51 protein-coding genes, 2 tRNA genes and 1 pseudogene are annotated in these 56,775 nt (G+C 65.7%); 25 read left to right on the top strand and 29 right to left on the bottom strand.

Features of this window, described 5'->3' with window-relative positions; all coding sequences use genetic code 11:
- Nucleotides 1-133: 133 nt before the first annotated feature.
- Nucleotides 134-670, top strand: a complete 537-nt coding sequence (gene hslV / locus RZR99_RS09665; protein ID WP_323119530.1) for an ATP-dependent protease subunit HslV — start codon at nt 134-136, stop codon at nt 668-670.
- 12 nt (nt 671-682) lie between these two features.
- On the top strand, nt 683-2,026 hold the full coding sequence (hslU, locus tag RZR99_RS09660; protein WP_323119529.1) for an ATP-dependent protease ATPase subunit HslU: 1,344 nt from the start codon (nt 683-685) through the stop codon (nt 2,024-2,026).
- A gap of 70 nt (nt 2,027-2,096) precedes the next feature.
- On the opposite strand, the gene RZR99_RS09655 is transcribed toward hslU, so the two are convergent.
- The 3 genes from RZR99_RS09655 to RZR99_RS09645 are packed head-to-tail and all read right to left on the bottom strand — an operon-like array spanning nt 2,097 to nt 4,220.
- Entirely contained in the window at nt 2,097-2,639 is a 543-nt protein-coding gene (locus RZR99_RS09655; protein WP_323119528.1) for a response regulator transcription factor, read from the bottom strand.
- Entirely contained in the window at nt 2,636-3,985 is a 1,350-nt protein-coding gene (locus RZR99_RS09650; protein ID WP_323119527.1) for an ATP-binding protein, read from the bottom strand. Before RZR99_RS09650 ends, RZR99_RS09655 begins: the two co-directional genes overlap by 4 nt.
- A gap of 16 nt (nt 3,986-4,001) precedes the next feature.
- Complete coding sequence (locus tag RZR99_RS09645) at nt 4,002-4,220, bottom strand: cysteine-rich CWC family protein (protein WP_323119526.1); 219 nt, start codon at nt 4,218-4,220, stop codon at nt 4,002-4,004.
- 228 nt (nt 4,221-4,448) lie between these two features.
- Here RZR99_RS09645 and argB point away from each other — a divergent pair, with 228 nt between their 5' ends.
- The 3 genes from argB to slmA are packed head-to-tail and all read left to right on the top strand — an operon-like array spanning nt 4,449 to nt 6,807.
- Entirely contained in the window at nt 4,449-5,348 is a 900-nt protein-coding gene (gene argB, locus RZR99_RS09640) for an acetylglutamate kinase (protein ID WP_323119525.1), read from the top strand.
- Nucleotides 5,345-6,157, top strand: a complete 813-nt coding sequence (locus RZR99_RS09635; RefSeq protein WP_407655426.1) for a pyrimidine 5'-nucleotidase — start codon at nt 5,345-5,347, stop codon at nt 6,155-6,157. The genes argB and RZR99_RS09635 overlap by 4 nt, the downstream gene beginning before the upstream one ends.
- Complete coding sequence (gene slmA / locus RZR99_RS09630; RefSeq protein ID WP_323119524.1) at nt 6,124-6,807, top strand: nucleoid occlusion factor SlmA; 684 nt, start codon at nt 6,124-6,126, stop codon at nt 6,805-6,807. The genes RZR99_RS09635 and slmA overlap by 34 nt, the downstream gene beginning before the upstream one ends.
- Before the next feature lie 331 nt (nt 6,808-7,138).
- Here the strand turns inward: slmA and RZR99_RS09625 are convergent, their stop codons facing one another.
- Nucleotides 7,139-7,270 (bottom strand): hypothetical protein, encoded by a 132-nt coding sequence (locus tag RZR99_RS09625; RefSeq protein ID WP_323119523.1) that lies wholly within the window; start codon nt 7,268-7,270, stop codon nt 7,139-7,141.
- 518 nt (nt 7,271-7,788) lie between these two features.
- Here RZR99_RS09625 and metX point away from each other — a divergent pair.
- The 4 genes from metX to RZR99_RS09605 are packed head-to-tail and all read left to right on the top strand — an operon-like array spanning nt 7,789 to nt 11,850.
- Entirely contained in the window at nt 7,789-8,934 is a 1,146-nt protein-coding gene (metX, locus tag RZR99_RS09620) for a homoserine O-succinyltransferase MetX (RefSeq protein WP_323119522.1), read from the top strand.
- Nucleotides 8,931-9,539 (top strand): methionine biosynthesis protein MetW, encoded by a 609-nt coding sequence (gene metW / locus RZR99_RS09615; protein ID WP_323119521.1) that lies wholly within the window; start codon nt 8,931-8,933, stop codon nt 9,537-9,539. The genes metX and metW overlap by 4 nt, the downstream gene beginning before the upstream one ends.
- A gap of 15 nt (nt 9,540-9,554) precedes the next feature.
- Nucleotides 9,555-10,868 (top strand): AmpG family muropeptide MFS transporter, encoded by a 1,314-nt coding sequence (locus tag RZR99_RS09610; protein ID WP_323119520.1) that lies wholly within the window; start codon nt 9,555-9,557, stop codon nt 10,866-10,868.
- Nucleotides 10,858-11,850: a M48 family metallopeptidase gene (locus RZR99_RS09605; protein WP_323119519.1), complete on the top strand. Its 993-nt coding sequence runs from the start codon at nt 10,858-10,860 to the stop codon at nt 11,848-11,850. Before RZR99_RS09610 ends, RZR99_RS09605 begins: the two co-directional genes overlap by 11 nt.
- Before the next feature lie 30 nt (nt 11,851-11,880).
- Here RZR99_RS09605 and RZR99_RS09600 read toward each other — a convergent pair whose 3' ends face one another.
- Nucleotides 11,881-12,828, bottom strand: coding sequence for an AraC family transcriptional regulator (locus RZR99_RS09600; protein ID WP_323119518.1), 948 nt, complete (start codon nt 12,826-12,828; stop codon nt 11,881-11,883).
- A 222-nt stretch (nt 12,829-13,050) separates the two neighbouring features.
- On the opposite strand from RZR99_RS09600, the gene RZR99_RS09595 reads away from it, so the two are divergent.
- Complete coding sequence (locus tag RZR99_RS09595) at nt 13,051-14,115, top strand: NAD(P)-dependent alcohol dehydrogenase (protein WP_323119517.1); 1,065 nt, start codon at nt 13,051-13,053, stop codon at nt 14,113-14,115.
- A 154-nt stretch (nt 14,116-14,269) separates the two neighbouring features.
- On the opposite strand, the gene RZR99_RS09590 is transcribed toward RZR99_RS09595, so the two are convergent.
- The 5 genes from RZR99_RS09590 to gatC all read right to left on the bottom strand — a co-directional run bounded on the left by RZR99_RS09590 (nt 14,270) and on the right by gatC (nt 19,370).
- Nucleotides 14,270-15,040: an exodeoxyribonuclease III gene (locus RZR99_RS09590; RefSeq protein ID WP_323119516.1), complete on the bottom strand. Its 771-nt coding sequence runs from the start codon at nt 15,038-15,040 to the stop codon at nt 14,270-14,272.
- 31 nt (nt 15,041-15,071) lie between these two features.
- Entirely contained in the window at nt 15,072-15,911 is an 840-nt protein-coding gene (locus RZR99_RS09585; protein WP_323119515.1) for a PPK2 family polyphosphate kinase, read from the bottom strand.
- 120 nt (nt 15,912-16,031) lie between these two features.
- The gene (gatB, locus tag RZR99_RS09580; protein WP_323119514.1) at nt 16,032-17,501 is read right to left on the bottom strand and encodes an Asp-tRNA(Asn)/Glu-tRNA(Gln) amidotransferase subunit GatB; all 1,470 of its coding nucleotides are present in this window, start codon (nt 17,499-17,501) and stop codon (nt 16,032-16,034) included.
- Between the two features lie 2 nt (nt 17,502-17,503).
- Nucleotides 17,504-18,994, bottom strand: a complete 1,491-nt coding sequence (gatA, locus tag RZR99_RS09575) for an Asp-tRNA(Asn)/Glu-tRNA(Gln) amidotransferase subunit GatA (RefSeq protein ID WP_323119513.1) — start codon at nt 18,992-18,994, stop codon at nt 17,504-17,506.
- Nucleotides 18,995-19,070: 76 nt separating this feature from the next.
- Nucleotides 19,071-19,370 carry an Asp-tRNA(Asn)/Glu-tRNA(Gln) amidotransferase subunit GatC gene (gene gatC, locus RZR99_RS09570; RefSeq protein ID WP_323119512.1) on the bottom strand — a complete coding sequence of 100 codons (300 nt, stop codon included), beginning with the start codon at nt 19,368-19,370 and terminating at the stop codon, nt 19,071-19,073.
- 369 nt (nt 19,371-19,739) lie between these two features.
- Between gatC and RZR99_RS09565 the strand changes: the two genes are divergently transcribed.
- From RZR99_RS09565 to rodA, 5 genes are all read left to right on the top strand, one after another.
- Nucleotides 19,740-20,783 carry a rod shape-determining protein gene (locus RZR99_RS09565; RefSeq protein ID WP_004189550.1) on the top strand — a complete coding sequence of 348 codons (1,044 nt, stop codon included), beginning with the start codon at nt 19,740-19,742 and terminating at the stop codon, nt 20,781-20,783.
- Between the two features lie 117 nt (nt 20,784-20,900).
- Nucleotides 20,901-21,962, top strand: a complete 1,062-nt coding sequence (mreC, locus tag RZR99_RS09560; protein ID WP_323119511.1) for a rod shape-determining protein MreC — start codon at nt 20,901-20,903, stop codon at nt 21,960-21,962.
- Entirely contained in the window at nt 21,959-22,471 is a 513-nt protein-coding gene (gene mreD, locus RZR99_RS09555) for a rod shape-determining protein MreD (RefSeq protein WP_323119510.1), read from the top strand. Before mreC ends, mreD begins: the two co-directional genes overlap by 4 nt.
- Before the next feature lie 105 nt (nt 22,472-22,576).
- Nucleotides 22,577-24,856, top strand: a complete 2,280-nt coding sequence (gene mrdA, locus RZR99_RS09550) for a penicillin-binding protein 2 (protein ID WP_323119509.1) — start codon at nt 22,577-22,579, stop codon at nt 24,854-24,856.
- Between the two features lie 11 nt (nt 24,857-24,867).
- Nucleotides 24,868-26,016, top strand: coding sequence for a rod shape-determining protein RodA (gene rodA, locus RZR99_RS09545; protein WP_323119508.1), 1,149 nt, complete (start codon nt 24,868-24,870; stop codon nt 26,014-26,016).
- A gap of 28 nt (nt 26,017-26,044) precedes the next feature.
- On the opposite strand, the gene RZR99_RS09540 is transcribed toward rodA, so the two are convergent.
- From RZR99_RS09540 to def, 14 genes are all read right to left on the bottom strand, one after another.
- Complete coding sequence (locus RZR99_RS09540; protein WP_323119507.1) at nt 26,045-26,800, bottom strand: tetratricopeptide repeat protein; 756 nt, start codon at nt 26,798-26,800, stop codon at nt 26,045-26,047.
- Nucleotides 26,797-27,582, bottom strand: coding sequence for an HpcH/HpaI aldolase family protein (locus tag RZR99_RS09535; protein WP_323119506.1), 786 nt, complete (start codon nt 27,580-27,582; stop codon nt 26,797-26,799). The genes RZR99_RS09540 and RZR99_RS09535 overlap by 4 nt, the downstream gene beginning before the upstream one ends.
- Nucleotides 27,583-27,817: 235 nt before the next feature.
- Nucleotides 27,818-28,270 carry a 6-carboxytetrahydropterin synthase QueD gene (gene queD, locus RZR99_RS09530; RefSeq protein WP_323119505.1) on the bottom strand — a complete coding sequence of 151 codons (453 nt, stop codon included), beginning with the start codon at nt 28,268-28,270 and terminating at the stop codon, nt 27,818-27,820.
- A 19-nt stretch (nt 28,271-28,289) separates the two neighbouring features.
- Nucleotides 28,290-28,922 carry a 7-carboxy-7-deazaguanine synthase gene (gene queE / locus RZR99_RS09525; protein WP_323119504.1) on the bottom strand — a complete coding sequence of 211 codons (633 nt, stop codon included), beginning with the start codon at nt 28,920-28,922 and terminating at the stop codon, nt 28,290-28,292.
- Between the two features lie 94 nt (nt 28,923-29,016).
- Nucleotides 29,017-29,751, bottom strand: a complete 735-nt coding sequence (queC, locus tag RZR99_RS09520; protein WP_323119503.1) for a 7-cyano-7-deazaguanine synthase QueC — start codon at nt 29,749-29,751, stop codon at nt 29,017-29,019.
- 369 nt (nt 29,752-30,120) lie between these two features.
- Nucleotides 30,121-30,196 (bottom strand) — tRNA-Phe (locus RZR99_RS09515).
- A gap of 60 nt (nt 30,197-30,256) precedes the next feature.
- Complete coding sequence (esaR, locus tag RZR99_RS09510) at nt 30,257-30,946, bottom strand: response regulator transcription factor EsaR (protein ID WP_323119502.1); 690 nt, start codon at nt 30,944-30,946, stop codon at nt 30,257-30,259.
- On the bottom strand, nt 30,947-33,358 hold the full coding sequence (gene esaS, locus RZR99_RS09505; protein WP_323119501.1) for a sensor histidine kinase EsaS: 2,412 nt from the start codon (nt 33,356-33,358) through the stop codon (nt 30,947-30,949).
- Nucleotides 33,348-33,938 carry a DUF4390 domain-containing protein gene (locus tag RZR99_RS09500; protein WP_323119500.1) on the bottom strand — a complete coding sequence of 197 codons (591 nt, stop codon included), beginning with the start codon at nt 33,936-33,938 and terminating at the stop codon, nt 33,348-33,350. The genes esaS and RZR99_RS09500 overlap by 11 nt, the downstream gene beginning before the upstream one ends.
- Nucleotides 33,935-35,353, bottom strand: coding sequence for a 16S rRNA (cytosine(967)-C(5))-methyltransferase RsmB (gene rsmB, locus RZR99_RS09495; RefSeq protein WP_323119499.1), 1,419 nt, complete (start codon nt 35,351-35,353; stop codon nt 33,935-33,937). Before rsmB ends, RZR99_RS09500 begins: the two co-directional genes overlap by 4 nt.
- A gap of 186 nt (nt 35,354-35,539) precedes the next feature.
- On the bottom strand, nt 35,540-36,397 hold the full coding sequence (htpX, locus tag RZR99_RS09490; protein ID WP_323119498.1) for a zinc metalloprotease HtpX: 858 nt from the start codon (nt 36,395-36,397) through the stop codon (nt 35,540-35,542).
- A gap of 105 nt (nt 36,398-36,502) precedes the next feature.
- Nucleotides 36,503-37,141 (bottom strand): LysE family translocator, encoded by a 639-nt coding sequence (locus RZR99_RS09485; RefSeq protein ID WP_323119497.1) that lies wholly within the window; start codon nt 37,139-37,141, stop codon nt 36,503-36,505.
- 122 nt (nt 37,142-37,263) lie between these two features.
- Nucleotides 37,264-38,247 (bottom strand): methionyl-tRNA formyltransferase, encoded by a 984-nt coding sequence (gene fmt, locus RZR99_RS09480; protein WP_323119496.1) that lies wholly within the window; start codon nt 38,245-38,247, stop codon nt 37,264-37,266.
- A 30-nt stretch (nt 38,248-38,277) separates the two neighbouring features.
- Nucleotides 38,278-38,781, bottom strand: coding sequence for a peptide deformylase (gene def, locus RZR99_RS09475; RefSeq protein ID WP_323119495.1), 504 nt, complete (start codon nt 38,779-38,781; stop codon nt 38,278-38,280).
- 236 nt (nt 38,782-39,017) lie between these two features.
- On the opposite strand from def, the gene dprA reads away from it, so the two are divergent.
- The 3 genes from dprA to RZR99_RS09460 all read left to right on the top strand — a co-directional run bounded on the left by dprA (nt 39,018) and on the right by RZR99_RS09460 (nt 43,430).
- Nucleotides 39,018-40,193: a DNA-processing protein DprA gene (gene dprA / locus RZR99_RS09470; RefSeq protein ID WP_323119494.1), complete on the top strand. Its 1,176-nt coding sequence runs from the start codon at nt 39,018-39,020 to the stop codon at nt 40,191-40,193.
- Between the two features lie 43 nt (nt 40,194-40,236).
- Entirely contained in the window at nt 40,237-40,617 is a 381-nt protein-coding gene (locus RZR99_RS09465) for a thioredoxin family protein (RefSeq protein WP_323119493.1), read from the top strand.
- Nucleotides 40,618-40,814: 197 nt separating this feature from the next.
- Nucleotides 40,815-43,430, top strand: a complete 2,616-nt coding sequence (locus tag RZR99_RS09460; protein ID WP_323119492.1) for a DNA topoisomerase III — start codon at nt 40,815-40,817, stop codon at nt 43,428-43,430.
- 140 nt (nt 43,431-43,570) lie between these two features.
- Here the strand turns inward: RZR99_RS09460 and RZR99_RS09455 are convergent, their stop codons facing one another.
- A complete protein-coding gene (locus RZR99_RS09455; RefSeq protein ID WP_323119491.1) occupies nt 43,571-44,626 on the bottom strand; it encodes a LysR family transcriptional regulator in 1,056 nt (351 codons plus the stop codon).
- A gap of 450 nt (nt 44,627-45,076) precedes the next feature.
- Here RZR99_RS09455 and RZR99_RS09450 point away from each other — a divergent pair, with 450 nt between their 5' ends.
- Entirely contained in the window at nt 45,077-46,093 is a 1,017-nt protein-coding gene (locus RZR99_RS09450; RefSeq protein WP_323119490.1) for a D-2-hydroxyacid dehydrogenase family protein, read from the top strand.
- Nucleotides 46,094-46,158: 65 nt separating this feature from the next.
- Here RZR99_RS09450 and RZR99_RS09445 read toward each other — a convergent pair whose 3' ends face one another.
- Together RZR99_RS09445 and RZR99_RS09440 are read right to left on the bottom strand one after the other, a co-directional pair.
- Complete coding sequence (locus RZR99_RS09445; protein WP_323119489.1) at nt 46,159-47,028, bottom strand: patatin-like phospholipase family protein; 870 nt, start codon at nt 47,026-47,028, stop codon at nt 46,159-46,161.
- A gap of 26 nt (nt 47,029-47,054) precedes the next feature.
- Entirely contained in the window at nt 47,055-47,459 is a 405-nt protein-coding gene (locus RZR99_RS09440; protein WP_323119729.1) for a PaaI family thioesterase, read from the bottom strand.
- A gap of 200 nt (nt 47,460-47,659) precedes the next feature.
- Here RZR99_RS09440 and RZR99_RS09435 point away from each other — a divergent pair.
- The 5 genes from RZR99_RS09435 (at nt 47,660) to RZR99_RS09415 (ending at nt 54,891) form a co-directional block, all read left to right on the top strand.
- Nucleotides 47,660-47,735 (top strand) — tRNA-Lys (locus tag RZR99_RS09435).
- A 308-nt stretch (nt 47,736-48,043) separates the two neighbouring features.
- Nucleotides 48,044-50,815, top strand: coding sequence for a type VI secretion system Vgr family protein (locus RZR99_RS09430; protein WP_323119488.1), 2,772 nt, complete (start codon nt 48,044-48,046; stop codon nt 50,813-50,815).
- A gap of 14 nt (nt 50,816-50,829) precedes the next feature.
- Nucleotides 50,830-53,157, top strand: a complete 2,328-nt coding sequence (locus RZR99_RS09425) for a T6SS effector phospholipase Tle3 domain-containing protein (protein WP_323119487.1) — start codon at nt 50,830-50,832, stop codon at nt 53,155-53,157.
- Entirely contained in the window at nt 53,154-54,623 is a 1,470-nt protein-coding gene (locus tag RZR99_RS09420) for a virulence factor (protein WP_323119486.1), read from the top strand. Before RZR99_RS09425 ends, RZR99_RS09420 begins: the two co-directional genes overlap by 4 nt.
- Before the next feature lie 10 nt (nt 54,624-54,633).
- Nucleotides 54,634-54,891 (top strand): PAAR domain-containing protein, encoded by a 258-nt coding sequence (locus RZR99_RS09415; protein WP_323119485.1) that lies wholly within the window; start codon nt 54,634-54,636, stop codon nt 54,889-54,891.
- A gap of 638 nt (nt 54,892-55,529) precedes the next feature.
- Here RZR99_RS09415 and RZR99_RS09410 read toward each other — a convergent pair.
- Entirely contained in the window at nt 55,530-56,075 is a 546-nt protein-coding gene (locus RZR99_RS09410) for an RBBP9/YdeN family alpha/beta hydrolase (RefSeq protein ID WP_323119484.1), read from the bottom strand.
- 121 nt (nt 56,076-56,196) lie between these two features.
- On the opposite strand from RZR99_RS09410, the gene RZR99_RS09405 reads away from it, so the two are divergent.
- Nucleotides 56,197-56,658 (top strand): Lrp/AsnC family transcriptional regulator, encoded by a 462-nt coding sequence (locus RZR99_RS09405; protein WP_323119483.1) that lies wholly within the window; start codon nt 56,197-56,199, stop codon nt 56,656-56,658.
- On the opposite strand, the pseudogene RZR99_RS09400 reads toward RZR99_RS09405, so the two are convergent.
- Nucleotides 56,655-56,775: pseudogene (locus tag RZR99_RS09400) on the bottom strand (IS5/IS1182 family transposase); the annotation flags it as partial. The gene RZR99_RS09405 and the pseudogene RZR99_RS09400 overlap by 4 nt on opposite strands.

Below are 56,775 nucleotides of genomic sequence, written 5' to 3'. Positions count from 1 at the left end.
GCTCTTGATATCGCGGCGCAAGCCCTAAAATGAAGACCATGCGCGTCGAGCGGGCTTCCCGCGCCGCGCATCGTCATTCCAGCGGCGGCGCTCGCGCGCCCCGCGTCTTCCCCGTTTTTCTGAAGGAACGCAGATGGAGCAATTTCACGGCACGACGATCGTTTCCGTGCGGCGCGGCGACAAGGTCGCGCTGGGCGGAGACGGCCAGGTGACGCTCGGCAATATCGTCATGAAGGGCGGCGCGCGCAAGGTGCGGCGCATCTACAACAACCAGGTGCTCGTCGGCTTCGCCGGCGGCACGGCCGATGCGTTCTCGCTCCTCGACCGTTTCGAGGCGAAACTCGAAAAACACCAGGGCAACCTCACCCGCTCCGCCGTCGAGCTGGCGAAGGACTGGCGCACCGACCGCATGCTGCGCCGCCTCGAGGCGATGCTGATCGCCGCCGATGCGACCACCACCCTCGTCATCACCGGCAACGGCGATGTGCTCGACCCCGAAGAGGGGATCTGCGCGATCGGTTCGGGCGGTTCGTATGCGCAGGCCGCCGCGCGTGCGCTCGCCGAGAATACCGATCTGTCCCCGCGCGAAATCGTCGAAAAGTCGCTCGCGATCGCGGGCGACATGTGTATCTACACGAATCACAACCGCATCATCGAGACCATCGAGTAAGGACGCGCATCAATGAGCACCATGACCCCTGCCGAGATCGTCTCGGAACTCGACAAGCACATCATCGGCCAGGCGAAGGCGAAGAAGGCCGTCGCAGTGGCATTGCGCAACCGTTGGCGCCGTCAGCAGGTCGCCGAGCCGCTGCGCCAGGAAATCACGCCGAAGAACATCCTGATGATCGGGCCGACGGGCGTCGGCAAGACCGAGATCGCGCGCCGCCTCGCCAAGCTCGCGGATGCGCCGTTCATTAAGATCGAGGCGACCAAGTTCACCGAGGTCGGCTACGTGGGCCGCGACGTCGACAGCATCGTGCGCGATCTCATCGAGATCTCCGTCAAGCAGACCCGCGAAACGGAAATGCGCAAGGTGCGCACCAAGGCGCAGGACCAGGCGGAAGACCGGATCCTCGACATCCTGCTGCCGCAGCCGCGCGCGGTGGGCTTCGGCGCGAGCAGCGAGAACGCGAACGACGACAACAACGTGACCCGCCAGACGTTCCGCAAGCGCCTGCGCGAAGGGCAGCTCGACGACAAGGAGATCGAACTCGATCTCGAGCAGCCCCAAGTCGGCATGGACATCATGGCGCCGCCGGGCATGGAAGAGATGACCGAGCAGATCCGCTCGATGTTCTCGAACATCGGCAACGCGAAGAAGACCCGCCGCAAGGTGAAGATCAGCGAAGCGCTGAAGCTCCTCACCGACGAGGAAGCGGGGAAAATGCTGAACGACGAGGAAGTGAAGACGAAGGCCGTGCAGAACGTCGAGCAGAACGGCATCGTGTTCCTCGACGAAATCGACAAGATCGCGTCGCGCAACCATGAGGGCGGCGGCGGCGAAGTGTCGCGGCAGGGCGTGCAGCGCGACCTGCTGCCGCTCGTCGAAGGCACGACGATCAACACCAAGTACGGGATGGTGAAGACCGACCACATCCTGTTCATCGCGAGCGGCGCGTTCCACCTCGCGAAGCCGAGCGACCTGATCCCCGAGCTGCAGGGCCGCTTCCCGATCCGGGTCGAACTCGAATCGCTGTCGGTGAAGGATTTCGAGTCGATCCTGGTCGCGACCGACGCGAGTCTCGTCAAGCAATACCAGGCACTGCTCGAAACGGAAGACGTGCAGCTCGACTTCGCCGAGGACGGCATCCGCCGGCTGGCCGAGATCGCGTTCTCGGTCAACGAAAAGACCGAGAACATCGGCGCGCGCCGCCTGTACACGGTCATCGAGAAGCTGCTCGAGGAAGTGTCGTTCTCCGCGGGCAATCATGCCGGCACGCGCGTCACGATCGACGGCGCGTACGTCGATCGCGCGCTCGGCGAGGTCTCGCAGGACGAGGATCTGTCGCGCTACGTGCTGTAACGGCGCGGCGCGGCAGCGAAAAAGGGCGGCCCCTCGCGGGACCGCCCTTTTTTCGCCGGTGCGCCGAGGGTTACTGCCGGACCGGCTTCTTCGCGAGCTTGCGCTGCAGCGTGCGGCGATGCATGTTGAGCGCGCGCGCGGTCGCCGAGATGTTGTTGTTGTTCTCCGACAGCACGCGCTGGATGTGCTCCCATTCGAGCCGGTCGACCGACAGCACGACCGGATTCTCGAGCGCCTCCTCCGCCTGCACCTCGCTCGCGTTGGTCTGCAGCGCAGCCAGGATCGATTCGACGTTCGCGGGCTTCGCGAGGTAATTGTCGGCGCCGTCCTTCACCGCCTGCACGGCGGTCGCGATGCTCGCGTAGCCGGTCAGCACGAGGATGCGCGCGTCCGGCTGCAAGTCGCAGAGCGGCGCGATCAGGCTCAGGCCCGAATCCTCGCCGAGATGCAGGTCGACCGTGATGAACTCGAATTTCTCGGCGCCGGCGAGCTTGAGCGCCGCGTCCTTGTTGTGCGCCTGCCGGACCGCGTAGCCGCGGCGCTCCAGCCCGCGCGCGAGCGTGCCGGCGAACACTTCGTTGTCGTCGATCACGAGGAAGTTGTTGTCGCTCATCTGTGGTTCTCCGTCTGGTCTGCGTGTGTCGTATGTGATGGGTATGGCTGGGCCCGGCTCGCGGCAACATGACGCACCACCGGCAGCCTCAGGCAGGCGCGGGTGCCGCGTCCGGCGGCGGCTCCCCCCGCACGCGGCGGCGCATCGGCCAGCTCGATCGAGCCGCCCAGCCGCGCCGCCGCGCTGAACGCCAGGTACAGGCCGACGCCGTGGCCGCCCTGCGTGCTGTCCACCGGCATCGCGCCCAGCGAATCGCGCAGCGCGGCCGGAATGCCGGGGCCGTTGTCGCATACCTCGAACTCGATTTCGTCGCGCGCGCCGTCGTGCACGAGCTTCGCCGCCAGCGTAACGCGATCGCGGCTCGCGCGGGCCGCATTGTCGAGCAGGATCGTCAGGATCTGGCCCGCGGCGACGGTGTCGTCCAGCGCAACGCCCGCCGGCTGCGCGCCCAGTTGCTCGAACTGGACATGCGGGTGGCGCAGCCGCCAGTGCTGGACGAACGTATCGAGCCAGGCCGCGACCGGCTGCCGGCTGGCCGGCTCCGATGCGCGGCTCCGCAGCCGCGCGAGCGCCGACGTACATTGCGCCATCTGCTCCTCGAGCACCTTCAGGTCGGCTTCGTAGCGCGCGAGCCCCGGGTCCGTGCGCGCGGCGTCGCGCAGCTCCTCGGTCAGCATCGCGATCGTCGACAGCGGCGTGCTCATTTCGTGCGCGACGGTGGCGGCCTGCACGCCGAGCGCGACCGCGCGCTCGTCGCGCAGCAGCAGCTGCTGCGCGTCGCCGAGCGCCGCGTCGCGCTGGCGCAGCGCGCTCGACATCCGTGCGACGAACCACGCGATGAGGCCGACGCTCACCATGAAGTTCACCCACATGCCCGCCCGGAAATAATCGAACAGGTTCGCCGGGTTATCCATGTTGAGCGGCACGGAATCGAAGCCGAGCGCCAGATAGCAGGCCACCGCGAACGCCGCGAGCCAGATCATCAGGTGCCACGGCAGCACGGCGGCGGCGATCGCGAGCGACGGCAGGTACAGAGAAACGAACGGATTGGTGGTGCCGCCCGACAGGAACAGCAGCGCGGACAGCGCGCCGAGATCCACCCACAGCTGGCCGAGCAGTTCGAAGTTGGTCTCGGGCCGCGCGCGCAGCACCCGCACCCAGGTGAGCGCGTTGAAGACGATCTCGAGCGCGATCACCATCAGCATCGCGGGCAGCGGCAGATGCGCGCCGAAATAGGCCTGGACGACGGCAATCGTAACGAGTTGCCCGATGATCGCCAGATTGCGCAGCCAGAACAGATGGCTCAGGTTGACCCGGCCGGTGGTAATGATTCGGATTCGTTGCATCCCGAGAGTTTACCTCCTAGCCGCGTTCCGCCGAGACGTGCCGGGCGATGTCGGCCGCGAGGCACTCCGGGCACAGGCAGCGCCCACCGGTGGCCGGCTGCGCGCCCGGCGGCAGGCTCGGCATCGCCATGCACCAGCACGAGAACGGCTGCGTGCGGGCGCCGCAGTCGAACGAACGGCCGCAGCGCGGGCAGCGCTTGCTGGCAAGGGCGGGGGCGGCGGCGGGTCCGGTCATCGCGAATGGGCAGGATCGAGGGGTGGGCGAAGGCTTCGCTACAAGCATAGCGCGGCGGACGCAAATTGCCCGCCCGCCGCCCGGTCGATCGCACCCTTTTCTTCGCGCCAAAGCCAGTCTGGCCAAGCGTTCCGCCGGTTCGGCCGGATGGCTAAAAACCGCATGCTGCAGTGCGCCAGTCCTGTACAATTCCGCCTGTTTCAACCGTTCCCAGCCTGAGCCGCCGCCATGTCCGAGCCTATCGACCTCTCGCAGATCGCCCCCACGCTGAAAGCCGAAATCCTCGCGGAAGCGCTGCCTTACATCCGCCGGTATCACGGCAAGACCGTGGTGATCAAGTACGGCGGCAACGCGATGACCGAAGAGCGGCTCAAGCAAGGCTTCGCGCGCGACGTGATTCTCCTCAAGCTGGTCGGCATCAATCCGGTGATCGTGCACGGCGGCGGCCCGCAGATCGACCAGGCGCTCAAGAAGATCGGCAAGCAGGGCACCTTCATCCAGGGCATGCGCGTCACCGACGAGGAGACGATGGAAGTCGTCGAGTGGGTGCTGGGCGGCGAGGTGCAGCAGGACATCGTCACGCTGATCAACCACTTCGGCGGCCAAGCGGTCGGCCTGACGGGCAAGGACGGCGGCCTGATCCACGCGCGCAAGCTGATGATGCCGGACCGCGACAACCCCGGCCAGTACGTCGATATCGGCCAGGTCGGCGAAGTCGACGCGATCAACCCGGCCGTCGTGAAGGCGCTGCAGGACGACGCGTTCATCCCGGTGATCTCGCCGATCGGCTTCGGCGAGGACGGCCTGTCGTACAACATCAACGCCGATCTCGTCGCAGGCAAGCTCGCCACCGTGCTGAACGCCGAGAAGCTCGTGATGATGACGAACATCCCCGGCGTGATGGATAAGGAAGGCAACCTGCTCACCGATCTGTCGGCCCGCGAGATCGACGCGCTGTTCGAGGACGGCACGATCTCGGGCGGCATGCTGCCGAAGATCTCGTCGGCGCTCGACGCGGCGAAGAGCGGCGTCAAGTCGGTCCACATCGTCGACGGCCGGATCGAGCACTCGCTGCTGCTCGAAATCCTGACCGAGCAGCCGTTCGGCACGATGATCCGTTCGCATTGAACGCGCGCCGCGCGTCGTCCCGTCCCGTCCCGGCTCCGTCCGGCGCACCTTCCGCGGTGCGGCAGCGGGCGGCCCGCGCGTCGCGCCGCCGCCCGCCGCCGGGCCGCCCGGTCTGGCTGTTCGACCTCGACAACACGCTGCACCACGCGTCGTACGCGATTTTCCCGGAAATCAACCGGGCGATGACGCAGTACATCATCGATGCGCTGCAGGTCGAACGCACACAGGCCGACTACCTGCGCACCCACTACACGCACCGCTACGGCGCCGCGCTGCTCGGCCTCGCACGGCATCACCCGATCGATCCGCACGACTTCCTGGATGTCGTCCACACGTTCGCCGACCTGCCGTCGATGGTGCGGGCGGAACGCGGGCTGGCCCGGCTCGTCGCCGCGCTGCCCGGCCGCAAGATCATCCTGACCAACGCGCCCGAGGCCTATGCGCGGGACGTCCTGCACGAACTGAAGATCGAGCGCCTGTTCGAGCGGGTGATCGCGATCGAACACATGCGCGACCGCCGCGCCTGGCGCGCGAAGCCCGATGCGGCGATGCTGCGCCGCGCGATGCGCGACGCCCGGGTGCGCCTTTCCGACGCGATCCTGGTCGAAGACACCCGCAGCCACCTGAAGCGCTACAAGCGGCTCGGCATCCAAACCATCTGGATTACCGGGCACCTGCCCGACCACCGGCCGGGCTTCGGCCGGCCGCACTATGTCGATCGCCGCATTGATTCGTTAAAATCGCTGCGATTGGGCACTCGATCGGGGCGACAAAAATGCAACCGACTCACCCGCAGGATCCGGCCGTAACCGCCACCGCGGACGACTCAGACAAAACCTCCCGCCCCCGCGCGCGTCCGAAGCCGGGCGAACGCCGCGTGCATATCCTGCAGACGCTCGCGTCGATGCTCGAAGCACCCAAACCCGAAAAGATCACCACCGCCTCGCTCGCGGCCCGGCTCGACGTGTCGGAAGCCGCGCTGTATCGGCACTTCGCCAGCAAGGCGAAGATGTACGAAGGTCTGATCGAATTCATCGAGCAGGCCCTGTTAGGACTCGTCAACCAGATCGTCGCAAAGGAGCCGAACGGTGTGCTGCAGGCGCGCGCGATTGCGCTGACGATGCTCAACTTCGCCGCAAAGAATCCCGGGATGACGCGCGTGCTGACGGGCGAAGCGCTGGTCGGCGAGGACGAACGCCTCACCGAGCGCGTGAACCAGCTGCTCGACCGGATCGAGGCGACCGTCAAGCAGTGCCTGCGGGTTGCGCGGATGGAGGCCGACACGCCGCAAGCCGGTGCGGCCACCGCCGTGCCGCTGCCGGCGGACTACGATCCCGCCGCGCGCGCGAGCCTGCTCGTCAGCTACGTGATCGGCCGCTGGCACCGCTTTGCGAAGAGCGGGTTCCGGCAGCCGCCCGGTGCACAGGCCGATGCTCACTTGCAGCTGATCCTGCAGTGATGCGCGTGCGGCGCTCGGTCCCGCAAACGCATCCCCTGCCACGCCGCCGAACGCGCTAGACGAGCCGCTCGGCTCGGCTCGGCACGAGCACGGCGTCGACCCGCGTATCTATCTCATGCCTCGGCGTGAGCGGTAACAGCCATCCGCCCGCGAGCCCGGATAGCCTGGCCCGTGCGAATCAACAGCGCCTGCTCCGTCGCACACAATAATTCGCAGTCCTTTTTACATCGCACCTCTCACCCACCCGAACACCCCTTCAACCGAAATCAGTAACCACGCGACGCGCGCCATGTGCGCCACGCGCATCGGTCATCCGCCGATGCGCGGGCACTCATCCATGCGTGCCGGCGTCATCGTCGACGGAAAAGCGCTTGTCGTTCCGCACACCGCCATGCGCAGCGGCCGCACGAAGCAACGCAAACGTCCCGATCATCCGCGCTGCACTGAACCAAGACTTCTTCATGAAAGGCTTTTTCCTGCGGCCGTGCCGCGTTCCGACTCGGCGCGACGGGGCAGGTTTCGAAGCGCTTCGCGGTATCGGCCCGCTTCGGCGTCGAGGCCAACTTGTCCGACTACATGATGGTCAAGGGAGAATTCGCGGCGAAGTACCGCTGGTGATGCGAGGTCGCGGTGGCCGCACACCGCCGACACCCGCCACCGGCCTGGCGCCGGGCGTGTCCGTCCGGCGCGGCGCCCGCACCGGAGGCGGTTGGAGACATCCGCCCGGCAGGCTGTCGATCTGCGGGCCGCCACGCGCATCACCTGATTTCCGATATACTCCTTCGACTGCGACTGCCGCCACCAGGCGACATGTCGGAAACGCGCCGATTTGCTGACTCGATTGCGGGCGCGCGAACCAGCCGGGGTATCCATCCCGGCGGTTCACTACAAATGCGGCTAAAGAGGTCGTCAGCCGCGCACCTTCGACTCCCGCGCCTCGCCGACGCCGTTTAGCCGCCCAGTCCTATAGAGGCGGAACGAATGGAATCGATCGGCATCGTCGCTCCACAGACCATGCACTTCGCCGAGCCGCTGCGCCTGCAGAACGGCAGCGTCCTCGGCAACTATCAGCTCGTCGTCGAAACCTACGGCGAGCTCAACGCCGCGCGCTCCAACGCGGTGCTGGTGTGCCATGCGCTCAACGCGTCGCACCACGTCGCGGGTGTCTACGCGGACGACCCGCGCAGCACCGGATGGTGGGACAACATGGTCGGCCCCGGCAAGCCGCTCGACACCGACCGCTTCTTCGTGATCGGCGTGAACAATCTCGGCTCGTGCTTCGGCTCCACCGGCCCGATGAGCGTCGACCCCACCACCGGCACGCCCTACGGCGCGCGTTTCCCGGTACTGACCGTCGAAGACTGGGTGCACGCGCAGGCGCGCGTCGCCGATGCGTTCGGCATCGAGCGCTTCGCGGCGGTGATGGGCGGCAGCCTCGGCGGCATGCAGGCGCTCGCATGGAGCCTGATGTACCCGGAGCGGGTCGCGCACTGCATCGACATCGCGTCGACGCCCAAGCTCTCCGCGCAGAACATCGCGTTCAACGAGGTCGCCCGCTCGGCCATCCTGTCCGACCCCGACTTTCACGGCGGCAATTACTACGCGCACGACGTGAAGCCGAAGCGCGGCCTGCGTGTCGCAAGAATGATCGGTCATATCACCTACCTGTCCGACGACGACATGGCCGAGAAATTCGGCCGCGCGCTACGCCGCGCGGACGGCGCGCTCGACGCGTACCACTTCAGCTTCGACGTCGAATTCGAGGTGGAGTCGTACCTGCGCTACCAGGGCGACAAGTTCGCCGACTACTTCGACGCGAACACCTATCTCCTCATCACCCGCGCGCTCGACTACTTCGATCCCGCGAAGGCGTTCGACGGCAACCTGACGGCGGCCGTCGCGCACACGCAGGCGAAATACCTGATCGCGAGCTTCACGACCGACTGGCGCTTCGCGCCCGCCCGCTCGCGCGAACTCGTGAAGGCGCTGCTCGACAACCGCCGCCAGGTGACCTACGCCGAAATCGACGCACCGCACGGGCACGACGCGTTCCTGCTCGACGATCCGCGCTATCACAACCTGATGCGCGCCTATTACGAACGTATTGCCAACGAGGTGGGCGCATGAACCCGCAAGCGCTGAATACGCTGTCCGCGCGCGCCGATTTCCGCGTGATCGCCCGCTGGGTCGAGCCGCGCTCGACCGTGCTCGACCTCGGCTGCGGCGACGGCTCGCTGCTGTCGCTGCTGACGGAGGAATTGGAGGTAAGCGGCTACGGCATCGAAATCAACGACGCCGGCGTGCTGGCCGCCACCCAGAACGGCGTGAACGTGATCCAGCAGAATCTCGAGGACGGCCTGCGCCTCTTCGAGGACCACAGCTTCGATCTGGCGATCCTGTCGCAGACGCTGCAGACCATTCACCAGACCGCGGCGATCCTGCGCGAAACCGTGCGAGTCGGGCGCGAATGCATCGTATCGTTCCCGAACTTCGGCTACTGGGCGCACCGGCTGTCGGTCTTGCAGGGCCGGATGCCGGTGTCGAAATCGCTGCCGTATCAGTGGCACAACACGCCGAACGTGCGGGTGCTGACCATCAAGGATTTCGAGGCGCTCGCGCCGGAAGTCGGCATCGAGATCCTGGATCGCGCGGTGCTGCACGAAGGCCAACCGATTCGATGGGGGGTGAACTGGCGTGGTAGTCTTGCGGTCTACCGTGTCAAGCGTAGATAACCCTAGTACTCCTCGATGACGAAACAGCAACACGACGCGCCCTCCCTCAACGCTCACGAAGATCATCCCGGCTGGCGTGCTTATCTGAACAAGCACATGCTGATCTGCGTGTTTCTCGGCTTCACGTCGGGCTTGCCGCTATTCACGCTGGTCTACCTGGTACAGGCGTGGCTGCGCTCGGAAGGCGTGAACCTGAAGGAAATCGGGCTATTCGCGCTGATCCAGTTTCCCTACACGTGGAAATTCCTGTGGGCGCCGCTGATGGACCGCTACATCCCGCGCCTGCCGGGCTGGCGGCCCGGGCGGCGGCGCGGCTGGATGCTGGTGACGCAGCTGCTCGTCGCCGGCGCGATCGCCGCGCTCGGCTTCGTGTCGCCGCGCGATTCGATCTGGACGGTCGCGGCGCTCACCACGCTCGTCGCGTTCTTCGGCGCGAGCGCCGACATCGTGATCGACGCGTATCGGCGCGAGCTGCTGCGCGATACCGAGCAAGGCCTCGGCAACGCGGTCCACGTGAACGCGTACAAGATCGCCGCGCTGATCCCGGGTTCGCTGTCGCTCATCCTGTCCGACCATCTGCCGTGGGACGTCGTGTTCGCGGTCACCGGCGCGTTCATGCTGCCGGGCATCCTGATGACGCTGCTGGTGCGCGAGCCGGACGTGCACGGCACGCCGCCGAAGAACCTCAGCGAGGCGGTGATCCTGCCGTTCCGCGAGTTCATCGGCCGCGACGGCTGGCGCGGCGCGCTGCTGGTGCTCGCGTTCATCTTCCTGTTCAAGCTCGGCGACACGATGGCCACCACGCTGTCGACGTCATTCTTCCTCGACATCGGTTTCAACAAGACCCAGATCGGCGTGCTCGCGAAAACCACCGCGTTCTGGGCCAGCCTCGCGGGCGGCATCATCGGCGGAGTCTGGCTGATGAAGATCGGCATCGCGCGCGGCCTGTGGATCTTCGGCGTGCTGCAGATCGTATCCACGCTCGGCTTCGCGTGGCTCGCCAAGGCCGGCCCGTCGCCCGTGCTGATGGCCGGCGTCTACGGTTTCGAAACCTTCTCGACGGGCCTCACGCTCGCCGCGTTCACCGCCTACATCGCCAGCACCACCGATCCGCGTTACACCGCGACCCAGTTCGCGCTGTTCACGAGCCTCGCGTCGGTACCGCGCACGCTCGCGTCCGCGTCGAGCGGCTTCATCGTCACGCAGATCGGCTGGTTCGATTACTTCCTCGTCTGCGCGGCGCTCGGCATCCCCGGGATGCTGCTGCTGTTCAAGATCGCGCCGTGGCGCGGCAACGAAGCGAAGCACGGAGCCGTCCGTGCCGGCTAAGCTGCGGCGCGCCGCCTGCGCCGCGCTCGCGGGCGTCGCGTTGTGCGCCGCCGGCCCCGCCCGGTCGGCGGGCGACAGCGGCGCGGCGCCGACGACCGCTGCCAATACGGCCGTCCCGGCCACCGCGGCCGCACCCGCCACCGGGTCCGGCGGCGCGCAGTCGTATCCGTCGACCGAGCAGCAAGTGCGCTACGGCAATGCGATCGCGTTCCGCAGCCTGATTCCGTCGGCGCTGCTCGAACAGGTCACGGCCAACGAGTACCACCAGCTGCTGCAGGGCGCCGCGCAAGGCAACCGTCTGCTGCCCGCGAACAACGCCCGGGTCAAGCGGCTGCGCACGATGGTCGCGAAGCTCGCGCCGTATGCGGTGAAGTGGAACGACCGGGTCAGGGGCTGGAACTGGGAAGTGAACGTGACGCGCTCGCGCGCGATCCGCGCGACCTGCCTGCCCGGAGGCAAGGTACTGATCGACAGCGGCCTGCTCGACCGGCTGCGGCTCAACGACGACGAACTGGGCGTGCTGCTCGCCCATGAAATCGCGCACGCGCTCCGCGAGCACGCGCGCGCCAGCATGAGCGACCCGCAGACGACGCCGGTCGGCACGAATCCGCTGCCTTCGCTGTTCGGCCTGGCCGAGCCGATGCCCGCACCGGTCAACGTCGGCGAACGGCTGGCGTCGCTGCGCTACGGCCCGACCGACGAAACCGAAGCGGACGTCATCGGCGGCGACATCGCCGCGCGCGCGGGCTTCGATCCGCGCGCCGCCATCACGCTGTGGGACAAGCTGGCCGCCGCAACCCGGGCGGACAAGGAAACGGGCTTCATCTACACCCACCCGTACGACGGGCGCCGCCGCCAGGACCTGCTCAAGCGCCTGGGCGACCTGATGCCCCTCTATGCGAAAGCCGTCGGCAAGAATCTCGACGCGCTGCCGAACTACGCCGGCATCAGCGCGAAGCGGCGCAGGCTGGTTGGCCGTTGAGCGGACGGCGCCGGCCGCCCGCCGTCGATCCTAGTCGACGGCATCGAGCGCCAGCGCGCGGCGGCTGTCGCCCGTCTGCACCGAGCGCATCTCGTCGCTCGGGCTGCGGCCGAACAGGCGCTTGAACTCGCGGCTGAACTGCGACGCGCTCGCATAGCCGACCCGCGCCGCCGCCGCTCCCGCGCTCACGCCGTCCCGCAGCATCATCAGGCGCGCGTGATGCAGCCGGGTCGCCTTCACGTACTGCATCGGCGACGTCGCCGTCACGCTCTTGAATTGCGCATGGAACACGGCGAGGCTCATCCCCGCTTCGCTCGCGAGCGTCTCCACGTCGAGATCGCCGTGCAGATCCGCGTGAATCCGCCGCAACGCCTTCGCAATCCGCCCGAAATGATGCTGCTGGATCAGCGCCGCGCGAATCGCGTCGCCTTGCGCTCCCGTCAGCACCCGATAGCCGATCTCGCGCAGGATCGACGGCCCCAGCACGCGCGTATCGTGCGGCGATGCCAGGACTTCGAGCAAACGCAGCACCGCGTCCGCGAGCGGCGCGTCGAGCGGCGTCGAATACACGCCGCGCGGCTCGCTCGCCGCCGCGCCGTGGGTTTCGTCGAGCAGCATCGCCAGCTCGGCGATCACCGCGAGATCGACACGGATCGAGATCGCGAGAAACGGCTCCGCCTCGGTCGCGAAGGTTTCGCATTCGAACGGCAGCGGCACCGACAGCACCAGATACTGCTGCGCGTCGTACACGAAGGTCTGCTCGCCCAGGAAGCCGCGCTTGCGGCCCTGGCACACCACGATGACGCTCGGCTCGTACAGCACCGGCATGCGCGGCACCGGGCGATTCGACCGCATGAAGCGCACTCCGTCGAGGCTCGGGCAGGTATAGCCCTCGTCGGGCGCCAGCCGCCCGAGCAGGTCGATCATGCGGCGCTGCACACGCGCGCCGTCGTCGGATAAAAGGGGTTCGAAGCTCATGGTCCGGGCCGGGTCTGCAAGAGAATCAGGCTTGCAATCTAGCACTTCCGCGCCGTTTTCATCGCTTTCGAAGTGCAACTCAAGAGCAATAGGCAAACCTTCAAGACAATCAGGTATTCCGTCCCGCTGTCCGCATCCCTAGCATGGGGACCGTACCGCAGCATCGCCGCATGACGTCGGCCATGCGTGCGCGGTCCACGTATTTTCGAGTCAGGAGTCCCCATGAGCACGACCTACGCTTACGCCGCGGCCCATGCCGCCGCGCCGCTTGCCCCTTTCGAATTCCAGCGCCGCGCGCTGCGCGACCTCGATGTGCAGATCGAGATCCTCTATTGCGGCGTCTGCCACTCCGACCTTCACCAGGCCCGCAACGAATGGAAGAACTCCGTGTACCCGGTGGTGCCGGGTCATGAAATCGTCGGGCGCGTCACGGCCACCGGCGCCGGCGTGTCGCGCTTCAAGACCGGCGAGCTAGTCGGCGTCGGCTGCCTCGTCGATTCGTGCCGCACCTGCGCGAGCTGCGAGGAAGGGCTCGAACAGTATTGCGAGAACGGCTTCGTCGGCACCTACAACGGCCAGGACCGCGAAACGGGCGCCATCACCTTCGGCGGCTACTCGACGCAGATCGTCGTCGACGAGGCGTTCGTGCTGCGCGTGCCGGACACGCTCGACGCGGCCGGCGCCGCGCCGCTGCTGTGCGCCGGCATCACGACCTACTCGCCGCTGCGCCAGTGGCAGGCCGGCCCCGGCAAGAAGGTCGGGATCGTCGGCCTCGGCGGGCTCGGCCACATGGGCGTGAAGCTCGCGCGGGCGATGGGCGCGCACGTCGTGCTGTTCACGACGTCGCCGTCGAAGATCGAGGACGGCAAGCGCCTCGGCGCGCACGAAGTCGTGATCTCGAAGGACGAAGCGCAGATGAACGCGCACCTGAACAGCTTCGACCTGATCATCAACACGGTCGCCGCGCAGCACGACCTGAATCCGTTCCTGCACCTGCTGAAGCGCGACGGCACGATGACGCTGGTCGGCGCGCCGGAACACGATCACCCGTCGCCGCAGGTGTTCAACCTGATCATGAAGCGCCGTCGCCTCGCGGGCTCGCTGATCGGCGGGATCGCCGAAACCCAGGAAATGCTCGATTTCTGCGCGAAGCACTGGATCACGTCGGACGTCGAGGTGATCCCGATGCAGCAGATCAACGCGGCCTACGAACGGATGCTCAAGAGCGACGTGAAGTACCGCTTCGTGATCGACATGGCGTCGCTCAAGGAACGGCAGGCGGCCTGAGCGGCAGCGGGGCGGGCGACGGCGGGGCGCGATGTTCGCCTTTGTCTGTTGCAGCCCGCCTCCTCATGCGAAACGGGCCGCTTGCGCGGCCCGTTTTCGTTACCCGCCGTGCGTGCCCGGCCGGACCCTGTCCGCCCGACCCCGCACGCCGCGCTCACTTGTAGTCGTAGTCGACCGTCAGCGGCGCGTGATCGCTGAACTTGATGTCGCGGAAGATCGACGTGGTCTTCGCGGTGCCCGCGATGCCCGGCGTCGCGAGCTGGTAGTCGATCCGCCACCCGACGTTGTTCGCATACGCCTGCCCGCGATTGCTCCACCACGTGTACTGCTCCGGACGCGGGTCGAGCGTACGGAACACGTCGACGTAGCCGACCTCGTCGAACAGCTGCGTGAGCCACGCGCGCTCCTCCGGCAGGCAACCCGAGTTCTTCTGGTTGCTCTTCCAGTTCTTGATGTCGATTTCCTTGTGGACGATGTTGACGTCGCCGCACAGCACCACGTCGCGCTTCTTCTTCAGCTCCGCCAGGTGCGGCATGAACTCGCTCATGAAGCGGAACTTCGCCTGCTGGCGCTCGTCGCCGCTCGACCCCGACGGCACGTACACCGACACCACCGACAGCTTGCCGAAACGCGCTTCGACATAACGCCCCTCGGCGTCGAATTCGCTGCTGCCGTAGCCGATGATCACATCGTCCGGCTCGCGGCGGCAGTACAGGCCCGCGCCGCTGTAGCCTTTTTTCTCGGCGTGATGGAAATAGCCCTTGAAGCCGTGCGGATCGACGAATTCGGCCGGCAGATCGTCCGCCGACACCTTGATTTCCTGCACGCAGACGCAGTCGGCCCGTTGCTCGCCGAGCCAGTCGAAAAAGCCTTTCTTCGCGGCGGAGCGGATGCCGTTCAGGTTCGCGGTAATGACACGCAGCATGATGGGTTCCGGTAAATGAGATCGTTGCGGTTTATTGGATCTTGACGCCTTCGAGTTCGGGCTTCGCCGGCGGGAATTCGAGCTTCATGCCGGTCAGCTCGCGCAGCAGCAGCTCGGCGATCATCACGTTGCGATGGGTCTTCGAATCGGCCGGGATCACGTACCACGGCGCCTGCTCGTCCGACGTCGCCGCCAGCGCGTCGCGGTAGGCCGCCTGATAGGCATCCCAGTGCTTGCGCGCCTCGATGTCGGAGACGTCGAATTTCCAGTGCTTGGCGGGATCGTCCACGCGCGCCTGCAGGCGGTTGCGCTGCTCGTCCTTCGAGATGTGCAGGAAGCATTTGACGATCGTCGCGCCCGCCTCCACCAGCATCTGTTCGAACTGGCGGATCTGCCGGTAGCGGCGCGCGCATTCGTCCGCGTCGATCGCGTCGAGCACGCGCGGCACGAGCACGTCTTCGTAGTGGCTGCGGTTGAAGATCGTCAGCTCACCCGCCGCCGGCGCCTGCGCATGCACGCGCCACAGGAAGTCGTGCGCCAGCTCGACGGGCGTCGGCGCCTTGAACGACACGACCCGCAGGCCGAGCGGATCGACCTCGCGGAACACCGCGCGGACGGTGCCGTCCTTGCCGCTCGTGTCCATCCCCTGCAGCACCAGCAGCACGCGCTTGCGCGGCTGGGTGTGCAGGCGTTCCTGCAGCGCGTCGAGCTGGGTCGAGACCTCCGCCAGACGCGCCCGGTCCGCCTCTTTCGAGCCGGCCGAGAACGGCTTGGCGACCGGATCGTAGGCGTCGAGCCGGAACGCGGCCGCCTCCTTTTCGTGCGTGTGGTACGGCACGCGGTAATCGTCGAGCGATGCTTGCTTCGCCATCAATCCCTCCCATCGGACAGCGCGAAGCGCGGCGCGCTTCGCCAGACACGACGGGCCGCCCCGAACACCGGTCCGGCGGCGGCCCGCTTCAGCATGGATTCAGCCCGGCGGCCGGCATCTTCAGCCGAGCTTCTTCTTCAGCAGTTCGTTGACCTGCTGCGGATTCGCCTTGCCCTTGGTCGCCTTCATCGCCTGGCCCACGAGCGCGTTGAACGCCTTCTCCTTGCCCGCGCGGAATTCCTCGACCGATTTCTCGTTCGCCGCGAGCACCGCGTCGATGATCGCGTCCAACTCGCCGGTGTCGGAGATCTGCTTCAGGCCCTTCGCTTCGATGATGCGGTCGGCGGCGCCCTCGTCGGCAGCCTTCTCGTCCCAGATCGCCACGAAGATTTCCTTCGCGATCTTGTTCGAGATCGTGCCGTCGGCGATCCGCTGCAGGATCAACGCGAGCTGCGCGGCGGACACCGGCGACGCGTCGATCTCGATGCCGTCGCGGTTCAGTTGCGACGACACGTCGCCCATCAGCCAGTTCGCCGCCGACTTCGCCTGCGCCGCGCCCGCCTTCGCGACCACCGCCTCGAAATACGCGGCCATCGCCTTGCTCGCGGTCAGCACGCCGGCGTCGTACGGGCTCACGCCGTACTGTTCGCCGAAGCGTTGCTGGATCGCGGCCGGGAGTTCGGGCATCTCGCCCTTCACGCGCGCGACCCATTTCTCGTCGATCACGAGCGGCATCAGATCGGGATCGGGGAAATAGCGGTAGTCGTGCGCGTCTTCCTTGCTGCGCATCGAACGCGTCTCGCGCTTGTCCGGATCGTACAGGCGGGTTTCCTGCACGACCTCGCCGCCGTCCTCGATCAGTTCGATCTGGCGGCGCACCTCGTAGTTGATCGCTTCCTCGAGAAAGCGGAACGAGTTCAGATTCTTGATTTCCGCGCGCGTGCCGAACTTTTCCTGGCCGACCGGCCGCACCGACACGTTCGCATCGCAGCGGAACGAGCCTTCCTGCATGTTGCCGTCGCAGATCCCAAGCCACACCACCAGCCCGTGCAGCGCCTTCGCATAGGCGACCGCCTCGGCCGCGCTGCGCATCTCCGGCTCGGTGACGATCTCGAGCAGCGGCGTGCCGGCGCGGTTCAGGTCGATGCCCGTCATGTCCGCGAAATCCTCGTGCAGCGACTTGCCCGCGTCCTCCTCGAGGTGCGCGCGGGTCAGGTTGACCGTCTTCGAATAGGCTTCCTTGCCCGCCTTGTCGTTCGCGGGCACCTGGATCGTGAGCTGACCGCCCTGCACGACCGGAATCTCGTACTGGCTGATCTGATAGCCCTTGGGCAGATCCGGATAGAAGTAATTCTTGCGCGCGAAGATGCTGCGCGGCGCGACCGTCGCGCCGATCGCGAGGCCGAAGCGGATCGCCCGCTCGACCGCGCCGCGGTTCATCACGGGCAGCACGCCCGGCAGCGCCAGGTCGACCGGGCAGGCCTGCGTGTTCGGCGCCGCGCCGAACTGCGTCGACGCGCCCGAGAAAATCTTCGACGCGGTCGACAGCTGCGCGTGCGTTTCAAGGCCGATAACGACTTCCCATTGCATGCTTACACTCCTGCCGGAACTTGCTGGTGCCAGTCGGTCGCGCGCTGGAACGCGTCGGCGACCTGCAGCATCCGGGCTTCGTTGAAATAGTTGCCGATGATCTGCAGGCCGACCGGGCGGCGCGCGTTCGCGCCGGCGCCGAAGCCGCACGGCACGCTCATGCCGGGCAGGCCGGCGAGGCTCACCGACAGCGTATAGATATCCGCCAGATACATCTGCACGGGATCGTCGCCCTTCGCGCCGATATCCCAGGCGACCGTCGGCGACGCAGGGCCCATGATCACGTCGCACTGCCCGAACGCTTCCTGGAAATCCTGCGCGATGATGCGGCGGATCTTCTGCGCCTGCAGGTAGTACGCATCGTAATAGCCGTGCGACAGCACGTACGCGCCGACCAGGATCCGGCGCTTCACTTCCGGCCCGAAACCTTCCGCGCGCGACTTCTTGTACATGTCGAGCAGGTCGCCGTACTGCGCGGCGCGGTGGCCGTAGCGCACGCCGTCGAAACGCGACAGGTTCGACGACGCCTCGGCGGGCGCGATCACGTAGTAGACGGGGATCGACAGTTCGGTCTTCGGCAGCGACACCGGCACGAGCGTCGCGCCGAGCGCTTCGTATTGCTTGAGCGCCGCGTCGATCGCCGCGCGCACGTCGTCGGCCAGGCCGGCGCCGAAATATTCGTCCGGCAGGCCGATGCGCAGGCCCGCGAGCGGCTTGCCCGCCGCGCCGTCGGCCGCCCACGGCCGGCCGAGATGACGGGTGAAATCCTCGCCGTCGCGCTCGAGGCTCGTCGAGTCGCGCTCGTCGAAGCCGGCCATCGCGTTGAGCAGCAGCGCGCAGTCGGCCGCGCTCTGCGCCATCGGGCCGCCCTGGTCGAGCGACGACGCGAACGCGATCATCCCGTAGCGGGACACCCGGCCGTAGGTCGGCTTGATGCCCGTGACGCCGGCGAACGACGCCGGCTGGCGGATCGAGCCGCCGGTGTCGGTGCCGGTGGCGGCGGGCGCGAGGCGCGCGGCGACCGCGGCCGAGCTGCCGCCCGAGCTGCCGCCCGGCACGGCTTTCGTGTCCCACGGGTTCTTGACCGCGCCGAACGCCGAATTCTCGTTCGACGAGCCCATCGCGAACTCGTCCATGTTCGTCTTGCCGAGCGTGACCATGCCGGCGGCGGCCAGACGCTCGACGACGGTCGCGTCGAACGGGCTGGTGTAGTTGGCGAGCATCTTCGAGCCGGCGGTGGAGCGCCAGCCGCGCGTGACGAACACGTCCTTGTGCGCGACCGGCAGGCCGGTCAGCGGGCCGGCCGTGCGCTGCGCGAGCGCGGCGTCGGCGGCGCGCGCCTGCGCGAGCGTCAGGTCGGCGTCGACGTGGACGAACGCGTTCAGGTCGCGCGCCGCGTCGATCCGTTGCAGATAGTGCTGCGCGAGCTCGACGGCCGAGTATTCCTTGGCGTCGAGCGCGGCGCGCAGTTCGGTCAGGCTTTTTGCGTGCATTACGTGGGTTTCCTGGATTCTGGGACGCTCGCGACGGGATGCCGAGCGGGAGCGGGACGGGTGCGGGGCCCGGACCTTACTCGATCACCTTCGGCACGAGGTACAGGCCGTCCTGCACGGCCGGCGCCGGGCGCTGGTACGCGTCGCGGTCGACCGTCTCGGTCACCGCGTCCTCGCGCAGCCGCAGTTCGACGGCCTGGATCTGCTCGATCGGGTGGGCGAGCGGGGCGATGCCCGTCGTGTCGACGGCCTGCATCTGCTCGACGAGTCCAAAGAATTCATTGAGCTGGCCGAGCGTATGCTCGGCGTCGGCGTCGGCCATTTCGAGCCGCGCGAGGTGCGCGATGCGTTTCACATCGGTCAGGGTCAGAGCCATGCGGTCACCGGAAGAACAAGGGCTTGCGCAGCGCACCAAAAGCCACTGCGGCAGGGGGTTGGAGGGCTCGATCGAACCCTCAAAAATCGTGGGCGAAGCGGCGAAAATACCGCCCGTTTCGATTCAAATACAGCGAAATTATAAGGTATCATTACGCGTTCGACCCAGACCCGGACTGCCTTTCCCGCGCGGCCGTCCTTCATTCGTGTGGCGCCGCGCGGGCTTGGTGCCAGCCCCGGAAGATTTCACTCGCAGCTTCGCGTTCCTGAGGCGGCCGCTCCCGCCCGATCCGAGGCTGTTATTTTTTCCGCTGCCGCCCTTCGCGCCATATGTCCGCAGGGGCTGGCCCAGAGCGAGACAGGATTCTGAATGTTCGGTTTTTTGCGCAGCTATTTCTCCAACGATCTGGCGATCGACCTCGGCACCGCAAACACCCTCATCTACATGCGCGGCAAAGGCATCGTGCTCGATGAGCCGTCGGTCGTGTCGATCCGCCAGGAAGGCGGCCCCAACGGCAAGAAGACGATCCAGGCAGTCGGCAAGGAAGCCAAGCAAATGCTCGGCAAGGTGCCCGGCAACATCGAAGCGATCCGCCCGATGAAAGACGGCGTGATCGCCGATTTCACCGTCACCGAGCAGATGATCAAGCAGTTCATCAAGACGGCGCACGAGTCGCGGATGTTCTCGCCGTCGCCGCGGATCATCATCTGCGTGCCGTGCGGCTCGACCCAGGTCGAGCGCCGCGCGATCAAGGAAGCGGCGCACGGCGCGGGCGCGTCGCAGGTCTACCTGATCGAGGAGCCGATGGCGGCCGCGATCGGCGCGGGCCTGCCGGTGTCGGAAGCCACCGGCTCGATGGTCGTCGACATCGGCGGCGGCACGACCGAAGTCGGCGTGATCTCGCTCGGCGGCATCGTCTACAAGGGTTCGGTGCGGGTCGGCGGCGACAAGTTCGACGAGGCGATCGTCAACTACATCCGCCGCAACTACGGGATGCTGATCGGCGAGCAGACCGCCGAAGCGATCAAGAAGGAAATCGGCTCCGCGTTCCCGGGCTCCGAAGTCAAGGAAATGGAAGTGAAGGGCCGCAACCTGTCGGAAGGCATTCCGCGCAGCTTCACGATCTCCAGCAACGAAATTCTCGAGGCGCTCACCGATCCGCTGAACCAGATCGTGTCGTCGGTGAAGATCGCGCTCGAGCAGACGCCGCCGGAACTCGGCGCCGACATCGCCGAGCGCGGCATGATGCTGACGGGCGGCGGCGCGCTGCTGCGCGATCTCGATCGCCTGCTCGCCGAGGAAACCGGCCTGCCCGTGCTGGTCGCCGAAGATCCGCTCACCTGCGTGGTGCGCGGCTCCGGCATGGCCCTCGAGCGCATGGACAAGCTCGGCAGCATCTTTTCCTACGAGTGATCGTCTAAGCAAGACATGACGCACGCGCGGCGCTCCCGGCTCGACTGTTTCGGCCGAACCGCCGCGCGTTTTGCGCGTCTGAGCATCATTTAACCGATCACGCGCCCGGCGCCGACCATGGAATACAGTCCGCCGCCCCTCTTCAGGCAAGGTCCATCCGCTCTCGCGCGGCTGATCTTCTTTGTCGCGCTGGCTATCGCGCTCCTCATCTCGGACGCGCGCTTCAACACGCTCGAAATCGTCCGCGGGGTGCTCGGCACCGCGCTGTATCCGCTGCAGCGCGCCGCGCTCGTACCGCGCGACCTGTTCATGGGCGCCGCCGACCTCGCCGCCACCGGCGCGTCGCTGCGGCACGACAACCAGCAGCTGCGCAGCCGCAACCTGCAACTGTCGCTGCAGGCCAACCAGGCCGCGCAGCTCGCCGCCGACAACGCGCACCTGCGCGCGGTGCTCGATCTGCGCCAGCGGGTCTCCACGCAATCGACGCCGGTCGAAATCCAGTACGACACCAGCGACCCGTTCTCGCAGAAGGTCGTGATCGGCCACGGCTTGCAGGCGGGCATCCAGGACGGCTCGCCCGTCGTCAGCGAAGACGGCGTGATCGGCCAGGTCACCCGCGTGTTCCCGCTGCAGTCGGAAGTCACGCTGATCACCGATCGCGATCTCGCGATTCCCGTGCAGGTGCTGCGCACCGGCCTGCGCAGCGTGATCTACGGCACGCCGAAGGGCGACACGCTCGATCTGCGCTTCGTCCCGACCAGCGCCGACGTGCTGGTCGGCGACGAACTGGTGACGAGCGGGCTCGACGGCGTGTATCCGCCGGGGCTGCCGGTCGCCAAGGTCGTGCGGGTCGACAAGCTCGCCGACACCGCGTTCGCGCACGTCATCTGCATGCCGGTCGCCGCCGTTCGCGGCGCGCGCGAGATGCTGGTCCTGCATTATCAGAACGATCTCCCGCCGCGTCCGGCCGACCCCGAGCCGGCCGCGAACGACAAGAACGCGAAGGGCAAGAAAACCCCGAAGGGCTCGGACAAGGCCGCGAAGCCCGCCGACAGCGCAGCCGCATCCGCCAGCGGCAAGTCGACCGCGGCCACCGCGCAGACCCGCCCGGCGGGCGCCGCGAAGCCCGCCGCCCCCACCAGGCCCGAGCTCGCGCCGGCGCAGGGAGCCAAGCCATGAGCCGCCCGCAATACATCCTGCAGCCGGTCAATCCGTACTTCATCGTCTTCAGTCTCGCCGCCGCGTTCCTGCTGAACCTGATGCCGTGGGGCCGGATGCCGGGCGTGCCCGACTTCGTGGCGCTCGTCGTGCTGTTCTGGAACATCCACCAGCCGCGCAAGGTCGGGATGGGCATCGCGTTCCTGCTCGGCATCCTGATGGACGTCCACGACGCCGGCCTGTTGGGCGAGCACGCGCTGGCCTACACGCTGCTGTCCTACGGCGCGATCACGATTCACCGCCGGGTGCTGTGGCTGCCGCTCGGCGTGCAGATCTTCTACGTCGCGCCGCTGCTGGTGCTCGCGCAGCTCGTGCCGTTCGTGATTCGCCTGCTGATGGGCGCCGCCTTTCCCGGCTGGGGCTACCTGATCGACGGATTCGTCGAGGCGGCGCTGTGGCCGATCGCGAGCCTGCTGCTGCTGATGCCGCAGCGCCGTCCGGTCGATCCGGACGATACCCGGCCGATCTGAGCCGCGCCGCCCCCAGGAACCGCATGAACGCCCGCGCCCCGCTCGCCCGCCCGCTTCACGCCAGCGCCGGGCGGGACGGGCGGCTTTCCCTTCACCCGTGACCGCATGACCGAATTCAAGGACACCCAGCAGCAGCTCTCGAAGTTCCGCGTGCGCGTCGCCGCGGCGGGCCTGTTCGTGTTCGTCTGCTTCGGGCTGCTCGCCGCGCGCTTCTTCTACCTGCAGGTCTGGCAGCACGGCAAGTACGCGCTGCAGGCCGAGGAAAACCGCATCTCGGTCGCACCGATCGTGCCGAACCGCGGCATCATCACCGATCGCAACGGCGTCGTGCTCGCGAAGAACTACTCCGCGTACACGCTCGAAATCACGCCGTCGAAGCTGACCGACACGCTCGAGAACACGATCACCGCACTCTCCGCGGTGGTGCCGATCGATGCGCGCGACCGCCGCCGCTTCAAGAAGCTCCAGGAGGACTCGAAGAACTTCGAGAGCCTGCCGATCCGCACCCGGCTGACCGACGACGAGGTCGCCCGCTTCACCGCGCAGCGCTTCCGCTTCCCCGGCGTCGACGTGCGCGCGCGCCTGTTCCGCCAATACCCGCTCGGGCCCACGGCCGCGCACGTGATCGGCTATATCGGCCGGATCTCGAAGCGCGACCAGGACAAGATCGACGCGATGAGCGACGAGAACGACAGCGACCCGGAAACCTACGATCCGCGTCGCGACGCGAACAACTACAAAGGCACCGACTACATCGGCAAGGTCGGGGTCGAGCAGAGCTACGAAACCGAACTGCACGGCATCACCGGCTTCGAGGAGGTCGAGGTGACGGCGGGCGGCCGCCCGGTGCGCACGCTGTCGCGCACCCAGGCGACGCCCGGCAACAATCTCGTGCTGTCGCTCGACATCGGCCTGCAGCAGGTCGCCGAGCAGGCGTTCGCGGGCAAGCGCGGCGCGCTCGTCGCGATCGAACCGAAAACCGGCGACGTGCTCGCGTTCGTATCGTCGCCAAGTTTCGACCCCAATTCATTCGTCGACGGAATCGACCAGCAGACCTGGGACGAGCTCAACAATTCGCCCGACAAGCCGCTGCTGAACCGGCCGCTGCACGGCACCTATCCGCCCGGCTCGACCTACAAGCCGTTCATGGCGCTCGCGGGCCTCACGCTCGGCAAGCGCACGCCGGGCTGGGGCTTCCAGGATCCGGGCTATTTCACGTTCGGCGGCCACACGTTCCGCAACGACGTGCGTTCGGGCCAGGGCTGGGTCGACATGAACAAGGCGATCATGGTGTCGAACGACACCTACTTCTACATGCTCGCCCGCGACCTCGGCGTCACGGCGATCGCGAACTTCATGAAGCCGCTCGGCTTCGGCCAGCTGACCGGCATCGACATCCAGGGCGAGGCGCGCGGCATCCTGCCGTCGCCCGACTGGAAAAAGAAAACCTTCAAGAAGGCCGCGCAGCAGAAGTGGTTCGACGGCGAGACGATCAGCCTCGGGATCGGCCAGGGCTACAACTCGTTCACGATCCTGCAGCTCGCGCACGCGACGGCGACGCTCGCCGACAACGGCGTGGTGATGAAGCCTCACCTCGTGAAGGAGATCGAGAATCCGATCACCCGCGAGCGGCACCTGACCGTGCCCAAGGAAAGCGCCATGCTCCCGCTCAAGCAGTCGGACATCGACGTGGTGAAGCGCGGGATGGAGAACGTGGTCGAGAACCCGTCCGGTACCGGCTACAAGATCTTCCGCGGCGCTCAGTACATGGCGGCGGGCAAGACCGGCACCGCGCAGGTGTTTTCGCTGCAGGGCGGCAACTATCACGGCCACCTGCTCGCCGAGCATCTGCGCGACCACGCGCTGTTCATCGCCTATGCGCCCGCCGACAATCCGCAGATCGCGGTCGCGCTGATCGTCGAAAACGGTGGCTGGGGCGCGCAGGCGGCCGGCCCGATCGCGCGCCGCGTGCTCGATTTCTATCTGGTCGACCGCAAGAATCCGGTCACCGAGGCCGCCGCGGTGGCCGCCGCCGCATCGGCCACCGAGCCGATCAACGCACCGGTGATCGGCGATGCGGCGAAGCCCGCGACCGTTGCCGCCGGCTTCAAGGCGCTGCCGCAGCCGGTCGTCGCATCGGCGGCGAGCGCGCCGGGGGCGCCCGGGACGGTTGCGCCGGCATCCGCCGCGGCGGATGCGCCGGCGGTATCGGCATCGGCCCCGGCCAACGCCGCCGCCAGCGCCACGGCCGCCAGCGCGCCGACTGCCCGCAAGCTGCCGCGCAAGCCGCGCCGCGCGCCGGCCAGCGATGCAGCGCCGGCCGCCGTGGTCCCGCGCGACGACGGCCGCACCGACAAGCCGGCGCGTACCGGCATCGACGATTAACGGAGACAGGCATGCAATTCGACAAGCGCGCCTCGTTCGACAAGGTCAGGCAGATGTTCGCGGGCTTCGACCGCCCGCTGGCGCTGATCGTGTTCCTGCTGCTGTGCGTCGGCATCGTCACGCTCTACAGCGCGAGCATCGACGTGCCCGGCCGGGTGGAGGACCAGCTGCGCAACATCGTGCTGACCTTCGTGCTGATGTGGGTAATCGCCAATATTCCGCCGCCGACGCTGATGCGCTTCGCCGTGCCGCTGTATACCTTCGGCGTCGCGCTGCTGGTGGCGGTCGCGCTGTTCGGGATGACCAAGAAGGGCGCGAAGCGCTGGCTCAACGTCGGCGTGGTGATCCAGCCGTCCGAAATCCTCAAGATCGCGACGCCGCTGATGCTTGCCTGGTACTACCAGCGCCGCGAAGGCAGCCTGCGCTGGTACGACTTCATCGTCGCGTTCGGCATCCTCATGGTGCCGGTCGGCCTGATCGCGAAGCAGCCGGACCTCGGCACCGGCCTGCTGGTGTTCGCGGCCGGGCTGTTCGTGATCTACCTCGCCGGTCTGTCGTTCAAGCTGATCGTGCCGGTGCTGGTGGCGGGCGTGATCGCGGTCGGCTCCATCGCCGTGTTCGAGGAACGGATCTGTCAGCCCGACGTGGTCTGGCCGCTGATGCACGACTATCAGAAGCACCGCGTCTGCACCTTGCTCGATCCGACCTCGGATCCGCTCGGCAAGGGCTTCCACACGATCCAGGCGGTGATCGCGATCGGCTCCGGCGGCCCGCTCGGCAAGGGCTATCTGAAGGGCACGCAGGCGCATCTGGAATTCATTCCCGAAAAGCACACCGACTTCATCTTCGCGGTGTTCTCCGAGGAATTCGGCCTTGCCGGCGGGCTGACGCTGCTGGTGCTCTACATGGCGCTGATCGCGCGGGGCCTCTTCATCGCCGCGCAGGGCGCGACGCTGTTCGGGCGGCTGCTCGCCGGCTCGCTGACGCTGGCGTTCTTCGTCTATGCGTTCGTCAACATCGGGATGGTGAGCGGCGTACTGCCGGTGGTCGGCGTGCCGCTGCCGTTCATGAGTTACGGCGGCACCGCGCTCACGACGCTCGGCATCGCGGTCGGGCTCATCATGAGCGTCGGGCGACAGAAAAGGTTGATGAAGAGCTGATCGAAGCGGCGCGCGATGCGCCGCTTTTTCATTGCGGCCGGGCTCCGGAAGCGCTCGCCGGCGCCTGCGCCCTGAGCGCGGCGCTCAGCTCCTTGAACTTGAGCCCCGCCGCCTCGTCACCCTGCGCGGCCGCCGCCGCGTAATACGCCCGCGCGATGTTCAGGTTCGGCACCACGCCGTCGCCGCCGCGCTCGTAGAACGATGCGGTCACATACTGCGAAGTCGGATCGCCCGCATCGGCCGCCTGCTTGTACCAGATGAACGCCTGCCGATTGTCGCGCGGCGTGCCGCGGCCGTCGAGGAACTGGTTCGCGAGCGCGAGCTCCGCCTGCACGTGCCCCTGCCGCGCCGCCTTCAGGAACCAGCGGTGCGCTTCGGCCGGATCGCGCGCGACGAACTGGCCGTCGTCGAACATCGTTCCGTATACATACTGCGCGTGCGACATGCCCGCGTCCGCCGCATGCCGGAGCCAGCGCAGCCCTTCCGGCACGTTGGCCGTCACGCCTTCGCCGGTGAGCAGCATCATCGCGTAATTGAATTCCGCGAGCCGGTTGCCGCGCTCGGCCGCATCGTGGAACTGCACCAGCGCGGCGCGATAGTCGCCCGCGTTATAGTCGGCGACCGCCGATTCCGTTTCATGCTCGGCATCCGGCTGCGCGCGCGGCGCGGACGCCTGTGCGCCGGCACCGGCGCTCGCCAAGCCCAGCGCCGCGCCGCACAAGGCGCCGCACCCGACGCGACGCACGAGCCGCCGCCAGTCCCCGTTTCGTCCCGGCGCGTTCATGCCCGCACCTCCTGCAGCGCCTGCCGCGTCGCGCGCAGCAGCCACACGACGTCCGCCGACAGCGCGATCACCCGGAATCCGGCCTCGCGGTACTGGCGCGCGCCGGCGCTGTCCGAGGCGAAGATCCCGACCGGCACGCCGGCTTGTCGGCCCGCCGCCAGCACGCGCGCGACGGCGGCGATGACGTCCGGATGCCGGCCGTCGCCGAGATGCCCGAGGCTCGCGGCCAGATCCGCCGGCCCGACGAACAGGCAGTCGACTCCGGGCGTCGCGGCAATCCGCTCGACCTGGTCCAGCGCACGCGCCGATTCGATCTGCACGATCGTTGCGATCTGCGCGTTGGCGGTCTGCACGTAGTCGCGCCGCATTCCGTACCCGGCCGCCCGCACCATGCCCGCCACGCCCCGCAGCCCGTCGGGCGAATCCGGCGACGGATAACGGGTCAGCCGGATCGCATCCAGCGCTTCGTCGACGGTTTCAATGTTCGGAAACATCAACGTGCGCGCGCCCGCGTCGAGCACGCGCTTGACGAGCCACGGCTCCTTCGCCGGCACCCGCACGACCGGCTCGCTCGGCAGATGAGCGGCCGCCACGGCCCGCAACTGGGCGGCGACGTCGCGGCTGTCGTTCGGCGCATGCTCCATGTCGATGCACAGCCAGTCGAACCCGGCGTGCGCGAGCGCTTCGGCCGAGGCTTCGCTGCCGAGCGACAACCATAGGCCGAACAGCGGCTCGTCGCCTTCGCGCAGGCGCGCTTTGAGGGAATTGGTGAGGGTGCTCATCGGACGGTCTCCCGGGTTCCTCGCGGACGGCGGAACGGCACAAGACAGACAAGCCGGGGAGCTGAGCGGATAACGGAGCAGGGCGCGCCGGCGGTCTCGCCACGCAGGCGGACTCGCCGATCATACCGTGACAACGGCGGCGGCGTGGCGGTGGGAAGGGGAGAGAAAACCCGGCGTCGAGCACGCCGGGTGCGAGGCGGGAAGGGCGGCCGACACCGGCCGCGCCGAGGGCGGCTTACTTGCCCGGTGCGCGCTCGACGTCGGCCCAGCAGTTCGGCGTCTCGTACAGACGCACGCGCTCGAGCCGCAGGTTCACGCCGTAATGCGCGTCGTAGACGTTGGCGAGGATGTCGAACGCGACCGCCGCGAGATTCTCGACGGTCGGGATGCGGTCCAGCACGATCGTCTTGTGGTCCGCCATCTTCTCGAGGAACGAGCGGACGACGTCGTCGCGCGCATACACGAGAAACGCGTGGTCCCACTTGTTGACGAGATGCTCCATCGCGAGCGCCTTCACGTCCGCGAAATCCATCACCATGCCGCGGTCCGGCGCACCCTCGGTATCGACGAGATCGCCGCGCAGCGTGATTTCCAGCACATAGCGATGGCCGTGCAGGTTGCGGCACTGGCTGCGGTGGTCGGGGATGCGGTGGCCCGCGTCGAATTCGAGTTTTCGGGTAATCAGCACAATGAATGAAGCTCGCGGCTCAGGGAATGTTCAGGTATTTGTGGGTCTGCATCGACAGGCGCCACTGCGGATGGCGTTTGCACCAGTCGATCGCGAGCTTCGTGTTGAAGTCGCGAGCGGGACCGTCCATCGGCTGCACGAGGTAGTACTCGAAGTCGAGCTTCGCGTACTCGGCGAGGCGCTGGTTGTCCTGCGGCACCACCACCTTCAGCTCGTTGCCCTTCGTGACCACGAGCGGCGCGTCGGCCTTCGGGCTCACGCAGATCCAGTCGATCGATTCGAGCACCGGCAGCGAGCCGTTGGTTTCGATCGCGATCTCGAAGCCGGCCGCGTGCAGCGCGTCGACGAAAGGCTGATCCAGCTGCAGCATCGGCTCGCCGCCCGTGCAGACGACGAAACGGTTCGCCTCGCCCGCCGGCCACAACGATGCGATCGTCGCGACCAGCGCGGCGGCGTCCTTGAACTTGCCGCCGTTCTCGCCGTCGGTGCCGACGAAATCCGTATCGCAGAAGCGGCACACGGCATCGGCGCGGTCCTCTTCGCGGCCCGACCACAGATTGCAGCCGGCGAACCGGCAGAACACGGCCGGACGCCCGGCATTCGCGCCCTCGCCCTGCAACGTGTAGAAGATTTCCTTGACCGCGTACGTCATTGCGCTTCGCCCGGCTTGCGCCGCATGCTTCCTCTGGTTGAATCGGGCCGTTTTCCGGCCGGTGTTTGCCGCGCGCCGCCGCGCGGCGTCCGTATCAGAACGGCGCTTCCGTCACCTGCTCGCCCTTCAGATACGCGTCGTAGCCGCGCTTGCGCAGCTTGCACGCCGGGCACTCGCCGCAGCCGAAACCCCAGTCGTGCAGCTCCGCGCGCTCGCCCACGTAGCAAGTATGCGTATCGACGCGGATCAGCTCGACCAGCTCGGCACCGCCAAGCTGCTCGGCGAGCCGCCACGTATCGGCCTTATCGAGCCACATCAGCGGCGTTTCGAGCACGAAGCGCGTATCCATGCCGAGATTGAGCGCGACCTGCAGCGCCTTCATCGTGTCGTCGCGGCAGTCGGGGTAGCCCGAGAAATCCGTCTCGCACATCCCGCCGACCAGCACGCTCAGGCCGCGGCGATAGGCGATCGCGGCGGCGATCGTCATGAACATCAGGTTGCGGCCCGGCACGAACGTGTTCGGCAAGCCGTTCTCGGCCGTCTCGATCTCGATCGCGCGCGTCATCGCCGTGTCGCTGATCGAGCCGAGCACCGACAGGTCGATCATGTGATCGTCGCCCAACCGCTCCGCCCACTGCGGAAAACGCTGCTTGAGCGCGTCGCGCACCCCGTCGCGGCATTCCAGTTCGACGCGATGCCGCTGCCCGTAATCGAAGCCGAGCGTTTCGACGGTCCGATAACGCGAAAGGGCCCAGGCAAGGCATGTGGCCGAATCCTGGCCGCCTGAAAACAACACGAGCGCGCCATCCTTGGCGTCTGTCCGAATCACCGTGATACTCCGTGAATGATGAGGGCCCGCGCCGCGCTGCGCCCGAAGCGGCCTCTTGCCGCCGAGCGGCCCGGCGCGTGCCGGCCAGGCCGGCTCATGCAGTATAGGCAGCGCCCGACAGCCGGAAACGGTCCGGCGCTTATACCGATGATCGCGGCGGGCAGGAACCCATACACGGGACCGGCGCCCTACCCAGGCGTCGAAACGAAAAAAGGACTTGCGGCGCCCGGATGCGCATCCTCAAGTCCTTTAAGTCTTTGAGACAGCGAGGATTTTATCACGCCGCCCCCAACTCGACCGAGGGTCGATGGACCTTGCCCACAAACGAAAAACCCCAAGAATCAGCCGATTCTTGGGGTTGGATACTGCTGGTGGCCTGGGACGGAATCGAACCATCGACACGCGGATTTTCAATCCGCTGCTCTACCAACTGAGCTACCGGGCCACGGAGAAGAAAGAGTATAGCAAAGGGACTTTCGCTGCTCAAGCCCTTTGACCAATTTTTTTACACCGGGCCTTCGGCCGGCTTCTTGCCCAGCTCGACGCCCAGCTGCTTGAGCTTCCGGTACAGGTGCGTGCGCTCGAGGCCGGTCTTTTCCGCAACCCGCGTCATGCTGCCGTTTTCACGGGCGAGGTGGTACTCGAAGTACGCGCGCTCGAATGCATCGCGCGCCTCCCGCAGCGGGATATCGAACGGGATCGCCGCCGTCTGGCCCGCGAGCCCGAGCGCCGCGCCGGCCTCGTCGCCCAGCGTCGGCAACGCTGCCGCCGACGCCACCGACGACGGCCCCGCCGCCGGTTTCGCGGCCGGATTCACCGGCACCGGCGCGGCGCCGCGCGCGAGGCCGTGCTCGACCGCCTTCAGCAGCTTCTGCAGCGCGATCGGCTTCTCGAGAAAATCGAGCGCGCCGATCTTGGTCGCCTCGACGGCCGTGTCGATCGTCGCGTGCCCGGACATCATGATGACCGGCATCGTGAGTTGCCCCTGGCTCGCCCACTCCTTGAGCAACGTGACGCCGTCGGTATCCGGCATCCAGATATCGAGCAGCACGAGATCGGGCGCCTGACGCAGCCGGTAGTCGCGCGCGGCCTGTGCGTTCTCCGCCGCCTCCACGACATGTCCTTCGTCGCTGAGGATCTCCGAGAGCAATTCCCGGATGCCCATTTCATCATCTACCACCAGGATGGTTGCCATTTACGCTGCCTTTGTCTGCACAGTTGCTTTTGTCTTCGCGGGTGCCGTTCCGCCGTTCGCTCCGCCCTCGGAGCCCGTCGCGTCGTCCGCCATCTGCAGGAACAGGATCGAGACCTGCGCGCCTTCCACGACCTCGCCCTGCATGCGGTTGCGCAAATCGATCCGTGCGCCGTGCTCGTCGACGATCTTCTTCACCGTCGCGAGACCCAGCCCCGTGCCCTTCGCTTTCGTGGTCACGTAAGGTTCGAACGCTCGCGTCAGGATGCGCGCCGGAAAGCCCGGCCCGTTGTCGGAAACCGTCAGCCGCACCGCGACGCGCGTCTTTCCGTCGGCATCGGCGTCGCCATATTCTACTGTCTTGGTTTCGAGCGACACACGTGGATGCTCGACATCCGCCACCGAATCCTGCGCGTTCTGCAGCAGATTGTGGATGACCTGACGCAGTTGCGTCGCATCGCCGCGGATCACCGGCAACGCCGCCTGCTCGACCACGATCGTGCTCTTGCTTTCGCCGACACCGTACAACGTCAGCACTTCGCTGACCAGATCGTTCAGCTGCAGATTCGTCAGCACCACGGGCGGCGTGCGCGCGTATTCGCGGAAATCGTCCACCATCCGCTTCATCGCGGCCACCTGATTGACGATCGTCGTCGCACCGCGCTTCAGCACCTCGGCATCCGGCGGCGCGAGCTTGTCGGACAGCTTCATCTCCAGGCGCTCGGCCGACAGCTGGATCGGCGTGAGCGGATTCTTGATCTCGTGCGCGAGACGCCGCGCGACTTCGCCCCATGCGACCGAGCGCTGCGCGGAAATCACGTCGGAGATGTCGTCGAACACCACGACGTAGCCGGCCGTCTGCGGATCCTCCGCCTGTCCCTCGATCGCCGACACGAGGCGCGTGCCCCGCACCAGCAGCGTCAGCGGATCGGATTCGCCCGGCACCTCGACCGCGAACTGCTGCTGCCAGTGGCCGCGATCCTCGCCGCCGCCCCGGCCCGCCGCCTCGCGATCCGCGAACGCCTTGCGCACCATCGCGGCGAACCCCGCGACCACGCCGATCTGGTCGAGCGTCGTGCCGATCAGCGGGTTGAACGGCTGCCGGAAAATCCGGTCGGCGCCGCGATTCACGGTGGTGAGGCGAAATTGCCGGTCCAGCACGAACACGCCCGCCGTCAGGTTCGCGAGAATGCTTTCGAGATAGGTTTTCGAATGCTCGAGCGCGACGCGGTTCTTCTCGACCGCGAGACGCGCCTCGGAAAGCTGCCGGGTCATCGCATTGAACGATTGCGTGAGAAAGCCCAGCTCGTCGCGCGTCTTGATCTCGCGCTTCGGCGTGTAGTCGCCCTCGGCCACTTCCTTCGTGCCCTGCGCGAGCAGGAACAGCGGCCGCGCGAGCTGGTTGCCGAGCGCGAGCGCGATCATCATCGCGATGAAGGTGGCGAGGAACAGCGCAAGCGTCAGCGTGCCGATATACATCTTGCGCAAGCCGCTGCGGCCGAGCGACTTCTCCTGGTATTCGCGGTACGCGCGCTGCACCGCGTCGGCGTTGCGCGCGAGCGTCGGCGATACCGGCTGCGTCAGTTGCAGGTAGCGTTCGGCGGGCTGCAGCAGCAGCGTGCTCGAATCGGGAATCCGCTGCACCACGCGCAGCCGCAACGCCCCCTTCGAGCCCTGCGCGCGCGGATCGCCGTCCACCTCGCCTTCGATCGCCGCGTAGCCGCCATGCTCGCGCGCCTGGCTCAGCATCAACGGCGTCGGCATGTCGTCCGGAATCAGCGCGGCGAAATTGCCCGACGCCTGCGCGATGATGTGCAAGTCGGGCGCCGCGCCGGCGCCGTTGCGGCCGGGTTCGACGATCGTCGCGTCCTGCACGCCGAACTGGTCGCGCAGGCGCAGCAAGGTCAGGGTCGTGCCGTTGGTGTTGGTATCGGCGCTCGCCAGTTGCTCGGCCATCAGACGACCTTTCGTCTGCAGGTCGGACAGCGACGTATCGAGCATCCCGCGCCCCAGGTTGAGGCCGGCCGTCAGCGCGGTTTCGACGTTCACGTCGAACCACGATTCGATGCTGCGCGACACGAACTGATACGACACGATGTAGATGATGCCGCCCGGCACCACGCCGACCAGCGTGAAGAAGATCGCGAGCTTCGCGAGCAGCCGGGTGCCGAACTTGCCCTTGCGCAGGCGCACGACGATCATCCCGACCAGCCCGAGCACGACGAGCAGGAACACCATCGCGACGATGATGTTGGACGCGTACAGCCACGAATAGTAGCGGTCGAAGAATTCCGTGTTCGCGCTCGCGGCGGCGAGCAGCACCAGCAGCAGCAGCGCGGTGATCGCGACGGTGGAGACGATCACGCGGATCAGGAGGCTTTTCCCGCTGGTCGCGCGGCGTACCCTATTTAGCACGTTCGGCCACCGTGAAGGTAAAGCGCTTCCAGTCGGAAACGAGGCTCCAGTCGCGGTTGTTCACCGCGTCCACCTGGAACGGCTTCGGCATCAGCGCCGTATCGAGCTGCATCCGCACGGAGGCCGTGTAGGTTTCCCCGCCGCGCACCTGGCTCTTGTCGATCACGTGCCACGAGGTCACGTGCTTCACCACCGCCAGCGCCTCCTTCAGCGAGCTGAAGCCCAGCTGCAGGCCGCCCGTCGACACGCGGTACTCGCGGGTCAGCGGCTGGAACGACAAGCGGATGGTCTGCGACACCGAGACCGGCTGTTCGTCGAACCAGTACCAGCGGGCGCGGCTCAGCTCGAAATCGGTCGTGAAATACAGCGGGATGCCCTTGTTGACCGCATCTTCGAGACTGCTGTTGAGTTCGAAGTCGAAGCGGGCGTCGAGGCTCCAGCCGCTGCCGTCGGATTGCAGCGACGCGCGCTGCACGGCGATCGGCTCGGCGTGCGCAGGCGCGACGACGGTCAGGCACAGCGCGAGCGCCACCAGGAGCACGGCCGCGAGCCGAAGTGGAAAGAGGTGTTTGATCGTCACCGTTTCTGAAAGCGCGCGTAGAAAAATCCGTCGTGATCGGTGTTCTGGCGGGGCCCGCCCTCGTCCGGAACGGCTTGCGGGCCGCCCGCGACGGCCCGCGGCAAAAGCTGCCCGGGCGCGTCCAATCGTACCGCATCTTGATAGGCGTCTCCAAACCAGCGTGCCTGCATCTCCCCTTCTTCGGGAAAGATCGAGCACGTAACGTAGAGCAATTCGCCGCCTGATTTCAGAAGCGGCCACAGTGCCGCGAGAATCCGCCGCTGCTCGGCGACGAGCGCCGGGAGATCGGAGGGCCGGCGCAGCCAGCGGATGTCCGGATGCCGCCGCACGATGCCGGAAGCGGAGCAGGGCACGTCGGCGAGAATCCGGTCGAATGGCCGGCCGTCGTGCCACCGCGCGGGGTCGCCCGCGTCGCCGAGTTGCACGTCGGCCGTCAGCGACAGACGCGTCAGATTCTCGCCGATACGCGTCGCGCGCACCGGATCGCTTTCGAGCGCAACAACGTCGATATCGGCCAGTTCGAGCAGATGGCCCGTCTTGCCGCCGGGCGCCGCGCACGCATCGAGCACCCGCATCCCGTCGCGCGCCCCGAGCCATTCGGCCGCGAGCTGCGCGCCGGCATCCTGCACCGACACGTCTCCCGCCGCGAAACCCGGGATGCGCTCGACCGGCAGCGGCGAGGCGAGCCGGATCGCGGAGCGGCCGACCGGCACGGCGTCGATCTGCGCGGCGCGCAACGTCGCGAGATACGCGTCGACGGTCGTACGGCGCGCATTGACCCGCAACGTCAGCGGACCGGGCACGTTGCCGCAGGCAAGAAGGTCTTGCCATGCGTCGGGCCACGCCTGTGCGACCGCATCGACCCACCATGCCGGATAGTTCCAGTGCGCGGACCGGTCGCTCCGCATCTGCGCAAGGAGCGCCTCCCGCTCGCGCAGGAAACGGCGCAGCACGGCATTGACGAGACCCTTCGCGAACGCTAGTTCGCGGCGCGCGCCGACCGCCGTGACCGCCTGATCGACAACCGTGAACGGCGCGTAGGCCGCGTGCTCGCCGTCGTCCAGCAGCAACGCGAGCGCGCACACGAGTAGCGCCCGGACAGCGTCGTGCGGCGGCTTGCTGACCAGTTTCGCGACCAGCCACTCCGCCGAGCCTTGCCGGCGCATCGTGCGATACGCGATATCCTGGATCGCGCCGCGCGCGACCGCCCGCGCCTCGTCGTGCAGCCCCGCCTGCACGGCCGCCAGCGCGGCAGGCAACGCGGTACCCCGGCTGACGGCGTCGACCGCCTGCGCGGCGCCGTCGAGCGCGAACCCGAGCGAGTCGGGAACCAGATGCAGCGGCGACAGACGCGCGACGCGTGCTCGAGCGGGCGCGCCGGGCGCACGGGATTGGGAAGAACGTGTTTGAGTCATTGAACGGATAGCGGCGGCGAACCGGCGGCGGGCAACGGCCCGCGCGGCCTGAAACGAAACATTGTAGCGCGCTGTGCCGCGCATTTCGGGGAGTTCAAAACGACGAACCCCGCAGCGCGGAGCGTGCGGGGTTCCTGGTTACGTCCATTGTGCCGGGGCGCGCATCGCGCAACCGGCACGCCGCGATCAGTCCATGCGGCCGGTGCGCGCCATTTCCATCAGGCGCGCGACGCGCTCCTCCGTCGCCGGGTGCGTCGAGAACAGCTTGGAGATCCCGCCGCCCGCCAGCGGATTCATGATCATCATCTGCGCGGTGGCCGGGTGCGCCTCGGCCGCCGGGAACGGAATGCCGGACGCATAGCGATGGATCTTGTCGAGCGCCGACGCAAGCGCCTGCGGATCGCCGGAGATCTGCGCGCCGCCCCGATCCGCCTCGAATTCGCGCGCGCGCGAAATCGCCATCTGGATCAACGCGCCCGCAATCGGCGCGAGCAACGCGACCGCGATCCCCGCGATCGGGTTGGTCGGGCGACCGTTTTCATCGCGGCCGCCGAAGAACATCGCGAAATTCGCGAGTGCCGAGATCGCGCCCGCCATCGTGGCGGAGATCGTCGAGATCAGGATGTCGCGGTGCTTCACGTGCGCAAGCTCGTGCGCCATCACGCCGCGCATCTCGCGCTCGGACAGCACCCTCAGGATGCCGGTCGTAGCCGCGACGGCCGCATGCTCCGGATTGCGGCCGGTCGCGAACGCATTCGGCGCGTCCTCGTTGATCAGGTACACGCGCGGCATCGGCAAATTCGCGCGGGTGGCAAGCTCGCGCACCATCCGATAGAACTGCGGCGCGCTGGCCTCGTCGACTTCCTGCGCGTTGTACATGCGCAGCACCATCTTGTCGGAGAACCAGTACGAGAAGAAATTCATGCCGAGCGCGATCAGCAGCGCGAGCATCATGCCGCGCGACCCGCCGATCATCCCGCCGATCACGACGAACAGGGCCGTGATCGCGGCCATCAGCATCGCCGTTTTGACCCAATTGAACATATTCCACTCCTTATCCGTATGCGGACACCACCGCGCGCCTCACTGGCGGCAGCGAATTGATTGTAAGCGATTTGTTAGATAAGGGCGTATCGAGAAAATTCAATATCACCGCTGCGTGGCCGCGAGTTTGAGCCCCAGTCCGACGAACGCACTGCCGACGCCACGATCCAGCCACTTCTTCACGGCGGGCTTGCCCGAGAAGCGCGCGGTCACGCTGCCGGCAATCCACGCGACGAGGCATGCCCAGGTCGTGCTCATCAGGAAGAACACCACGCCGAGGGTCAGGAACGCCAGGATCTTGTGCGGGCTGTCCGCGGACACGAACTGCGGGAAGAACGACACGAAGAACAGCACCACCTTGGGATTCAACACGTTGGTGAGGAAACCCTGCGCGAACAGCTGGTGCAACGATTTGTCCTGACCCCGTTTCAACGGCTCGGCTTGCGCCGCCGGCGCCGATTTAGTCAGGATGAGCCGCACGCCCAGATAAATCAGGTAGACCGCCCCGACGATCTTGATGACGGTAAACGCGGTGGCCGAGGCGGCCAGGATCGCCGTCAGGCCGAACGCGCATGCGAGCGCGTGCACGCAGCACCCCGCCGAAATACCCAGCGCCGACATCAAGCCCGCGCTGCGCCCCTGCGCGACGCTGCGCCCGACGATATAAGCAGTGTCCGGCCCCGGCGTGATGTTCAGAAGAAAGACCGCGACGACGAACAGGCCGAGATGGGTGATGCCGAACATGACGATCCTCTGAGACCGGTGGGGAACACTGGAATTCTACGCGCGCGACCTGCGGCGCGCGACCTGGCCGTCCAGCCGATGACGTGGGCCCGGACGCTTCGAGCGAGCCGAATGCCGCGGGCTCAGGACACGTCGGACGGCGCGAAGCGCTGGCCCGCGCTCAGCGGCGCGCCGGCGAGGAATTCGCGCGCGGGCAGCCGCTTGCCGCCGGGCTTCTGCAGTTGCGTCACGCGCAACGCCCCCTCGCCGCATGCAATCACGACGCCGTCCGGGCCGGCGTCGACGATCGTGCCGGGTGCCGCCGCGCCGCGCGCCGGCACCGGTTCGGCCGCCCAGAGCTTGAGCGCAGCGCCGTCGAGCACGCCGACGCCGCCGGGGAACGGATCGAACGCCCGCACCTGGCGCGCCAGCACGTCGGCCGGCTTGCGCCAGTCGAGCGCAGCCTCGTGCTTGCCGATCTTTTCGGCATAGGTCACGCCGTCGGCCGGCTGCGGCGTAGCCGCGAGCACGCCCGTGCGTTCCAGTTCGGCCAGCGCGTCGACGATCAGCCGCGCGCCTTCGGCCGCCAGCTTGTCGTGCAGCGTCGCGGTGGTTTCGTCCGGCGCGACGGCGAGGCGCGCCTCCTGCAGCATCGCGCCGGTGTCGAGGCCCGCGTCCATCTGCATCAGCGTCACGCCGGCCTCGGCGTCGCCGGCCTCGATCGCGCGATGGATCGGCGCCGCGCCGCGCCAGCGCGGCAGCAGCGAGGCGTGAATGTTGATGCAGCCGTGGCGCGGAAGGTCGAGCACCTCCTGCGGCAGCAGCAGGCCGTAGGCGGCCACCACCATCACGTCGTGCGGCGTCGCGCGCAGCGTGTCGAGCGCGGCGGCGGCCTCGGCCGGGAACTTGCCGGCGCGTCGCAGCGACGGCGGCTGCGCGACCGTCATCCCGTGTTCGAGCGCGTAGCGCTTGACCGCGCTCGCCTGCAGCTTCATGCCGCGTCCGGCGGGGCGGTCGGGTTGCGTGAGCACGAGCGGCACCGGGAACCCCGCGTCGTGAATCGCGGCGAGCGCCGCGGCGGCGAATTCCGGGGTTCCGGCAAAAATGACGCGCAACGAATGTGTCATGGGCAAGGGCATCGAGGGCGATGACGCGCGTTACATCGCGCGTTCGAGTTTCTTCATCTTCGTCTTGATCCGCGTCTGCTTGAGCGGCGACAGATACTCGACGAACACGCGCCCCATCAGGTGATCCATTTCGTGCTGGATACACACCGCGAGGAGGCCCTCGCAGTCCAGTTCGAAGGCTTCGCCCTTCTCGTTGAGCGCCCGCACCTTGACGCGGTCCGCCCGTTCCACTTCGTCGTAGATGCCGGGCACCGACAGGCAGCCTTCTTCGTAGATCTGCTTGTCGTCGCTCGACCAGACGAGCTCCGGATTGATGAACGCGCGCAAATCGGTCTTGTCGTCGGAAATGTCGATGACGATCACGCGTTCGTGCACGTCGACCTGCGTCGCGGCAAGACCGATGCCGGGCGCCGCGTACATGGTTTCGGCCATGTCGGCGACGAGCTTGCGGATCCGGTCGTCGACCTGCGCGACCGGGGCGGCCACCTTGTGCAGCCGTTTGTCGGGGTAATGGAGGATGTTCAGCAAAGCCATGATGTCAAAGTTCGGTAGTGACGAATGAGGTGCCCGTGTCGGCCATTCGGCCGGCTGGCGCAGCCTCCGCGCTGCCGTGAAGATGAGGCTGGGAACACGCGGAATCCGTGCAGGCGGAACCGCGTCGGGCAATCCGCCGCGGGCCGTCGCGCGTGGCACTTCGTTCTATTTCGGATGATGAAAATTTTAACATGGCATCACGCGGCCCGCAGGCCGCGCTTCTGGAGGGATCTGTCATGTCGCCGCAGCCGCTAAGCGCCGGCGAGCTGGCAAGCTGGCTGCGGTTCGCCCAGGCGCCCGGCATTCCGGCGGCCGCGCGACGCGCCCTGCTCGATGCGTTCGGCTCACCGGACGCGCTGTTCGGCGCATCGCATGCGGCGCTCGCCGCACAGGCCGGCGACGCCGTGGCGCGCGCGGCGCACACGCCGCCCGGCGACGATTTCGAGCGTTGCGTCGCGCATACGCTCGACTGGCTCGACCAGCCCGGCAACGCGCTCGTTACGCAGTGTGACCCGGCCTATCCGCCATCGCTCGCGGCCCTCCACGATCCGCCCCCGCTGCTATATGTAAAGGGCCGTCTCGATCTGCTGCATGCGCGCGCCGTCGCGATCGTCGGCAGCCGCAACGCAACCCCGCAAGGGCTGGCCGATGCCGAACGCCTCGGCCGCGAATTGTCGGACGCGGGTCTCGCCGTCGTCTCCGGACTGGCGAGCGGCATCGACGGCGCCGCGCACCGCGGCGGCCTGGCCGGCGCGAGCAGCACGATCGCGGTGATCGGCACCGGCGCGGATCTGGTCTATCCGGCCCGCCACCACGCGCTCGCGCACGATATCGCCGTCCGCGGCGCGATCGTTTCCGAATGGCCGCTGCGCACGCCGGCGCGCGCCGCGCACTTCCCGCAGCGCAACCGGCTGATTGCCGCGCTCGCGGGCGGCGTGCTGGTCGTCGAGGCGGCGCTGCGCTCCGGCTCGCTGATTACCGCCCGGCTCGCCAACGACATGGGGCGCGACGTGTTCGCGATACCGGGCTCGATCCACGCGGCGCTGTCGCAGGGCTGTCACGCGCTGATCCGGGACGGCGCGAAGCTCGTCGAAACCGCCGCCGATGTGCTCGAGGAGTTTGGTTTGACGAGGATGGCGCCGTCCGCGCCGGCGAAACGCGCGCCGCCCGCCGGCCGCGCAGGCGACGACGAGGAAGCCTTGCTCGCCGCTATCGGCTACGGCCCGGTCCCGCTGGAACTGCTCGCCGGACGCACCGGCTTCGCGGACGAGCAGTTGCACCGGCTCCTGCTGCAACTGGAGCTCGCGGGACGCGTCACGAGCCTGCCCGGCGGCCGCGTGACCCGGCTCGACGCCGCGCCCGATCCGACGCAAGCGCGCACGGTCCCCGCCGTGCTAAATTCCGGCGAATAGGCACCTGCCATATCGCCGCCACCTTACGAAGCAAGGAACCGCAATGCCCGCGCTGAATCTCGACACCGATGCCGATCGGATCGCCGAGCGTCTCCGGAATCCCGCGACGCTGCTCGTCGCCTGTCTGTGCGCCGAATGGTGCGGCACCTGCCGCGACTACCGCGCCGCCTTCAATCGGCTCGCCGACGCGCACCCCGAATTCTGTTTTGCGTGGATCGACATCGAGACGCACGCCGACCAGCTCGACGACCTCGACGTCGAGAACTTCCCGACGCTGCTGATCGAAGATCAGTACACGGTGCGCTTTTTCGGCACCGTGCTTCCGCACGCAACCATCGTCGAACGGATGCTCGCCGATCTGAGCGCGGTCCCCGGCGTGCCGCATGCACCGAAACTGCGCAACCTGCTCGACGCACCCGCCTGACCCCGCGTCGCGCCCGCGCACCGCTTTCACTCCAGGTTTACGCTGCCGAGGCGCCGGCAGGCTTGCCGCCGCCTCGGCCCCCACTTATGATGACCCGCTTTTTGCACGCGCGAACCGCCGTTGCGGCGTCGTGTGCTATAAAGCCGTCGTAAAAGGGCCCACAACCGGCCTGCCCGGTCTACCAACATACCTCTGTCATGTCCAAAGCACTCATCATTGCGGAAAAGCCTTCTGTCGCGAACGACATCGCGCGCGCTTTGGGCGGCTTTACCAAGCATGACGAATATTACGAAAGCGACGAATACGTCCTGTCGTCGGCAGTCGGCCACTTGCTCGAAATCGCCGCGCCCGAGGAATACGAAGTCAAGCGCGGCAAGTGGAGCTTCGCGCATCTGCCTGTCATCCCTCCGCATTTCGACCTGAATCCGATCGCAAAAAGCGAGTCGCGCCTCAAGGTGCTGACGAAGCTGATGAAGCGCAAGGACGTCGAACGCCTGATCAACGCATGCGACGCGGGGCGCGAGGGCGAGCTGATTTTCCGTCTGATCGCGCAGCACGCGAAAGCCAAGCAGCCGGTCCAGCGCCTCTGGCTGCAATCGATGACCCCCGCGGCCATCCGCGACGGCTTCACGCACCTGCGCAGCGACCAGGACATGCAACCGCTCGCCGACGCCGCGCGCTGCCGCTCGGAGGCCGACTGGCTGGTCGGCATCAACGGCACCCGCGCGATGACCGCGTTCAACAGCAAGGGCGGCGGTTTCTTTTTGACCACCGTCGGCCGCGTTCAGACGCCAACGTTGTCGATCGTCGTCGAGCGCGAAGAGAAAATCCGCCGGTTCGTGCCGCGCGATTACTGGGAAGTGCGCGCGGAGTTCGTCTGCGCGGGCGGTTTCTACGAAGGCCGCTGGTACGACCCCAAATTCAAGAAGGACGAATTCGATCCCGAGAAGCGCGACTCGCGGCTCTGGAGCCTGCCGGCCGCTGAAACGATCGTGGCGGCCTGCCGCGATCAGATCGGCAAGGTGTCGGAGGAATCCAAACCGTCGACCCAGTTGTCGCCGCTGCTGTTCGACCTGACGAGCCTGCAGCGGGAAGCGAACGGCCGCTTCGGGTTCTCGGCGAAGAACACGCTGGGCCTTGCCCAGGCGCTGTACGAGAAGCACAAGGTGCTCACCTATCCGCGTACCGACGCGCGCGCGCTGCCGGAGGACTACCTCAGCACCGTGCAAAGCACGCTCGAGATGCTGAAGGAGAGCAACAACTACCTGCCGCACGCGAAGAAGGTGCTCGACCAAGGCTGGGTGAAGCCGAACAAGCGTATCTTCGACAACTCGAAGATTACCGATCACTTCGCGATCATCCCGACGCTGCAGGCGCCCAAATCGCTGTCCGAGCCGGAACAGAAGCTTTACGACCTCGTCGTGAAACGCTTCCTTGCCGTGTTCTTCCCGGCGGCCGAGTACCGGGTGACGACCCGCATCACCGAAGTCGCGGGCCATCACTTCAAGACGGAAGGCAAGGTGCTGGTCGAACCGGGCTGGCTGCAGGTGTACGGCCGCGATGCCGAAGGCGCCGACGCGAACCTCGTCCCGGTTCAGAAGGACGAGAAGGTCAAGACCGACAAGATCGCCGCACACGGCCTCACGACCAAGCCGCCCGCACGCTACTCGGAAGCGACGCTGCTGTCCGCGATGGAAGGCGCGGGCAAACTGGTCGAGGACGACGAGCTGCGCGAGGCGATGGCGGCGAAGGGGCTCGGCACGCCGGCCACGCGCGCCGCGATCATCGAAGGCCTGCTCGGCGAGAAATACCTGCTCCGCGAAGGCCGCGAACTGATCCCGACCGCGAAGGCATTCCAGTTGATGACGCTGTTGCGCGGTCTCGGCGTGAAGGAACTCACCGCGCCGGAACTGACGGGCGAATGGGAATACAAGCTGTCGCAGATGGAGCGCGGCAACCTGCCTCGCGATGCGTTCATGCAGGAAATTGCCCGCATGACGCAGACCATCGTCAAGCGCGCGAAGGAATACGATTCCGACACGATCCCGGGCGACTACGCGACGCTCGAAACGCCGTGCCCGAACTGCGGCGCTCAGGTGAAGGAGAACTACCGGCGCTTCGCATGCACGAAGTGCGAGTTCTCGATCTCGAAGATTCCGGGCAGCCGCCAGTTCGAAATTCCCGAAGTCGAGGAGCTGCTTCAGAAGAAGGAAATCGGGCCGCTGTCGGGCTTCCGCAGCAAGATGGGGCGTCCGTTCTCGGCGATCCTCAAGCTGTCGTTCGACGACGAGACCAAGAACTACAAACTCGAATTCGATTTCGGCCAGGACCAGGGCGGTGAAGACGGCGAGGCGCCGGACTTCTCGGCGCAGGAAGCGGTCGGCGCCTGCCCGAAGTGCGGCGGGCGCGTGTTCGAACACGGCATGAGCTATGTGTGCGAGCACTCGGTCGCGAATCCGAAGACCTGCGACTTCCGGTCGGGCAAGGTGATCCTGCAGCAGGAAATCGCCCGCGAGCAGATGGCGAAGCTGCTGACCGAAGGCCGCACCGATCTGCTGCCGAACTTCAAGTCGTCGCGCACCGGCCGCAACTTCAAGGCGTATCTCGTCAAGCAGCCGGACGGCAAGATCGGCTTCGAATTCGAGAAGAAGGAACCGAAAGCGGCGGCGGCGAAAAAAACCGCAGCGAAATCGTCCGCCAAGGGCGACGAAGCGGTCACGGAAGGCGCACCGGAACCGGTGAAGGCGAAAAAGGCCGCGCCGGCCCGCAAGACAGCCGCGCGCAAGACGCCGGCCCGCAAGACCGGCTCCTGATCCTCGGCCGCCCGGCGCATGCCGGGCACCTTGCCTCGCCCAGTAAAAAGCGCGGACCCAAACCGGGTCCGCGCTTTTTTGTTGCCTGCGGCAGTGGCGCGGCTGCCCGCGAAGACAGCCTGCCTCGATGCGACGAAACGTTATAGAGGAGACGGCACCGCCACGCGGGGGCGCGGCGTCTTCGGCAAGCGCGGCGACAGTTCCGGATCGGCGTTCGCGCGCTCGGCCAGCGCATCCGCGGCGAACGTTTCGGTCGGCTGGGCGAGACCCTGCGGCGTGGCCCATTGGTCGCCGGCCGTCGTTTCCGGCGCCTGGCTGAAGTGCTCGACCAGGTGATCGATAAACGTGCGCACCTTCGCGGGCAAGTGACGACGGCTCGGATAGGCCACGTTGATCTCGACCTGCGGCAGCCGGTAATCGCCCAGCAGACGCACCAGCTTGCCGCGCGCCGTATCGCTGTCGATCAGGTAGCTCGGCAGGATCGCGATGCCCATCCCGAGCAGCGCGAACTGGCGCAGCATCTCGGTGTTGTTCGCGATGATCACGTTCGACGGCCGCACGCGGACTTCGCCTTCCGCTCCGGTGAACACCCGTTCGTCGCCCCAGTACTCGGACGGCAAACTCAGGCACGGATGCTCCATCAGATGCTCGGGGTGGGTCGGCACCCCATGCTTTTCGAGATAGCCGGGCGTCGCGCAGACGGTCATGCATCCGGTTGTCAAGCGACGCGTGACAATACTCGCGCTGCGCATCTGCCGAGCGATCACCACGCCGACATCGAAACCTTCCTCGACGAGATCGACCTGTCGATCGACCAGGGTCAGATCGGGGATAACTTTCGGGTAGCGCTGGGTATAGGTCTGCAGGACGGGCGCGAGGTTGTGCAGGCCGAACACGACCGGTGCGACGATCCGCAGCGTGCCGACCGGCTCGTGGTTGCGGGCCACCACCATCTGCTCGACGTCTTCGAGCTCGTCGAGGATCTGCCGCGCCCGCTCCAGGTAGACCTGGCCGGACTCCGTCAGCGAGAGGCTGCGGGTGGTGCGATTGAGGAGGCGCGTCCCGAGCCGGCCTTCGAGATCGGCGACGTGACGTGTGGCGACCGCGTTCGAGATATCCATTGCGCTGGCGGCTCGCGCGAAACTGCCGAGATCCGCAACCCTGACGAACACTCGCATCGACTGCAAATGATCCATAAACAACTCCTGCCGCTGTGACCGGTTACTGCTTCAAAAATATGAAGCAAATGAGTAATTCTCCTACGACAGCGAAAAAGATGCAGAGTTGCCCAACATCCCGGCCAATCTCGATAAAAACAGTCAAATATGCTCAATCCTCACAGAGATGCGGCTCAATTATTCTGTTTTAAGAAACAAAGTGACATACGGCGCTCGCGAGTCGCCTGTTTGAGAAACGCCGCGGGCCCGTCGCGACAGCCTGACTGTGGCATTCCGGTGAAAAAAATCTGATCTCCGGGGTGCTCGCGTACCGTTCCGGCCGCTTGCGAGGCCCGGTAACAAGCTGTTAAAAAGAGATACACCTGTCGCCCCGCCGTCATAAGATCATTACGGCCCCATCATTGGGCCCGGCCGCCGCCGTTAGGCGCAGCCGCCGTACCACCGCTTACCGCGCGAATCGCGAACGCCATGAAAATTGCCATCCTCGACGACTATCAGGACGCCGTCCGCAAGCTCAATTGCTTCGAGCTGCTGGCCGACCATGAAGTCAAGATCTTCAACAACACGGTGCGCGGCCTCGGGCAGCTCGCGAGCCGCCTGGCGGAAGTCGAAGCACTCGTGCTGATTCGCGAACGCACGCACATCACCTCGCAACTTCTGGCAAAGCTGCCGAATCTGCGCATGATCAGCCAGACCGGGCGCATCTCCACTCACATCGACATCGATGCCTGTACCGAGCGCGGCGTCGCGGTGCTCGAAGGCACCGGCTCGCCGATCGCACCCGCCGAGCTGACCTGGGCGCTCATCATGGCCGCCCAGCGGCGCATCCCGCAGTACGTCGCGAACCTGAAGCAGGGCGCGTGGCAGCAATCCGGGCTCAAGACCTCGGCAATGCCGCCGAACTTCGGGCTGGGCCAGGTGTTGCGCGGACAGACGCTGGCGATCTGGGGCTACGGCAAGATCGGACGGATGGTCGCCGGCTACGGCAAGGCGTTCGGGATGAACGTGCTGATCTGGGGCCGCGAGCACTCGCTCGAAGCAGCGCGCGCCGACGGCTTCGCAACGGCGGAAAGCCGCGAAGCCTTTTTCGAGCAGGCCGACATCCTGACGCTGCATCTGCGCATGCACGACGACACGCGCGGCATCGTCAAGCAAGAGGACCTGCTGCGCATGAAACCGACGTCGCTGTTCGTCAACACGAGCCGCGCCGAGCTGCTCGAGGAAAACGCGCTGGTGAATGCGCTATCGCACAACCGGCCGGGCATGGTCGCGATCGACGTCTACGAGAGCGAGCCGATCCTGCAGGGCTACAACCTGCTGCGAATGGAAAACGTGATCTGCACGCCGCACATCGGCTATGTCGAGCGTGAGAGCTACGAGCTGTATTTCAGCGCCGCGTTCCGGAACATCCTCGCGTTCGATGCGGGCGATCAGTCGAGTGTCGCGAATCCGGATGCGCTGAATCCGGGCCGGCCGCGGCGATAAACGCCCGCGCGGCTATCTTCTCGAACGAGCGCCGCCTGCGCTCGTTCGCCATCCGCCGCCGCACGTCAGCGCCCTGTTGCGCCTGCAGCCATCAGACTCGGTGCGGAAGTCAGGAAGCGCTCGCCATCGCGACGGCCGAGATCGTACGCATGCTGCATCTGAGACGGACTCGTGTAATCCCAACTGGAAATCGGCACCTTGCTCGACGGCTGCACGTACAGCCGCTGCTGTTCGCCGTGCGCGACGGTGAACATCTGCGGCCGCGGGTAGCGGCGCGTCACCATCACGAGCACCTGGCCCGGCGCCGGATCGAGCGCGCCCACCGGCACGTTGTCCACCATGCCGCCGTCGAGCACCGGCCGGCCGTCGCGCCGCAGCACCGGGGTGAACGGCGGGGTGCACGACGACTGCAGGATCAGGTCGGCAAGATCGTCGACGCGCGCGCAGTCCTGCGCGCGCACGAACTCCGGACGAAAGCCGAGCGACCGGCCGAGTGTCGGATGCAGCGTCTTGCGCACGTATTTCTCGATGTTATAGGCGACGATTCCGGCGGCCACGGCACTGCGCGCACCCAGCCAGCGCGGCACGTGCGATACGCCGATGCGGATCTCCGGCGCGTCGGCGAGCTTCTCGAAGCGTTCGCCGTAGATGTCGAGCAACGCCTGGCGATAGATCCGGTAATGCGGGAAGACCGGCTCCGCGCGCAGCAGATTGCCCCAGTACACGTTCTTCCGGTTGTGCTTGAGCGCTTGCGCGTAATAGCGCATCACCCACTGCGAGTCGCGCATGTAGAGCATGCAGGCGGTCGCGGCGCCGGCCGAGATGCCGGTGATCACGCGCGGCTTCACGTCGAGGCCCGGCTGCACGACATCCCAGAAGCCCGCCTGCCACCAACAGCGATTCCCGCCGCCCGCGAATACGACCTGATCGAACATCGGCGTGCCGCTCCTTGTGGCGGGGGTCAACTGACGAGCGCGTAAGTGGTGGTCGCATGGACCGCCATCTTGCCGTCCTCGTCGAACAGTTCGACTTCGCCGAACACCAGATTGCGGCCCATGCGCAGCACGCGCGCTGTGATCAGCACGTCGCCCTTGCGCACCGAACGCATGAAGTTCGTGTTGAGCGAGACGGTGGTCATCGGTCGGAATTCGCCGAGCGCGGCGGAAATCGCGACGACCATCGCGGTGTCGGCGGCGGCCATGAACACCTGGCCGCAGATCACACCGCCGGAGTGGCGCAGTTCGCCGGAAAACGGCAAGCGCAACGTGACGCTCTCCTCCGATATGGAGACAGGCGTCAGGGACAGGGATCGCACCCACGGCGCGAGCAGTCGATCGAGGAGATCGCGGACAGTGTTTTCGTCCATCATCGGGTACCCGGTAAAGGCCGCGCGACGGTCGCGCAGGGTGTGGGCGACATCATACCGGGACCGCGCAAACCGCGACGTGCGGTTCTCGGCGGGCGTCTTGCGGAACATTACCGGGCGGTTCCGAGAAACTTTTTTCAGGGAATTCGAAAAAAGACTAGCCAAGCCGGAAAAGTATCGGCATAATTCCGCTTCTGTTGGGGGCGTTAGCTCAGTTGGTAGAGCAGCGGACTCTTAATCCGTAGGTCGAGTGTTCGAGTCACTCACGCCCCACCAAAGAATTCAAGGACTTAGCAGCGATGCTAGGTCCTTTTTCTTTTGCTGCTCCGCTGGATATTAGACGCTGTCTAATAATCGACGCGTGAGAATGCTCCCTACACCTTGGGGCATTACCTCCTCCTCGCACTCGTCACCCCGTGACGCCGTACCCCAGTCCATAACTGTCATTTCTTGTCAAAGTCTTTCGCCATTCCTTTCGTCTTTTGCTAATCTCGGACGATTCAGGCGAACGACCCTCTCAATTAGTGGATGCGTAGAGCGGCGCACTCGCTACCACGCAGCCAACTAAACCTGAGAGACCTGCCATGAATCTCGCCGCCTCCGTGCGCGAGTTGGTATCTGCCGCGCTCGACCCCGCCAATCGCCCCGTTCGTCTGAGTTTCGGCCCGAATCAACGCGCCCTCGAACAGTCGCTAGCACTCCATCGCGTTGATATCACCGAAGGGTTCATGACTGGCCTGTATGGCCTGCTCACCTGCGTCTCATCGGACGCGAACCTCGCCGACAAAAAAATCCTCGGCCGCCCCGTCTCCGTGCAAATCGTCACCGACCGGGGGCAGTTGCAGACCATCAGCGGCATCGTCACCAAGATTCGCCCCGGACAATCGGACGGGTCGCTGACCTGTTTTCAGCTCACCATCCAGGATGCCTTGTCCGTGATGGAGAAACGCCGGAACTCGCGCATCTTCCGCAACAAAACCCTGCCCGAGATTCTTCGTGTCCTGTTAAGCGAATGGCGGCAACGCAGCCCGGCGCTGGCGAGAGCATTCGAGTTTGATCTGTCGGGGCTGAATGGCGGCCGTTATCCTTCACGGCAAGTGACCGTGCAGTCCAACGAGACCGACCGGAAATTCATCGATCGCCTTCTGCGTCGGGACGGCGTCACGATGTACGTCAAATCCGGGCCGGCGAAATCGGATGATCGACCGCGCAGCGCACAGGATGACAATCCCGTTCACACCCTGGTGTTCTGCGACGATCCCATGCGGCTCTCGCAATCTACGGCGGGAACCGTGCGATATCACCCCCGCGACGCCGCGACCGAGCTGCGCGACTCGATTACCTACTGGTCATGGATGTTCGAACTGGTGGCAGGCCGTGTCCGACGCACAAGCTGGGACTACAAGCGCGGCGAGGTTCACGAGGTGGACGACGCCAGCTCGCTCGATCAAGGCGAGGCGGGCAACGATATCGCCCGCCTCCTGTCGGACGACGTGATCGATGTGCCTCACGCCTACGACTCCTGGGACCACTACGAACAGATTGGCAGGGATCGCATGCTTGCGCATGAGCTACGTGCCGAGCGGATCGACGCAATGAGTGGCGTACGCGATCTGGGCGTGGGTCAGTGGTTCGAGGTGGAAAATCATCCCGTTGTCGATCTGCGCCGCCCCAATGAACGCCAGTTCGTCGTGACGTCGATTCATCATCGTGCCAGCAACAATCTCCCCAAGGAACTGAACGATCGGGTGCTGGCGCTGTTCGAGGCCAGCCGCCCGTTGTTTGAGGATACGCCCGCTGCATCGACCGATATCCGCCAGGGCGAGACGCGTTACGAGAACACATTCTCGTGCGTGCGCCGGGGCGTGCCGCTCACACCGGCCTACGACCCGAGCGTTGACCTGCCGCCGACGTACCTCATCACGGGCGTCGTGGTCGGGCCGCAAGGCGAGGAAATCTTCATTGATGATCTCGGCCGGGTGCGCGTGCAGATTCAGGGGCTGAAATCCGACGATCACACACACGCGCAAGGCGTCGGGACGAATGGCGACGGGACCGACAGCGCGCCTGTCCGGGTCGCCTGTGCATTGGCCGGCGCGAGCTTCGGAGCAAACATTCCGCTTCGGATCGGCATGGAAGTGCTGATCGGCAGCATCGGCGGCGACCCCGACAAGATGATCATCATCGGCGTGCTCTCGTCCGGCAAAAACCCGCCGGCCACCTTCAGCCACACCGGCGCGCTGCCGGGTAACAAATACCTGTCCGGGTTCAAGTCGAAGGAAGTCAAGGGCCAGCGCTACGGGCAGCTCCGCTTCGATGACACCCCGCAGCAAATCAGTGTTCAGTTGGCCAGCGAGCATAGCGCTGCTCAAGCTAATTTCGGTTTTCTGACCCAGCCGCGCGCCAATGGCCAGGGCGAAGCGCGAGGCGAAGGCGCCGAGTTGCGCACCGATGCCGATCTGGCCATCCGAAGCGGTCGAGCCATGCTGATTTCCGCCTGGCAACAGCTCAACGCGAGCGGCGCCCATCTGGCGCGCGACGAGTACGTCCAGCTCATGCAGGAGTGCGTCGATCTGTTCAAGAGCCTGGGCGATTACGCCGCGCAGCATCAAGGCATTGCGATGGATACGCAGCCGCACGAGGCGCTGGCCGCCACGGTGAAGAGTTGGCAGAACGGCGCGGCGTCGGGTCCATCCAGTGCACCGCAAGCGGCCATTGGCATTACGGCGCCGGAAGGGATCAGCGTCGCCACGCCGAAAACCGTGGCGACCTACGCGGGCCGCAACATCGATACGGTCGCGCAATATCACTTGCAGTACACGGCGGGCCAGCGGCTCAACCTTCAGGCGGGTCGCGGCGTCTCGATCTTTGCGCAAAGCAATGGTTTGTCGGCGATCGCGAATCAGGGCAAGGTGCTGATACAGAGTCAGGCTGACGACACACAGATCGATTCGGCGAAGAACGTTCATGTCACGGCGGCCAGCGGCAAGATCGTCGGGATGGCCAGCGAGCAGATTACCTTCACCACGTCGGGCGGTGCTTACCTGAAGATCGACGGCGCGAATATCGAGCTGGGCTGTCCCGGTTCATTCATCGTCAAGTCGGCGAGTCACACCTGGGCCGGCCCCGCCAGCATGAGCACCGATATGCCGAAGTTCGACCAGGGGACGCTCGGCCGCGTGCCGACGCTGGTGCGTCCGACCGATGGCCAGGGGGTGCAAGGCGTCCAGGCGGAAATCACCAAGGCGTCGGGCGAGCTGGTGAAGGGGCAGTCGAGCGCGACAGGCGATCTCGCGCCGATCCAGGGCAACCAGTTCGAACAGCTTGCCGTGCAATTCTTCAAAAACAAAATCTGATCGGGGAAATCAGGATGACGGACACCACCGACACGACACCGGGCACGCCGGGAAACGACCCATCAGCCTACAGCGACGGAACTGGGCTTGATCCGCGCACGCCTCCCGCTTTGTCCTCGGGCGACAGCACATCGGACCGCTATTTGGTCGCAAGCGGCAACGGCGCGACGCTGCTCAATCAGGCCAAGCTGCTGTGCATCCTGCAAATGCCGCTGCCCGGCGTGGTCATCTTTGTCCACGGCGTGAATTCGGAAGGCGAGTGGTTCGAAGCGAGCGAAGAAGGGTTGTGTGCCGGGCTGAACAGCCGGCTCGGCCGGCTGGACGATCATCTCGTCCACACGGGCAAGGCAGCAGGCCAAATGGCCTCGATGAAATACACGAAAAGTCTCACGGATGACGGGTTTATCAATCCCCGGCTGTGGTCACGCTCCTACCTTCAGCCGACCGAAGATACATTTTCTCCGGTGATCCATTTCCGTTGGGGCTACAAGGCGAACAAGGACGAGCTGAAACGATACGGCGACAAGATCTTCCTGAACGAACAGGACTACTGGGGCGGCGGCCCGTTCGCAAACGGCTGCGGTAGCCTGCCGGACCTGTGGAATCTGGGCGTCGACCCGCGCATCTTCGGTTTCCTGAACGTTCAGGGCATCAATCCGACCAACCGACCGATCTTCGAGACGCCGCCACGTTCCTACAACGTGATGGCCGCGCTCCGCCTGGCGAAGCTCATTCAGTCGATTCGGAAGGCCCAGCCGGACGTCCCGGTCACGGTGGTCTGCCATAGCCAAGGGAACATGGTCGGCATGGCCGCCGCGTTCCTCGGCGATCGACTCTCCAAGGATGCTGGCGTACGGTGCGTAGCGGATACCTATGTGCTGGCAAACCCGCCCTACAGCTTGCTGGGTACGACCAAGGGGGATGGCTCGCCAGGGATGGAGGTGTGGACGGATCGCAACGACAAGGATTCGCACGGTAACCGCGGCCGGGTAGGCAACACGGCGCGGGTCGATACGCTGAAGAAGTTCTTCGCGCTGATCGCACAGGGTAAGGATCGGGAGGATCAGCGCGATGCGCTCGACTTCCGGATGACGATGGCCAATCACCAGCCGGGCCCGGACAACCAGCCGCTGTATGACCCGGACGGGGATCGTGCCAGTTACGGCGTGCAGAATCACACCTATGGGCGCGTGACCCTGTATTCGAATCCGCACGACCAGGTGATTTCGGCGGCGCCCGTCCAGGGGATGGGATGGCGCGGCCTACGCCCGGAAGAAGTGGCCCTGGTCAAGGGCACCAGCCTGTTCACGCAGCGGGTGTTCGCCAGCGGCTGGACGGTCGGCACCAAGGAGCCCGTGACCTATTACACCTGGGAAAATGACTGGCGCTACGGGAAAGGCTCGACCAAGCTGTTCTTCTATCCGACCTCGCCACCCGCACGCTTCGATCTGGTCAAGAACCTGCGCGGCAACGAACACTGGGTCGCGAAAATTCTGAGTGTTTCCCTCGCCCCCATCCTCTACGTGGTGACGATGACAACCTCGAGTCTGGGGGTCGCGCGGGCGAACGGCGAGCCGCCCAAGGGGTGGAACGTCCTGTGCGACGCGCCGGGCCTGCCCGAGACTTTTACGCCCAAGGCGATCCGTCTCGGCAAGCCTATCGAAGAAGTACGGGACGGGACCGCCACCAGCGACTTCAATGAAGAAAACGACCCGGCAGCCGCGTACCGCAACAAGGACAAATCCGGGACGAACAGCGACGACCCCTACGACAATTTCAGACCCAGCACCAAGGATACGAAACTGCAAGACGACATGAAGGCGCAGGGCGACGTGGACAGCGAAGCGGGCCAACGCTACGAGGATCATGCGATCGCGCGGATGGAGGCGCGACACGACAACAATTCGAATTGGGTGCAAGACGGGGTCGTGGTGGGCGAAGCCGGTCCGGGTGCGCAGATGCCCGACGGCTATAAGGAATGGCGAGACAAGCAGATCGTGAACATTCTCGACAGCGCGATCAACAACCCGACGAACCATTCGACCATCATGACGAACTCGATGCACGCCAAGATGGCGCTCGCCTATGATGTGGCCATCGGAATATCCAGGCTGTCAGAAACGCAATTGAACGATTTCAGAATCGAGGCGGATTGGCGTTTCGGAAAAGGTTTAAGCGCGGACAATCCAAACAGAATTTACTTTGAATATTTTAAAGATGGCACAATGCACGGCGATTCTTTGCAAATTTGGATTAACAAAGATCCCGAGGCAACATTACCATCGGAAATTGACGATAAACGTGAAGGCGGCAAGATTCTGGTTGTCGGGGAGGTCGTATGATGTCATTGATTTCGACCTGGCCGCGACGACTGGCAGTGGCGATCGTCACAATGCTGCTGGTGGTCGGGGCGATGATGGTTCGGGCCCACTATCAGGGTGACACAGGTGTATGGAACATCGGAGAGACTATGAAACGATTGGCTGCACTACCGCTACTGGCAGGACTTGCCGTACTGGCCTTCACGACGGCCTGGTCGGCATCAACTGCACAAGCTGCAGGAGTCAAAGAATCGGCCTCCCCGACCATGACCGCACCGGCGAAACCGTTTCTTGCCCAGGTGGTGGGTCTTGAATGGATGAACCCCTTGCAGCGGCGTGATTACCCGACCGAATGGCAACTGCTGTGGACGATGGGACTCGTCAAACCGAATAAAAACGACGACATGGTGAGAAAAGATCCAAAAGGATTTTCTGCAATCCAAGCTGCGGCAGGAATTGCAGATGGCAACAATGGGCGGGAAAGTTTCGATGGCTTTTATCAAAAATACATCGAGAGCGTGTTTGTATTATTTGGAACAAAATATGTGATGAATTCGCGATATTTTTATACCGTCCAATCATCAAATCAGAAAAATTGGCGAGAGCTAGCGGGCATTCATATTGAATTGGCCATTCCAAGCAGATTAGACTCGGAAAAGGCCAAAAATTATCTCGTAAAAGAAGTCACATCTGAATTTAATATTGGCAATCAGAATTTTAAGGATCTTTGGAGTAAAAGCACGCCGCCTGACGTTCGCGTCCACGTCGGCGGCACCAATGCCGGCTTCACCTCCTTGAACGCTGCGCTCGACTATCTGCAAACGCATCCGCAAGAAAGCGTGTGGGTGATGAACTGGGACGCGCCGAGCTTCCCCCCGAAAGACCAACAGATCAACGAAAACCTCACGCTGCTGTTCCTCGCCGGCCCCGAGCTCAAGACCGAGCGCGAACCGCTCGCGTGGATCGGCAAGGCGGCAACGGGCAACGTCGGCGATTACGAGGCGAAGGTGGGCACCACGAAGGCCGTCCAGGCGTGGAAGGCGACGATCGCCGATGCGGCGCACAACGCCAATGTTGACCCGGCCAGCATTCAGTTCATCGTCCACGACGCGGGTAAAGGCAGCGACGCCGCGTCCACGCGCCTCGGATCGTTGTCGCAGACGCTGACCGAGACCCTGCCTGAATTCGATTACCCGAAACAGACGTTCAACACGTCCGCGCTGCTGGGTGAGATGGGCGCCGGCACCGCGCTGACGAATGTCGCGCTCGCGATCGGCCGGGCGAATCACTTCGGCGGCAACACCCTGGTCGCCGGCACCCATGACGCCGCGCACCCGATGGCCGTGGTGGTTGTGCCGCCGTCGAAACTCACGCCGATCGACCCCGACAAGGATTGGTTCCGCGCGCGCGGCGAAGACAACGCGTATCTGCCGTGGTGGGGCCGCCGATTCGACACGAATTACGGCGTGCAAGGCTACTCATATTGAGAGGTGACTCATGCGGGGCATGATTCGAGTGGGTGATCTGCATAGCCACGGCGGCCGGGTGGAATCGGGGGCGCCACACAGCGAAGTGATGGATCGGGCGGTCGCCCGCAAAGGGGATCGCTGTAGCTGTCCGATGCACGGTGAATGCGTGATCGTCGAGGGGGCCCCCCATTTCAGCGTGGATGGCGCCGACGCGGCCTTTCAGGGGCATAAGACATCGTGCGGTGCGACGCTGATTTCCAGCCTGCCGACATCCGGCAGAGAGTAGATAGCCCTGCGAGCGCGCGAGGCTTTGCCTGACCGGCCTCAGCCAGCAGGGGAGACTGCATCATCAAGGCGCATAAAAGTGCATAGACGAATCGGGCCGCCTATCGCCGCGCGGCCCGCGCCGGGCGGCCCGGGATGGCATGTGCATGCGCGCATAAAAATCGCTCGTTTTTGCGGGCAGGTGGGGCAAGGTCACAACTGCGCGCGCCGGGTCGATCGACATCATCTGGGCACGGCCCGCCCCCCAAACGCCTCTCCTGTACATCAGGCGGCCGGCTACAGCCCTGCGGCAGGCCCGGTATCCCCTCGGGTGTGGGCGAACCCGGCGGCGACCCTGATGCACCGTAATCCGCCGCGCTCGCGCACGAATGACGGTATGCGGTCCATCATTGACGTCTATCAATTGACGGCCGGGCTGGCGACATAGTGTCTACCTACGTTAGGTGGACACCTATGGCTGACAAACACTCAGAGTTAAGAGTAGTTCGACAAAGCAGCGACGGACGTCGCCGCTACGACGAGGGGAGCAAGCGGTTCCAACGTCTACCGTTGGCAAAGAGCGCCGACGATGACGATGAGCTGCTTCCCTGGAAAATGCCAGTCGATCTCCGCTGATCGCGCATACCTCTGGCCTGCGTTCTAAAGATTGCTCGTGTCGAAACGCTGGAGGAGCCGATATCCTTCTGCCCAGTCGTCCAGGTGACTGGCGGCGTTCAGATGCCCTCGTGCTCCGACATTGAGGAACTCGCTGCCCCAGGAGTTTGCACAAGACTGCGCATAACTGATTGCTGCGTAGGGATCGTCGTCGCTTGCGACCACGATGCTCGGAAATGGAAGCCTTACCGACGGTACAGGCGAAAATCCAATGCTATCGGCGCGAGGAAAGGCCGGTGCCGATGGATCTGGAACAGCCACGAGCAATGCCCCTCCTATGGCGGTTGTGTTTCGCACCGCCCAATGCACAACCGCAAGGCAACCGAGACTGTGAGCGACGATGATCACATCAGGGCCGAGTGCTTCCGCGTCGCGAGCAATTGCTGCCACCCACTCGTCGCAGACGGCGTGATCCCAATCTCCGACCTTCATGCGGCGCCAATATCCTGGCTTCGAATATTCCCAGATACTTTGCCAGTGCGCTGTTCCCGAATTGCCGTGGCCAGGCACGATCAGAACGCGTCGACTCATGTGTAGGTTCCTCCAGATTTGAATTCCCAGTGTAGGAACCGACGGCCTCTGACAGAATAGCCAAACCGATGAAATCGGTGTGGTACGGATTGAAAATGGCGGAATTTAGAGGGGTATTCGAATGAAACCAAAGCAGGTGGAACTGGATCGACTCGACTGGCGCATTATTGAGACGTTGCAAGTTCATGCACGCGTAACCAACACCGAGCTAGGTAAGCAGATTGGACTGTCTCAGCCAGCGGTCAGCGCCCGCATCAAGCGGCTGGAAGAGCACGGCGTGATAGAGGGTTACTCGGCGAGGGTCAATGCGGGGCTCATGGGCCGTGATGTATCCGCACTCATTCGGATACAGACGACTCACACGCAGATCACAAAATGCCTGAAGGCATTTGCAACGATGCCGGAGATCATTGAAGCACATCGCATCACGGGCGATGACTGCTTCCTCGTCCGTGTGGTAGTTCAAAAAATGAGCCAGCTAGAGAAAGCCATTGACACGCTGGCCAGATTCGGACCGGTGACCACCTCGATCGTCCTTGCCAGCTATCCACCAAAGGCGATTGGTGAGATTAAGAGTTGTTAACACAATGAGTTTTGCAAGTGTCGCCAGCAAATGACGCAGCAGGCCAGCTTCAGGAAAGCTTCATGAATGAACGCCAAGCGCTCGAAGCGGATACGCAGTCGCCGGAAGTTATGTAGC

It is taken from the genome of Burkholderia alba, from assembly GCF_034721475.1.
Taxonomy (GTDB): domain Bacteria; phylum Pseudomonadota; class Gammaproteobacteria; order Burkholderiales; family Burkholderiaceae; genus Burkholderia; species Burkholderia alba.
Note: the sequence above shows the minus strand (reverse complement) of the source record. Positions and strands in the feature narration are given on the sequence as shown.

Bases quoted from the DNA above. Each gene is read 5' to 3' on its own strand.
- hslV (WP_323119530.1), top strand. From the start codon at position 134: ATGGAGCAATTTCACGGCACGACGATCGTTTCCGTGCGGCGCGGCGAC.
- hslU (WP_323119529.1), top strand. From the start codon at position 683: ATGAGCACCATGACCCCTGCCGAGATCGTCTCGGAACTCGACAAGCAC.
- RZR99_RS09655 (WP_323119528.1), bottom strand. From the start codon at position 2,639: ATGAGCGACAACAACTTCCTCGTGATCGACGACAACGAAGTGTTCGCC.
- RZR99_RS09650 (WP_323119527.1), bottom strand. From the start codon at position 3,985: ATGCAACGAATCCGAATCATTACCACCGGCCGGGTCAACCTGAGCCAT.
- RZR99_RS09645 (WP_323119526.1), bottom strand. From the start codon at position 4,220: ATGACCGGACCCGCCGCCGCCCCCGCCCTTGCCAGCAAGCGCTGCCCG.
- argB (WP_323119525.1), top strand. From the start codon at position 4,449: ATGTCCGAGCCTATCGACCTCTCGCAGATCGCCCCCACGCTGAAAGCC.
- slmA (WP_323119524.1), top strand. From the start codon at position 6,124: ATGCAACCGACTCACCCGCAGGATCCGGCCGTAACCGCCACCGCGGAC.
- RZR99_RS09625 (WP_323119523.1), bottom strand. From the start codon at position 7,270: ATGAAGAAGTCTTGGTTCAGTGCAGCGCGGATGATCGGGACGTTTGCG.
- metX (WP_323119522.1), top strand. From the start codon at position 7,789: ATGGAATCGATCGGCATCGTCGCTCCACAGACCATGCACTTCGCCGAG.
- metW (WP_323119521.1), top strand. From the start codon at position 8,931: ATGAACCCGCAAGCGCTGAATACGCTGTCCGCGCGCGCCGATTTCCGC.
- RZR99_RS09610 (WP_323119520.1), top strand. From the start codon at position 9,555: ATGACGAAACAGCAACACGACGCGCCCTCCCTCAACGCTCACGAAGAT.
- RZR99_RS09600 (WP_323119518.1), bottom strand. From the start codon at position 12,828: ATGAGCTTCGAACCCCTTTTATCCGACGACGGCGCGCGTGTGCAGCGC.
- RZR99_RS09595 (WP_323119517.1), top strand. From the start codon at position 13,051: ATGAGCACGACCTACGCTTACGCCGCGGCCCATGCCGCCGCGCCGCTT.
- RZR99_RS09590 (WP_323119516.1), bottom strand. From the start codon at position 15,040: ATGCTGCGTGTCATTACCGCGAACCTGAACGGCATCCGCTCCGCCGCG.
- RZR99_RS09585 (WP_323119515.1), bottom strand. From the start codon at position 15,911: ATGGCGAAGCAAGCATCGCTCGACGATTACCGCGTGCCGTACCACACG.
- gatB (WP_323119514.1), bottom strand. From the start codon at position 17,501: ATGCAATGGGAAGTCGTTATCGGCCTTGAAACGCACGCGCAGCTGTCG.
- gatA (WP_323119513.1), bottom strand. From the start codon at position 18,994: ATGCACGCAAAAAGCCTGACCGAACTGCGCGCCGCGCTCGACGCCAAG.
- gatC (WP_323119512.1), bottom strand. From the start codon at position 19,370: ATGGCTCTGACCCTGACCGATGTGAAACGCATCGCGCACCTCGCGCGG.
- RZR99_RS09565 (WP_004189550.1), top strand. From the start codon at position 19,740: ATGTTCGGTTTTTTGCGCAGCTATTTCTCCAACGATCTGGCGATCGAC.
- mreC (WP_323119511.1), top strand. From the start codon at position 20,901: ATGGAATACAGTCCGCCGCCCCTCTTCAGGCAAGGTCCATCCGCTCTC.
- mreD (WP_323119510.1), top strand. From the start codon at position 21,959: ATGAGCCGCCCGCAATACATCCTGCAGCCGGTCAATCCGTACTTCATC.
- mrdA (WP_323119509.1), top strand. From the start codon at position 22,577: ATGACCGAATTCAAGGACACCCAGCAGCAGCTCTCGAAGTTCCGCGTG.
- rodA (WP_323119508.1), top strand. From the start codon at position 24,868: ATGCAATTCGACAAGCGCGCCTCGTTCGACAAGGTCAGGCAGATGTTC.
- RZR99_RS09540 (WP_323119507.1), bottom strand. From the start codon at position 26,800: ATGAACGCGCCGGGACGAAACGGGGACTGGCGGCGGCTCGTGCGTCGC.
- RZR99_RS09535 (WP_323119506.1), bottom strand. From the start codon at position 27,582: ATGAGCACCCTCACCAATTCCCTCAAAGCGCGCCTGCGCGAAGGCGAC.
- queE (WP_323119504.1), bottom strand. From the start codon at position 28,922: ATGACGTACGCGGTCAAGGAAATCTTCTACACGTTGCAGGGCGAGGGC.
- esaR (WP_323119502.1), bottom strand. From the start codon at position 30,946: ATGGCAACCATCCTGGTGGTAGATGATGAAATGGGCATCCGGGAATTG.
- rsmB (WP_323119499.1), bottom strand. From the start codon at position 35,353: ATGACTCAAACACGTTCTTCCCAATCCCGTGCGCCCGGCGCGCCCGCT.
- htpX (WP_323119498.1), bottom strand. From the start codon at position 36,397: ATGTTCAATTGGGTCAAAACGGCGATGCTGATGGCCGCGATCACGGCC.
- RZR99_RS09485 (WP_323119497.1), bottom strand. From the start codon at position 37,141: ATGTTCGGCATCACCCATCTCGGCCTGTTCGTCGTCGCGGTCTTTCTT.
- fmt (WP_323119496.1), bottom strand. From the start codon at position 38,247: ATGACACATTCGTTGCGCGTCATTTTTGCCGGAACCCCGGAATTCGCC.
- def (WP_323119495.1), bottom strand. From the start codon at position 38,781: ATGGCTTTGCTGAACATCCTCCATTACCCCGACAAACGGCTGCACAAG.
- dprA (WP_323119494.1), top strand. From the start codon at position 39,018: ATGTCGCCGCAGCCGCTAAGCGCCGGCGAGCTGGCAAGCTGGCTGCGG.
- RZR99_RS09465 (WP_323119493.1), top strand. From the start codon at position 40,237: ATGCCCGCGCTGAATCTCGACACCGATGCCGATCGGATCGCCGAGCGT.
- RZR99_RS09460 (WP_323119492.1), top strand. From the start codon at position 40,815: ATGTCCAAAGCACTCATCATTGCGGAAAAGCCTTCTGTCGCGAACGAC.
- RZR99_RS09455 (WP_323119491.1), bottom strand. From the start codon at position 44,626: ATGGATCATTTGCAGTCGATGCGAGTGTTCGTCAGGGTTGCGGATCTC.
- RZR99_RS09450 (WP_323119490.1), top strand. From the start codon at position 45,077: ATGAAAATTGCCATCCTCGACGACTATCAGGACGCCGTCCGCAAGCTC.
- RZR99_RS09445 (WP_323119489.1), bottom strand. From the start codon at position 47,028: ATGTTCGATCAGGTCGTATTCGCGGGCGGCGGGAATCGCTGTTGGTGG.
- RZR99_RS09440 (WP_323119729.1), bottom strand. From the start codon at position 47,459: ATGGACGAAAACACTGTCCGCGATCTCCTCGATCGACTGCTCGCGCCG.
- RZR99_RS09430 (WP_323119488.1), top strand. From the start codon at position 48,044: ATGAATCTCGCCGCCTCCGTGCGCGAGTTGGTATCTGCCGCGCTCGAC.
- RZR99_RS09425 (WP_323119487.1), top strand. From the start codon at position 50,830: ATGACGGACACCACCGACACGACACCGGGCACGCCGGGAAACGACCCA.
- RZR99_RS09420 (WP_323119486.1), top strand. From the start codon at position 53,154: ATGATGTCATTGATTTCGACCTGGCCGCGACGACTGGCAGTGGCGATC.
- RZR99_RS09415 (WP_323119485.1), top strand. From the start codon at position 54,634: ATGCGGGGCATGATTCGAGTGGGTGATCTGCATAGCCACGGCGGCCGG.
- RZR99_RS09410 (WP_323119484.1), bottom strand. From the start codon at position 56,075: ATGAGTCGACGCGTTCTGATCGTGCCTGGCCACGGCAATTCGGGAACA.
- RZR99_RS09405 (WP_323119483.1), top strand. From the start codon at position 56,197: ATGAAACCAAAGCAGGTGGAACTGGATCGACTCGACTGGCGCATTATT.